Here is a 57,671-nt window from a genome sequence, read left to right as displayed (position 1 = left end):
GACAGCCAGCTCGTCGGGACGGGGATCCTCGTGCGCGACGACGTGTTCGACGCGGTCGTGCCCGCCGCGCAGGCGAGCGTCCGGATCGTCTACGTGTCGGCGGCGGAGGGGGCGTCGGCGGCGGAGGTGGAGGACCTGCGCGCGGCGCTGACGACCGCCGTCGAGCCGTTCCTCGTCGTCACGGTGCTCGACCGCGAAGAGACGGCGTCCGCGTTCGCCGACCAGGTGAACCAGGTGCTCGTGATCCTCTACGCGCTGCTCGCGCTGTCGATCGTCATCGCGCTGCTCGGCATCGTCAACACGCTCGCCCTGTCGATCATCGAGCGCACGCGCGAGATCGGGCTGCTGCGCGCCGTCGGGCTCGGGCGCCTCCAGCTCGCCGGCGTCATCGCGATCGAGTCGGTGCTCACCGCGGTCTACGGGACGGTGCTGGGCGTCGCGACCGGCATCGGGATCGGCGCCGCGCTGCCCGGCGTGCTCGCCGACGAGGGCCTGAGCACGCTCGCGGTCCCCTGGGGCCAGGTCCTCGCGATCCTCGGCGTCGCCGTGGTGATCGGCCTCGTCGCGAGCGTCTGGCCCGCCATCCGCGCCGCCCGCCTCCCGGTCCTGGACGCCGTCACGGTCGACTGACCCGGCACCCCCGCTGAAGTGCTGGATCGTTGTCGTCCCGGTGCGGTCGGGACGACAGACATCCAGCACTCAGCGGATCGTGACCGGCTCTCGGGACGGGGTGCGGTAGCGGCGGAGCGGGGCGTTGCGCCAGGCGACCAGCCCGACGACGGCGCTCGCCGCCAGTCCGCCCACCGCCAGGGCGACCGGGGCGGACGTGAGCGACGCGAGCACGCCGCCGCGGAAGTTGCCGACCTCCGGCCCCGCCACGCCCACGACGTGCTCGACCGACGACACGCGCCCGCGGAACTCGTCCGGCGTCTCGAGCTGGACGAGCGCGCCGCGGGTCACGACGCTCACCGTGTCGGCCGCGCCCGCCACCGCGAGGCACGCGAGCGCGAGCCACAGCGGGCCCGCGAGGCCGAACCCCGCGAGCGCGACGCCCCACGTCGCGGCCGCGGCGAGCTGGAGCACGCCCGCCCGCGGGGCCCGGGTCACCGCACCCGAGAACAGGCCCGCCCCGATGCCGCCGACCGCGACGGCGGACAGGAACAGGCCGAGCGTGCGCGGGTCGCCGTCGAACCGGAGCTCGTTGACGAGCGGGAAGAGCGAGATCGGCATCGCGAGCACCGTCGCCGCGACGTCGGTCGCGAACGAGCCGCGCAGCGTCGGCTTGCGCCACACGATCCACCACCCGCCCGCGGCTGCCCGACGGCGCGGCGCGCGCGCGGCGGTCGGCGCGCCCGTCGCGGTCGGCGCGCCCGTCGCGGTCGGCGCGGTCTGCTCCTCCCCGGCCGCACGGTCGTCGCCAGGTGCGCCGACGGAGGCGACGGCGGGGGCGACGGCGGCCACGGCGTCGGACGGTCCCGGCGGCGCCCCTGAAGGGCTGCCCGGCGGGAGCGGCGGGAGGCGCACGAGCCCGAGCAGGGCGACGACCGCCGCCACGGCCTGCACCCCGTACGCCGCCGGGAGGTCCCAGCGCGCGAGCACCAGGCCGGCGAGCGCGGGGCCCACGAGCATCGCGACCTGGAACGCGAGGTTCTGGAGCGCGAGGCCTGCGGCGACCTGGTCGGGCGGGAGCAGGCGCGGCGGCACCGTGCGCCGGGCCGGGGAACCCAGCGCGTTGCACGCGGCGCCGAGGCTCACGAGGCCGAGGAGCACCCACACGGACCGGTTGCCCGCGAGCGCCTGCGCGACGAGCCCGACCGCGGCGAGCACCTGCCCTGCCGCGGCGAGCCGCATGATCGTGCGCCGGTCGTGCACGTCGGCGAGGTGACCGCCGACGAGCCCGAGCGTGAGGAGCGGGACCGCGGTGGCGAGACCGATCGTGCCCGTCCACAGCGGGCTGTGCGTGAGCTCCCAGACCTGGAGCAGCACGGCGACGCTCGCGATCTGGAACCCCAGCCCGCCGACGGCGGACCCGGCCCAGAGGTCGCGGTACGCGCGGCTGGAGCGCAGAGGGCGGACGTCGAGGACGTGGTCGCGCACCTCAACGGTCCTCGGGCGGGGCGGCGTCGGTACCGGATCCCGCGGGTTCGGCGGCTCCCACCGGCAGGGGGTAGCCCGCCGCATCGAGCCGATCCACGAGCCGCGCGCGCAGCGAGCGGCGGGCGAGGACGCGCTCCAGCTCGACGACGACGGCGCTCAACGCGTGCGGCAGCTCGTCGTCGATCTCGGCGACGGACTCCTCCGTCGCGCGCCACTCCGCCTCCAGGAGCGGGACGAGCGCGCGAGCCTTCTCGGTGAGCGCGACCCGTCGCGTCCGGGCGTCCGGGCCGGGCTCCGTCTCGACCAGTCCCTCGCGCCGCATGGCCGTGACGGTCTGGCTCATCGCCGAGTGCGTCCGCCCGAGCGACTCCGCGAGCCCACGGATGGTCAGCGGGCCGGTGTGGGCGAGCCGGATCAGCGGGTAGACGAACCGCGGCCGCACGCCCTCGATGCCTCGGTCGGTGTAGACCGTGCCGATCTCGTCGTCGAGGCGTCGGAGCACGGCGTGCAGGGAGTCCCACCGGCCGGGGACGGTGGTCGGGTCCTGAGAAGTCATAGCACTGTTATAACAGCACTCATGCGATCGTGGGACGCCCGTCCGGCGACCACTAGGTTGCCGCCCTAACTAGATAGCCGTACTGTCTAGCCATGAGGTTCGACGAGCGGCTCGACCGCGAGCTCCTGCGCGGCGTGCTGCCGCTGTGCGTGCTCGCGGTCGTCGCGACCCACGGCCCCACCTACGGCTACGCGATCACGCGGTCGCTCGCCGACGCGGGCCTCGGCACCGTGAAGGGCGGCACGCTCTACCCGCTGCTGCAGCGCCTGGAGGACGACGGCCTCGTCACGACCTCCTGGCACCAGGGCGAGCGCGGGCCGAGCCGTCGGTACTACGCCGTCACGGGCCAGGGTCGCGTCGCGCTCGCCGACGCGACCTCCCGCTGGGACGCCGTGACGACGGCGGCGAGCACCCTCGTCGCGGGCCCGTCCGGCACGCCCTCGCCGGACGGTGCGCGCCCGGCCGCAGGCCTCGCCCCGCACGCGGGGGCGCGCCCGGACCCCGACCGGGGACCAGGACCGGTCCCGGGGCCGGTCCCAGAGCCGGTCGCGATCCCGGCAGACGCACCTCCTCCCGACCCCACCCCGAGAAGGACCCCTCGATGAGCGACACGACCCGCTACACGATCGAGCGCCGCCACGCGCCGCACGTCGACCCGCGCTGGGCCGAGGCGCTCCTGCTGGAGCTGCGGCTCCAGGGGGTCGCCGGAGCACGGATCGGCGCCGTGCTCGCCGAGGTGGACGCGCACGTCGTCGACTCCGGCGAGACCGCGTGGGAGGCGTTCGGCGATCCCGTGGCGTACGCGCGCTCGCTCGACCTGCCCGAGGACCCCGCGCAGTCGAGCTCCTCGATCGGCCGCACGGTGGCCGCCTCCGCCGTGCAGACGGTCGGGATGCTCGGCGTGCTGTGGTCGCTGCGACCCGCGCTCGACGGCGGCACCCTCGTGGTCCCGGCCGGGATGCTGCTCGTCCTCGTGGCCGCGCTCGCGGGCTTCGTCGGGCTGTGGCGCGCCGGCGACCGGCTGCTGCGCGCCGCCCTCGCCCACCCCGTGCCGACCGTCCTCGGGAACGTGGTCGTGACGGGCGCCCTCGTGGCCGTCGCGGTCACGCTGCGCGCCCCGGTCGCGACCCTCCCTGCGGTCCCGGTCCTGGTCGCGGCCGCCGTCGCGCTCGTCGTGGGGACCGTCTGGGGCCTGCGCGAGCAGGGCTCGGGCGACCCCGTCGTCGACCCGCTCGACGACGCGCCGCACGCCCGCACCGACCGCACCGGGCGCTGGGGCGTGCTGCTCCTGCCCGCCGTGACGGTCGTGCTCGGCACGATCACGCTGCTGGCCGGCTGACCCGGCCGGGACCAAGGTCACGCACCCCGGCGTCCCGGTGGTGGTCCCCGGGGACGCGTGCCACGGTGGGGAAGGCCGGCGGGCACCGGCCTCGCACGGCTGCGGCGCGCCCGACGGCGACCCACCGACTCCACAGGAGGCCACGATGCCCGAGGTTCCCGTCCGCACGCTCATCAGCCCGCTGCGCTACGTCCAGGCCCGCGGTGCGCTCACGCGGCTCGGCGAGTTCGTCCGACCGATCGGCACGAAGCCGCTGCTCGTCGCCGACGACGTCGTGTGGGGCATCGTCCAGGACACGGTCGCCGTGTCCTTCCAGGACCAGGACCTCCCCCGCCACCGCACCGGGTTCGGCACGTACGCCACCGCCGCGGAGGTCGACCGGCTCGCGCGCGAGATCGACGAGCTCGGCGCCGACGTGATCGTCGGCATCGGCGGCGGCTCGACGATCGACGCCGTGAAGGCCGCGGGCCACCTGCGCGGCATCCGCTGGGTCTCCGTGCCGACCGTCGCGTCCACCGACGCCCCGTGCTCCGCCCTGTCCGTCATCTACACCGAGGACGGCGCGTTCGAGGAGTACCGGTTCTTCCCGCACAACCCGGACCTCGTGCTCGTCGACACGGGCCTCGTCGCGAACGCGCCCGTGAAGTTCCTCGTCGCCGGCGTCGGGGACGCGCTCGCGACGTGGATCGAGGCGCGCGCCGTCGCCGAGGCGAACGCGTCGACCATGGCCGGCGGCCTCCCGCTCGTCACGGGCACGGCGCTCGCGCAGCTCTCGTGGGACATCCTCTGGGAGAACGCGCTGCCCGCGATCGACGCGGTGAAGGACCACCTCGTGACACCTGCGGTCGAGAAGGTCGTCGAGGCGAACACGCTCCTGTCCGGGCTGGGCTTCGAGTCCGGCGGCCTCGCCGCGGCGCACGCGATCCACAACGGACTCACCGCGGCGCCCCAGACGCACGGGCTCACGCACGGCCAGAAGGTGAACATCGGCTCCGTGACGCAGCTCGTGCTGGAGGGCGCGCCGACCGAGGAGATCGAGGAGTTCGTGCGCTTCACGACGCGCGTCGGCCTGCCGAACACGCTCACCGAGATCGGCCTGACCGCGGACGACGTGCACGACCTCACGCGCGTCGCGGAGGCCGCCACCGCGGAGGGCGAGACGATCCACGCCATGCCGTTCCCCGTGCGCGTGCCGGAGCTCGTCGACGCCCTGCGCTCCATCGAGGGCTTCTCCCGCCGCGTCCGCGCCGAGGCCGGCCTCCCCGAGCCGGTCGGGCACACCGCGCACTGACCACGGCCCGAGGCGGGCCCTACTTCTTCGCGGGGGCCTTCTTCGCGGTCGGCTTGCGGGCCGTGGTGCGCTTCTTCGCCGGGCCCTGGGCGCGCTTCTCGGCGAGGAGCTCGATCGCGCGCTCGGGGGTGATCGACTCGGGCGTGACGTCGCGGGGCAGCGTGCGGTTCGTCTCGCCGTCGGTGACGTAGGCGCCGAAGCGGCCGTCCTTGACGACGATCGGCTTGCCGCTGTTCGGGTCGTCGCCGAGCTCGCGCAGGGGCGGGGTCGCGGCGCGCTGGCCGCGCCCGCGCTTGGGCTGCTTGTACAGCTCGAGCGCCTCGTCGAGCGTGACGGTGAACATCGACTCCTCGTCGGGCAGCGACCGCGAGTCGGTGCCCTTCTTGAGGTAGGGCCCGTAGCGGCCGTTCTGCGCCGTGATCTCCTCGCCCGACTCGGGGTCCGTCCCGACGACGCGCGGCAGCGACAGCAGGCGCAGCGCGTCGTCGATCGTGATCGTGTCGAGCGACTGCGTCTTGAGCAGCGACGCCGTGCGCGGCTTGGGCTGCGCGGCCTTCGCCTTCTTCTGTGCGGCGGCGGACAGGCTCGTGTCGATCGGCGGGAGGTCGAGGACCTCGGTGACGTAGGGCCCGTAGCGTCCGGCCTTCGCGACGACCTCGTTGCCCGAGACGGGGTCGGTGCCGAGCACCTTGCCGTCGTCGGCACCGGCCGCGAGGAGCTCGCGCGCCTTGGCGACGGTCAGCTCGTCGGGGGCGACGTCGTCGGGCACGGACGCGCGCGGCGGGTTCTCCCCCTCCTTGACCGGGACGGAGAGGTCCTCCACGTACGGGCCGTAGCGCCCGACGCGGAGCTGGATGCCCTCGCCGATCGGCACCGAGTTGATGCCGCGCGCGTCGATGTCGCCGAGGTTCGCGACGAGGTCGCGCAGACCCTCGGCGTCCTCGCCCTTCGCGGCGTCGCCGAAGTAGAACTCGGTGAGCCACGCCACGCGGTCGCGGCGCCCGGCGGCGATCTCGTCGAGGTCGGCCTCCATGCGCGCGGTGAAGTCGTAGTCGACGAGCCGGTCGAAGTGCTCCTCGAGCAGCCGCACGACGGCGAACGCGAGCCAGCTCGGCACGAGCGCCTGCCCGCGCGAGAGCACGTACCCGCGGTCCTGGATCGTGGAGATCGTCGACGCGTAGGTCGAGGGCCGTCCGATGCCGAGCTCCTCGAGCGCCTTGACGAGGCTCGCCTCGGTGTAGCGGGGCGGGGCGGACGTCGAGTGCCCGTCGGCCGTGAGGTCGTCCCCGCGCAGCGGGTCGCCCTCGGCCATCTGCGGCAGGCGCGCGTCGTCGTCGCCCTTGGTCCCGACGACGGGCGCGTCCTCCGCGTACCGGTCGACGTCGGAGCTCTCCTCGTACGCGGCGAGGAACCCGCGGAACGTGATGACGGTGCCCGACGCGGCGAACACCGCGTCGCGGCCCGCGACGTCGCCCGCGGCGGCCGAGAGGGTCGCGCCGAGGCGGACGGACGCCGTCGACCCCTTCGCGTCCGCCATCTGCGACGCGACGGTGCGCTTCCACACGAGCTCGTAGAGCTTGAACTGGTCGTCGCTCAGCTCGCGCTTGACCTGCGCGGGCGTGCGGAACGAGTCGCCCGCGGGACGGATCGCCTCGTGCGCCTCCTGCGCGCCCTGGTTCTTCGCGGCGTAGACGCGCGGCTTCTCCGGCACGAACTCGGGGCCGTAGAGCTCGGCCGCCTGGCGGCGGGCCGCCGTCGTGGCCTCCGCCGACAGCGACGGCGAGTCCGTGCGCATGTAGGTGATGTAGCCGTTCTCGTACAGCGACTGCGCGGTGCGCATGGCCTGGCGCGACGACATGCGCAGCTTGCGGCTGGCCTCCTGCTGGAGGGTCGACGTCGTGAACGGCGCCGCGGGACGGCGCGTGTACGGCTTGGTGTCGAGCGAGCGCACGGCGAACGCGGCGTCCGCGAGACCCGCCACGACGGCGCGGGCCGTCGACTCGTCGAGGTGCGCGACGCCGTCGCGCGCCGCCGCCGCCTTGAGCTGCCCCCGGTCGTCGAAGTCGCGGCCCGAGGCGACGCGTGCGTCGCCGACCTGCACGAGCCGGGCGCCGAACGCCTTCCCGGCGTCGGCGGCGGACGCGTCCGCGTGCTCGAACGTCCCCGTGACGTCCCAGTACTCCGCTGCGACGAACGCCATGCGCTCGCGCTCGCGCTCGACGACGAGGCGCGTCGCGACCGACTGCACGCGCCCGGCCGAGAGCCCCTGGGCGATCTTGCGCCACAGCACGGGCGAGACCTCGTAGCCGTAGAGGCGGTCGAGGATGCGGCGGGTCTCCTGCGCGTCGACGAGGTGCTCGTCGAGGTCGCGCGTGTTCTGCAGCGCCCGCTGGATGGCCTCGCGCGTGATCTCGTGGAAGACCATGCGCTTGACCGGGACCTTGGGCTTGAGCGCCTCGAGGAGGTGCCACGCGATGGCCTCGCCCTCGCGGTCCTCATCCGTCGCGAGGTAGAGCTCGTCGGCGTCCTTGAGCGCGCGCTTGAGCTCGGCGACCTTCTTCTTCTTGTCCGCGTAGACCTCGTAGTACGGGTCGAAGCCGTGGTCGACGTCGACCGCGAACTTCCCGTACGGGCCCTTCTTCATGTCCGCGGGCAGCTCGGACGGCTGCGGCAGGTCGCGGATGTGCCCGACGCTCGCCTCGACCTCGTAGTCGTCGCCGAGGTAGCCCTGGATCTTGCGAGCCTTGGCGGGCGACTCGACGATCACGAGCTTGCGTGGCATCCGATCCTGCTTTCGTCCGTGCGTACGTGTCAGTGGTGGGCGCTCCCGCCCGACGGCGACCGGGCACCACCCCGGGCGTGCGGCGCGTCGTGGCCTCGGGGACGACCGTCCGGTCGTCCGCCGTGGCAGCCTACGACGTTACTCCCGTCGCGCCAGCCGCACCCTACCCCCGAACGGCGTGCACGTCCGGGCGAGCCGTGGACTGCCGGACGAGGAGCAGGACGGCGAACGCGGCGGCCGTCACCGCGAGCACGCCCGCCACCCCTCCGGCGTAGGCGGTGACCTCCTGCGCGGCCGTGGTGCCCCAGGTCGCGGGCGTCGCCCGCAGCGCGAGCGCCGCCGCCACCCCGGCCGCCGCGGCGCCGAGCAGGAGGAGGACGGCCATGACCGTCGAGCCCGGCGACGGGCCGGCGCCCGGGTCGAGGGCCGACCGCGGCGTGAAGGCGCACACGAGCGCCGCCCACGCGAGGACGACGAGGACCGCGGCGACGACGTCGCTCGGGCGGTGCCACTGCCCGACGAGCGTCGAGATCCCGGTCGCGGCCGTGTACGCGCCGCCGAGGACCGCCACGAGCGGACGGGCCGCGCGCGGGACGACGAGCAGCAGGGCCGCGGCGACCGACCCGGCGACGGTGGTGTGCCCGCTCGGCAGCGAGTTCTCCCAGTGCCAGCCGCCGATCAGCTCCTCGCGACCGAGGAGCGAGTGCTTGACGAGCTGCGTCGTGACGTTCGCCCCCACGACGAGGAAGGCCACCTGCACGGCGAGGCCCCAGCGCCGGCGCAGGAGCGCGATCCCCATGGCAGCGCCGAGGCCGCCGACGACGAACGCGACCGAGACCGTGTCCAGGACCGGCTCCGCCACCGTCCAGAGCTCGCCCTGGCCGGTGACGGCGCCGTCGAACGCGGCTCGCTCGAGCATCTGCCCGGCGAACGTGTCGACGAAGAACCGCCACACGAGCCACGCCCCCGCGACGGCGAGCACCGCGACGACGGCGGCGACGACGCGCGACGCGGTGCTGGGCCCGTCGGCGTCGGCGGTCGGGACACGACGGGGTGCCGGGTGCGGTCCCCGCGGGCTCGAGGCCACGGGCGGGTACGACGCCCCGGGCGGGTAGGGGGCGCCCGACGGGTACGCGGCGACCGGAGGGGGCGGCGTCACGGGCGGGCGCGGGGCGCCGGAAGGCGCGGGCGGCAGCACCGGCGGCGTCGCCGGGAGCGGTCGCGTGCCCGTCCCGCCGCTGGTCGGCAGCGGCCGGGTCGGGGCGTGGTCGGCTGGCATCCCTCCACCGTAGAGGACGCGTGTGTGCGTTCCGGGAAGAGGACGGGAAGAGGCTCCGCGCGCTACTCCCCTGCGCTCGGGACGAGGCGCGTGAGGATCAGCGACGCGGCCGGGCTGGTCGGCTGCGGCGACGCGTACGGGTCGGCGTCCGACGGGAACCCGGTGTAGGCGACGGTCGAGTACTGGGCGGCCGTCGGGCGCCCGAGGAGCGGGATCGCGGGGACCTGGTCGACGTAGACGTTCTGGATCGTCGCCAGCGCGGCCGCGCGCTCCGCCGCGTCGGTCGAGGAGGCGTAGACCAGGAACGCGGCGTCCGCGTCGGGGTCCTGGAACCGGCCGAAGTTCGCGTCGGCGCTGGTGCCGAGCGGGCGCAGGTGGGCGCCGTTCATCTGGCTGGAGTACGTGTCCCAGGGCGTCGCGCCGCCGTCGGTCCAGTGCATCGACGCCTGGAAGTCGCCCGTGCCGATCTTGTCGAACCACTCGGCCTCGTCCTGCCCCACCACCGTCGCGACGATGCCGAGCCGCGCGGCCGCGTCCTTGACCGCCTCGAGCTCCCACATGTAGTCGGTCCACCCGGAGGGGTTCGTCAGCGTGAACGTGACGGGCACGCCGTCCTCGTCCTGGAGGACGCCGTCCACCAGGTCGTACCCCGCGTCCTCGAGGATCGCGGTCGCACCCGGGACGTCGACCGTGAGGCGCCGGTCGGCGAGGTCCGGAGCGAGGAACGGCTCGCCGGCCGGCAGCGGCAGCCCGGTCGCGCTGCGCAGCGCGGGCCAGACGCCGGAGGTGGCGTAGTTCGAGATGTCCTCGCGGTCGAGCACGATGTTCAACGCGCGGCGCACGGCGACGTCGTCGAACGGCGGCACCTGCGTGTTGAGGAAGAGCGCGTCGATCGCCAGACCGGTCGGGGCGAACTGGTGGAGGTGCTCGGGGTCGGCGGCGAGATAGACGCGCTCGTAGCCGGGGATGTACGCCCAGCCCCACTGCACCTCGCCGCTCACGTACGCCGCGGTGAGGGAGTCGTTGTCCGGGAACGCGACGTATCGCAGCTCCGGGACGGCGAGCGGACCGCCCCAGTAGTCGTCCCGGGCGACGAGCGTGGCACCGTCGGTCGTGAACTCCTCGAGGACGTACGGCCCCGTGCCGACCGGGTCGACGTTCGGGTCCTCCAGGAGCGTCTCGGCGGGGCGGTCGGCCCACACGTGCTCGGGCACGACGAACGTGTTGATCGCCTTGGTGCGGTTGACGTACTGGCCGCTCCCGAACGTCACGACGACGTCCCTCCCCTCGACGCGCACGTCGTCGTACGGGAGGAGGTCCGGGTTGAGCGCGGGGACGTCCCTGCGGAGCCCGAACGTGAAGGCGACGTCGTCGGGCGTGAGGGGCTCGCCGTCGGACCAGAGCACGCCCTCGCGGACCGTGACCCGCAGCTCCGTGTAGCCCGCGTCCCAGGACCACTCGCTCGCGAGCCAGGGGGTCGGGTCCTGGGCCGGGTCGACGAGGTTGATCTGCGCGAGCGGCTCGTAGAGGACGTTCGCGTAGCCGAGCTTCTGCGCGGCGGACCCGCTGTCGAAGGGGTTGTTGTCCTCCTCGTCCACCGAGTTGGGCATCCCGATCGTCAGCACGGCGGGGACGGCCGTCGGAGTGGGCTCGTCGGTCGGGGCCACGAGACCGCACGCCGCGGCGACGAGTGCGACCGGCACAGCGACGGCGACCGTGGCGGCCGCGCGACGCGGCACGGTGCGGACGGTACGGCGGGTGACGGGACGAGTGGTCACGCGGGGCTCCTCGGCGAGTCCGTGATCTGCGGCGACGCCGGGCGCTCCGTCGCCCTCGACGCCATTCCGGAGGCGATTCAACCACACATTACTAACTCGTCAGTAAGAGCGGGTGGGTCGCAGTATGGTTGCCGTCATGACCGACGCCACCCCCGCGCGGAGCGCCACCGACGCCGCCCCCGCACGGACGCCCCGCCCCCGCCGCACCCGCCCCGCGACGCTCGAGCGCCGCGAGGAGATCCTGCGCGCGGCGATGCGCGTGTTCGGGTCCAAGGGCTACCACCAGGGCTCGCTCGCCGAGGTCGCCGAGCAGGTCGGCATCACGCACGCCGGGGTGCTGCACCACTTCGGTTCCAAGGACCGCCTGCTCACCGAGGTGCTGGAGTTCCGGGACCGCGTCGACGTCGAGCACCTCGAGGGGCAGCACATCCCCGGCGGGCTCGACCTGTTCCGGCACCTGGTCAAGACCGCCGCGATCAACGCCGAGCGGCCCGGGATCGTCCAGGCGTACACCGTGCTCACGGGCGAGGCCGTCACCGACGGCCACCCGGCGAGCGCCTGGGTCACCGAACGCTTCACCGGCCTGCGGGCCGACATCGCGGGCGCGCTGCGCGAGGTGGTCGAGGAGCGCCGCGCCGCGGGCGACACCGAGACGGACTACGAGCTCACCGACGCCGCGCTCGACCTCGCCGCCTCCACGATCATCGGCGCGATGGACGGCCTCCAGACCCAGTGGCTGCTCGACCCCGACGCCGTGGACCTCGCCGAGTCGACCGCGTTCGCGATCGAGGCGATCCTCGCCTCGACCCTCGCCGGGGCCCGGCGACCGCGCCCGCTCGACTGAAAGTCGTCGTCGGGCACGGCGTCCGCTCAGGGAACCTCGCCGGGACCAGCGTTCCCCTCGCGCGACCGGAGTCTTCTCGCGTGACCGGGACTCTACCTCGCGGCGGGCTCGGGCTCCGCTGCGGTCTCGAGTCCGGCGTCCGACGGCGGCGCCTCGCCGGTCGTGCGACCGTCACGGTAGGCGGCGATCGACAGGGTCCGCAGGCGAGAGGACCGCCCCGAGGGGTTGTCGACGAACCCGACGGCCGAGATGTAGGGCTCGATGACGTGGATCTTCTGCAGCGGCGTGACGATGAGCAGCTGCAGCCCGAGGCGGCGGAACAGCTCGAGCGCGAACCGGGTCGACTCGTCCGACCCCCGACCGAACGCCTCGTCGATGACGACGAACCGGAACGCCGTCGACCGCACCGCGCCCCAGTCGAGCTTGAACTGGTAGGCGAGGGACGCCGCGAGCACGGTGTAGGCGAGCTTCTCCTTCTGGCCGCCGGACTTGCCGCCGGAGTCGGAGTAGTGCTCGTGCTCGGAGTCGTCGGCGCGCGAGCGCTCCGACGCGGAGAGCACGAACCAGTTGCGGACGTCGGTCACGCGGCGGCGCCACGCCTCGTCGAGGTCCGTCATGCCCTCGCGACCACGGAACCGCTCGACGAGCGCCTTGACCCGCAGGAACCGGTCCTCCGAGTACGACAGCGCGCCGTCGGCGAGCGACCCGTCGCCCTCGGCGAGCGCGCGGTCGTCCTCGGCGAGGATCCCGTCGCCGTCGGTGCACGCGCGCAGGTCCTGCTGGAACTCGCGCACCTCGAGGTTGGGCGTGCGCGACATCTCCAGGCGGATGTACCGGCCCGGGTTGTAGTCGATCGCGCGGAGCGAGTCGTTGATCGTGTCGATCCGGTCGCGGATGACGTCGGCCTGCTTGGCGAGCTCGGCCGCGAAGCCGGCGATGTCGCGGATCGCGTTCGTGTTGAGGTACGCCTTGAAGTCGGCCTCGAACCGCGGGAGGTCGTCGCGCACGAGCCGGTCGTGGATCTCGCGGTAGCCGTCGGCCGAGCGCACGTCCGCGTCGAGCTCCGCCGTCTCGACCGGGTACGCCGACCGGAACGAGGCCATCTGCCCCGCGATCCGCGTCCCGAGGTCCGCGCGCTCGCGCTGCGCCTGCTCGGCCTCGGCGGTGAGCCGCGAGCGCACCGCGTTCTCGACGGCGTCCAGGTCGGCCGTGCGCGTCGGGCCGGTCGCGCCGTCCCGGCCGGCACCGTCCCGGTCGGCGCCGGCCGCGCCGACCGCCGCGAGCTCGCGGTCGAACTCCGCGGTGAGGGCCGCCGTCGTCTCCTCGTCGAGCGCCTCGCCCGCGCCGTCGAGCACGGCCCGCGCCCGCTCGCGCGCGGCGCGCGCCTCGTCGAGCGCGTGCCGGTCGGCGCCGAGCGTCGCGACGACGCGGTCGCGCTCGGCCTCGAGCTCGCCGTGGCGACGCGCGTTGTCGTCGAGCAGCGTCGCGATCCGGCCGAGCTCGTCGCTCGCCTGCTCGAGCCGCCGCTTCTCCTCGGCGAGCTCGGCGATGCGCGCCGTCTCGGCGCCGCGGTCGAGCTCGTCCCAGTCGCGGTAGACGTCGAGCCGGCCGAGCGCGGCCGAGCGCGCCTGGAGGTCGCCCCGGGCGGCGGCGGCCTCGTCGCGGCGCCGCGCGAGCGTGTCGCGCCGCGCGGTCACCTCGGCCGCCTGCTCCAGCAGCGCGTCGATCTTGGCCTGCGTCGACCAGCCGAGCACGTAGCCGCGGCGGTCGTCGACGGCACGCATGTCGTTCTTCTCGTGGTGGTCCGGCGAGTGCTTCACCTGGCCCGCGCGCGTGATCGCGCGCGGGAGGCGGCGGAACGCGTCGAGGTCCGGCGCGCACGCGTGGTCGGCGCGCCGCTCCAGCTCGGCCTCGACCCACGCCGTGAGGGACGGCGCGTCGTCGAGCTGCCGCACGTCGAGCAGGTCGGCGAGCAGCGGGACGTCGTCGCGCGGCGCGGGCCGGGCAGCCGGGACGCGCTCCGGCACCCGGTGGTACACGAGCCGCAGGCCCAGGTGCTCGCGGTCGACCCACGCGGACACGGCGTCGTAGTGCGCGGCCGGCACGAGCAACGAGAGCGCGAAACCGCGCAGCACGCGCTCGGCCGCGCCCTCCCAGTCGGCGTGCTCGGGGCGCACCGCGAGCAGCTCGCCGACGAACGGCACGTCCGCCGGGGAGAGCCCGACGCCGGCGCACAGCCGGTCGCGCACCTCCAGGTGGGTGCGCGGCAGGTTGGAACGGCGGTCGGCGAGGCTCGCGAGCTCGGCCTTGACGTCGGCGGTCTCCTGCTCGACGGCGCGCAGCTCCGCGGCGACCTCGCTCGCCCGCTCCTCCGCCCGGGCGAGGTCGTCGCGCACGCGCACCGCGGCGTCGTCGGCCGCACGCCGCAGCGTGGCGAACGCCGCGGCGTCGACGAGCGCGGCAGCCACGCCCGCCGCCCCTCCGCCGAACCCTGGCTGGCTCCCCACGACGTCCTCGCCCCGGGGAGAAACCCCGGGTTCGGCACCGTCCGGGCCGCCGAGCGTCAGGCCTGCGGCGGCGGCGTAGCCCGCGAGCTGGGCGACGCGGCGCTCGCGCGCGGCGCGCTCGACCTCGCGGCGCGCGACCTCGCCCTCGATCGCGGCGAGCCGGTCGCCGCCGTGGCCTGCGCGCTCGAGCTCGAGCCGCTGCCGCTCGGCCGCGAGAAGCCCCAGCTCGTCGCCGACCCGCTGGCGACGGGACTCGCCGTCCGCGACGCGCTCGTCGAGGGCGCCGATGAGCCCGTCGAGGTCGGCCACCCGCCGCGAGGCCGTGAACGCGCGCAGGGCGTCGCGGCGCGCCACGAGCGCGGCAGACCGCTCCCCCAGCGCGTCGTGCGCGTCGCAGTCCGCGAGCAGCGGCGCGAGCCGCGCGATCTGCGCGGTGGCCCGCACGACGGCGTCGTGCGCGCTCGTGAGGTCGTCGAAGTGCGCGACGAGCCGGTCCGTCCAGCGGTCCGCGTCGAACGGCTCGAGCATGTGCTCGCGCACGAACTCGCCGAGGTCGCCCACCGACTTCATCGACACCGTCTGGTGGAACAGGTCCATGGCCTGCTCCGACGGGATGCCGAGCAGACGACGGAAGTCGCGCCCGTACTCGGGGAAGTGGTCGCGCACCTGGGCGCCCGACTCGCGCAGGCGACGTCGCAGCGCCGCCACGTCGCCGCCGAACCCGGCGAAGTCCTCGGTGATCGTCAGCGGACGGTCCGCGGTGACGAAGAACCGGTCGGGCTGGCCCGACTGCCCCGGCGCGAGCCAGAACACCTGGGCGAGCGTGACCTCCTGGTCGAACCCGCGGTTGGAGAACCGTCCCAGCACGACCGAGTACGTGCCGCGCTCACGCAGCCCGACGTGGCGCGTCGTGCCCGTCGCCTCGTCGCGCTCCGACTTGTAGTGCCCCGCGACGTACGACCGCAGGGACCGCTCGCGCGCGCCCGCCCCGGCCGCCTTGTTGTAGGAGATGCGGTGCGACGGCACGAGCAGCGTCGTCACGGCGTCGACGATCGTCGACTTGCCCGACCCGATGTCGCCCGTGAGGAGCGCGTTGCGCCCGTCGAGGTCGAACGCCCACACGCGCTGGTCGAACGTGCCCCAGTTGAGCACCTCCAGCCGTTCGAGGCGGAAGCCCGCCCGGGCGTCGAGGTCCGCCGCCGGGTCGTGCAGCTCGACCGCGCTGAACAGGCCCTCCATCACGCCACCGTCCTCGTCGTCGTGCTCGCGCTCGTCCCTGCGCCCGTCCCTGCGCTCGTCCCGGTGGCCGCTGCGCCCGCGCGCGACCCCGGTCCCGTCCCGGCGCCGTCCGCGGCGAGCTCCAGGTACTGCGCGAGGCGCGCGTCGAAGTCCGCGAGCCACTGCGCGTCGACGAACGCCTTGAGGATGCGACGCACCTCGTACCGCCGCGCGTCGCCGGAGGCCGGGTCGCCGTCCTCGCCCGGGGCGCCCCCGGCGGGCGAGCCGTCCGGGTCGGGGCGGCCCGCCGGGCGCAGGAAGCCCAGCTCCACGACGCGCCGCACGAGCCCGTCCACGCGGTCCACCAGCCTGGCCTCGTTGGCCGCCGCGCCGGCGTCCTGCGCGAGGAACACCCGCAGCAGGTCGACGATCTCCGTGCGCGCGAGCACGAGCCGCGTGTCACCGCCCTCGGAGTCGGCCTGCGCGAGCCGCTTGCGCAGCAGCGCGAGCAGCAGGCTCACGTCGAACGGCAGCTCGCGGCGCGGGATGAGGCGCGGCACGCGCTCGTCGCGCTCGTGCTCGGGCTGCGAGCGCAGGTAGGCGTAGCCGTCGCCCTCGTCGACGACGACCTGCAGGCCCATCATCGCGACCGTGTCGCGCACCTGCGCCTCGCGCGCGAGCAGGTCGCGCCACAGCGCCTCGCCGGACTCGCGGTAGACGACGCCCTTGAGCAGCGACGTCACGACGACGGACAGCTCCGGGTCGCGCGCGGTGCGGGTCGTGCTCACGGGGTCTCCTCCGGGGCCGGGTCGGTGTCGTGGGGCTGCTGGCCTGGCGGGGTGCTCGGCACGGGTACCGGGTCGCGCGGCGGGCCGCCCGCCCCGGTGCGCCGCGCGTAGGTGACGCGCGGCAGGCGAGCGACGCGCACCACGGGGTCCGGCGTCGAGTCCTCGGCGACGGGCCCGGTCGGGGCCTCGCCCTCCCAGCGCACCTCGTCGGTGCGCTCCTCGTCGTGCACGACGACGAAGCGCGGGTCCTCCAGCGACAGGTACGTCACGAGCTCCGCCAGTCCGTGCTCGAGCGGCGCGTCGGCGAGCAGGTCGGCGAGCGCGACCTCCCCCGGGCCGCCCGGCCGGGAGAGCGTCGCGCGGACCCTGCGCGCGAGGCGCTCCGGGTCGACGTGCACCTGGTCGTACAGCGCGTCGACCTCGAAGTCGTCGTCGCCGGCCTCGACGTGGTCCGAGTCGAGCCGGGCCGTGGGGCGCGGCGTGAAGAGCGGTCGCTCGGTCGGCAGGACGATCTCCGGCGCGACGGCGTCGACCGTCATTCCCGGGGGTCCTCCCGCCCTGCGGGCGACGTCGCGGGCGGCGAGCGCCTTGGCCTCCACGCCGCGCAGGATGTCCATGACCCGCCGGTTCTCGAGCCAGACCTGGTCGTCGAGGAAGCGGCGGAGCTGCTCCGAGAGGGTGCGCACGGTCGCCTGCGTGCGCTCGCCGGCGTCGAGCCAGTCGTAGTGCACGCGCCGTAGCCGGCGGTGCTCCTGCTCCCGCGCCGCCGCGTCCGTCGCGGCGGCGTCCACGTCCGGCCCGGGCGCCCCCGGGGCCGGCCGGACGACGTCGGGCGCGATCGCGTCGAGGGACTGCACGCGCTCGACGAGCGCGGCGAACTCCTCCTGGCGGCGACGGTCGAGGAGGAAGTCGTAGAACGCGTGGAACGAGCGGCCCTGGTCGGACTCCGCGATGGCCGTGCGCGACCGCACGACCTCCTCCAGCAGCTCGCCCTTGGCGCCGTCCCAGCCGGTGATGCGCTCGCGCAGCTCGCGGTCGAGCGAGCGGAAGTTCGCCTCGACCTCCCGGAAGTCGGAGAGCAGGTCGGCGGCGGTCTGCGTGAGCTGCTGGTAGCGGTCGCGCTGCGCCGCCGCGTCGAGCACGGCGACGCGCCCGGCGCGCACCTGGGCGATCTCGTCGTCGATCGCGGCGCGCCGCTCCTCGAGCTCGCGCAGGCGCTCCGCCGGGTCGGTCTGGGTCCCGACGGCGAGCTGGCGCAGGAGCTCGAACACCGTGTTGAGCCGCGACTCGGTGCCCACGAACCCGCGCCCGCGCAGCGACGCGACCCAGCGCACGGCCTGCTCGATGGCGGGCGTCGCGTCGTAGTGGGGCTCGGCCGAGCCCGGTGGGTACCAGGCGCGCAGCCAGCCCTGGTCGGGGTGCGCCCAGTGGTCGACGTACGCCTGCGGGGGTCGCGGGTACCGCGGCTCTGCTCCGGAGGCTCGTGCGGACCGGCCGTCGACCGCCCACAGGTGGTCGTCGAGCCGCGCGACGAGCTCGCTCTCGGGGATCGCGCGCACGTTGTCCTCGACGAACAGGGTGCCGAGGAACGACAGCACGAGCGGCGCCGTGTCCGCGCGCAGGAGCCGCCACGCCGCGCTCGACCGCCGCAGGGAGTCGACGTCGTCGTGCTGCACGCAGGTCCTCTCGGGCGGGTGGGGCTCGGGCCGGTTCGCGCCGCGGGGAGCGCGGGCGCCCCCAGATCTTAGGCGGGGACGCCCCTACCGCCGTGACGACCCACCGTCGTCGCACACCTCGGCCGAGAACGACACGACGCCCCGTCGAGCACGACACGGCGGTCGCTCTCGGCCCCTCGACATCACTCATGTCGTGTTCGACCGGTGGCGGGGCGGGTTCGGCGGGTTCGGCGGCCAGGATCCGGGACCATGGTCCCTGTCGGCGGCGGGTGCGGGGTTCGTAACCTGGGTGCGGCGCCGAGCCGGCAGCGCGCCCACCCTGCCGGCCGGCGCCACCTTCTGCCCGCCCGCCGGGGCGTCCCCCGACCCGGCGGGGCCCCGCGGACCCGAGGACCGCCCGTGACCGGAACGACCACCGCCCTGACGGACGAACCGCGCCCGGGCCGGACGCCGTCGGGCCCGGGGGGTGCGCAGGACGCGGCGTTCGACCCGTTCGCCCGCCCCACCGGCTGGACCCACTCCCGCGGCGTCCTGTTCGGCGAGATGCTGCTGTTCGGCCTGCTCAGCCTCACCGCGGCGTTCGTGCTGTCGTACGACGCCGTGCTCCTGGCCGCCAACCCCACCGCCACGCTCGCGTGCGACGTCAACACCGTGCTGTCGTGCGGGACGGTCGCCCAGTCGTGGCAGGCGCAGGTGTTCGGCTTCCCCAACGCGTTCCTCGGCCTGATCGCGGAGCCCATCGTCATCACGACGGCGGTCGCGGCGCTGGGCGGGACGCGGTTCCCCCGCTGGTTCCTCTTCGCCGCGCAATGCGTCTACTTCCTCGGCGTCGTGTTCGCCTACTGGCTCTTCTCCCAGTCGATGTTCGTCATCGGCGCGCTGTGCCCGTGGTGCCTGCTCATCACGGTCTCGACCACGCTCGTCTTCGCTTCGCTCCTGCACTGGAACGTCCTGGAGGACAACCTGTACCTGCCGCGGGCCGCGCAGGCACGGCTGCTCGGGTTCGTGCGCTCGGGGGCCTTCGGCTACCTGGTGGCGGCGTGGCTCGTGGGTCTCGCGATCCTCGTGGTGCTCAAGTACGGCCCGGCGCTGCTGGCCTGACGGGACCCCGGCATGCGGCGAGCCACGCCGAACACGTCCCTGCACGCCGTCGAGCACGAGGTTGCTCCCGGAAAGAGGACGGGAACGACAGCAACCTCGTGCTCGACGCGGACGGGTCAGACGGTCAGGGGCTCAGGGGGTTGTCGTGGCCAGCGAGTAGGCGCCCGAGCCCGCGTAGGCGTGCACGACGAACCGATAGTAGCCCGCCGCGCCGTCGTACGTCAGGGACTCGTTCGCCCCCGGCGACGTGGACTGCGCGACCGTCGCCCACGAGTAGCCGTTCCACTGCTGCAGGTACAGGTCGTAGTCGCTGCCGGCCGGGCCGGTGACGCAGCCGCGGTGGGCGCCCGCGGTCGCGGCCGTGTAGTACGACCCGTTCGGCTGGACGGCCGTCGCCCCGGCGGAGAGCGTGCCGGTGTACGTCCGGGCGTAGCCGGCGCAGCCGGTCGGGGGCTCGGGGTCGCCGCCCCCGCCGTCGCTCGTGACGAGCGTGAGCCCGTACGCGGAGAGGATCTCCCCGACGGGCTGGAAGTAGGTCGTACCGCCGGTGCTGCAGTTGCCGGACCCGCCGGAGGTGACGCCCTGCGCCTGGTTGCCCGCGAGCAGCGAGCCGCCGGAGTCGCCCGGCTCGGCGCACACGTTCGTGCGGATGAGGCCGGTGATGGTGCCCTGCGCGTACGTGACCGAGGCGTTGTACGCCAGGACCGTCCCGCAGTGCCAGCCGGTGGTCGAGCCCGACCGGCACACCGACGCGCCGACCGGTGCCTGCGTCGCCCCGGCCACGGCCACGCGGCCGCCGGCGTAGTTGTTCACCGCGCCGACCGGCGTGTTGCCCGCGTCGACCTGGACCCAGGCGTAGTCGTTGCCGGGGAAGCTCGACCCGCGGAACGTGCCGGCGGGGCCCGACGTGCGCGCGCCGACCGAGCCGCAGTGCCCGGCGGTGACGAACCCGCCCTGGACCGCGAACCCGACGGAGCACCGCGTGCCGCCACCGATCGTGTAGGCGTTGCCGCCGACGACGTCGATCAGCGGCCGGGGCACCTCGGCCGTCTCCTCGTACGCCACCGCGTCCGCGGGCACGCCCGCCGCCGCGACCTGCGCGGCGACGTCCGACTCGCCACCCTCGCGGACGGAGACGACGACGCGGTTGCGCGTCACGTCGACGTACCAGCCCGGCAGCGCCGCCGGGTCGTCGGCGAGCGCGCCGTCGAGGGTCGCGCGCCAGGACTCGAGGTCCGCGAGCGTGTGGTCCACGGTCACGGCGGTGGCGCCCTCGGCCCGCACCGCACGGGCGTCGGCGGCGTCGGTGACGCCGACGTAGAGGACGTTCGCGGAGTCGTCGACCCAGGCGCCCGCGAAGTCGGCGCCCAGACGACGCTCGAGCGCCGCCTCGGTGCCCGCCGCGTCGGACTGGAAGGCGAGACGCGTCCGTGCGTCCCGCGCGCTGAGGCCCAGGTCGCGCTGCAGCGCACGCTCCAGGCCGGGGGTCGTCTTGGGGACCGCGCGCACCGTCGCGCGCTGGTCCTCGGGGGCGGGCGTGCCCGCGACGGCGTGCGTCGCGGCCGCGCCCGTCAGGAGCGTCGCGGCGGCGGTGACCGCGGCGATCCTCCTGCGGAGTGGTCGTGTCATGTCGTCCATTCCCTTCGCCGGGCCCGGGTGGCCCGGTCGAAGGTCACGCTAGGGAGACGTCCAGCCCACGCCCAGATCGCGATCAGGTCATACGCGGGCGCTATGTGCGGGCTCGCCCCTACGCGATCTCCACCGGGTGCTCGGCACGCCAGCGCCGGTAGTGCGGCGACCGCTGCACCGCGTCGCGGTGCGCCCCCGCGGCGGCGCGCGCGATCGCGTCGACCGGCAGACGCTCGGCCGCGTCGCGGCGCCAGCCCACGTGGTGCGTCCAGCGCAGCGGGGCGCCGTCGAGCGCGACCGTCCGCACGCCGGGCGCGTCGAGCAGCACGGGCTGGACGAGCGCGACCGCGTGCCCGCCGCGCACCTGGTCGATGCACGACGTCCGGTCCGACTCCCCCATCGCCCGCGGCGTGAACCCCGCCCGCACGCACGCGCTCACGAAGCACCGCTCGAAGCACCCGCTCCCCGGGGCCGTGAGCCACAGCGCGTCGGCCAGCTCGCCCAGCCCGACGGCGTCCCGCGCCGCGACCGGGTGGTACTCGTCGACGAGCACGAAGACGGGGTCCGTCGACACCGCCGTCCAGACGAGGCCCCCGTCCGCGGGCGGGGCCGCGTCGCCGCACATCCCGACCAGCGCGACGTCGAGCGTCCCGCCGGCCAGCCGCTCCGCCGTCTCCTCGACGGACCACGACGTCGCCGTGGTGATGAGGAGGTCGTCCACCCCGAGCGCGCCGGGCAGCGCCGCGTGCAGGCGGCTCGCGAACAGCCCGCCGATCGCGGAGCTCACCGTCCCCACGCGGACGGAACCCGCCGTCGACCGGTCGGAGACGTGCCGCCGCGCGTCGTCGACGAGCGCCGCCATCGCGGGCAGCACGACGCGCGCGTGCCGCAGCACGAGCTCGCCGAGCTCGGTCGGGCGCGCGCCCAGGCGGTCGCGCGTGAACACGCACCCGCCCAGGGTGCGGTCGATCCGGTTGAGCTGGGCGGTGAGGGCGGGCTGCGCGAGGCCGAGCGACGCCGCCGCCTTGGTCACGCTGCCCGACTCGGCCACCACCACGATCATGCGCAGGTGCCGCACCTCGAGGTCCATGCCACCCGAACGTATCGGTGCGGGCCCGCCCTGTCTCGCCTGTCGCGCCCGTCTCGCGACCGCGAACGTCGCCGGACCCGGGTGTCAGCCGACCGGCACCAGGAACCCGTCGCCCACGAGGCCTCGCACGCTCGGCAGCAGCTCGCCCGCGAGGTCGTCCGCCGGCACCTCGAAGAGCGCGGCGATCGCCCCGACGAGCTGCCCGACGGCGAGCTCGCCGTCGCTCGCCCCGACGAGCGCCGCGAGCCCCGTCGACGCCTGGACGGCCCGCCCGAAGCCGTCGCCCTGACGCAGCAGGACGACCGTCGGGTCAGCAGCGCCCGGCGTGTGGAACCGCTCCTCGGTCACGTCGGGCGCTACGGCGAGGCGCGCGCTCGCGAGCGCGGCGTCGTCGCGCGCCGTGAGCCAGTCGTGCGCCGCCAGCGCCGCCGCGAGGTGACCGCCGAGGGGCTGGCGGACCGGCCCCGTGCGTTCCTCGAGCCGGCGCAAGGTGGGGCGGGCGCCGTCGAGCGGGCGCCGCAGCGTCACGATCCCGAACCCGACGGCCTCCACGTCGCGGGCCGCGAAGTCGTCGAGCCACGCGGCGTAGGCGGCGGCCCAGGCCCCGGGCTCGCGCTCCGGCGTCGTCCCGCCGTCGCGGATCCACGTCTCCGCGTACTCGGCCGGGTCCTGCACCTCGCGCTGGACCACCCAGCCGTCCAGCCCCGCCTCGTCGAGCCACTCCCCGACGCGCTCGTCCCACGGGACGCCGCGGCGGTGCTCCCAGTTGCCGAGGAGCTGGGCCACGCCGCCCGGCGCGAGGACCGCGGCGACGCCCGTCACGAGGTCGCGCACGACGTCGTCGCCCGCGCGCCCGCCGTCGCGGTACTCGTACTCGGGCAGCGCGCCGGCGCCGCCCGCGCGGGGTGTGATGACGAACGGCGGGTTCGACACGACGAGGTCGAACCGCTCGCCCGTGACGGGCTCGAGCATCGACCCCTCGCGGAGCTCGATCGCCGCGCCACGCCCCGTGGCCCCGGCCGCACCCGTGCCGAACGGCACGTTGAACGCCGTGTTGAACGCCGTGTTGAACGCCGCGAACCCGAGGGCTCGCCGCGAGATGTCGGTGCCGACGACCGACCGCGCGTGCCGCGCGGCGTGCAGGGCCTGGATCCCGCAGCCCGTCCCGAGGTCGAGCACGCGTCCGACCGGGGTGCGGACCGTCACCTGCGCGAGCGTCAGGGACGCCCCGCCCGCGCCCAGCACATGGTCGGCCGCGAGCCGGCGACCCGTCGCGAGCTCGCCCAGGTCCGAGGAGAGCCACCACGTCACCGGGCCCGCCGCGTCCGACGCCGCGTAGGGCCGCAGGTCCACGAGTGCGCGCACGGCGTCGTCGTCCGCCGCGCCCGCGGCCTCGACCAGCCCGAGCCGCCGGGCGCCGTCGACCCCCGTGCGCCCCAGGGCGGCGTCGACCGCGGCACGCGGGACGTCGTCGCCCAGGAGGAACAGCGCGGCGAGCGCGGCCGTGGGGTCGCCCTCGCGTCCCCGCAGCGCGCGCCGCGCGGGCACGGCCTGCTCGCGGTGCAGCGCGGCCGAGGCGACCGGGCCGAGCACCCGCTCGACGCCGTCGACCGTGAAGCCTGCCGCCGCGAGGTCCGCGCGCAGCGTCGTCGCGGCCTCCGCGAGCTCCGCCGGGGCCAGGCCCGCGCCCGGCGGGGGCGGGCTCACGACGGCGTCCGGCCGGGCGGGCGCGGAGGAGGCAGGGGCGGCGTCGGCAGGAGGCATGGGTCCATCCTGGCGGATCCGCGCGCGGGGCGTCCGGTCCGGCCCCGGACGCGCCGGACCCCGGCGCGCCGAGGCGGGCCGGGGTCCGGAGGGAGCAGGGGCGTCAGCAGTTCTGCGTGCCGTACACCGCGACGTTCTGCGCGGAGGTCTGGAACGACTCGTCGGTCATGAGCGACGTGATGGACGACAGGTCGGCGCTGGCCGGGTCGTCCACGGCGGTCTCGAGCGTGTCGGTGAGCTGGCGGAACACGCCCGTGACCGTGTCCCAGTCACCGCTGATCTCGGCGGGGGCCTCAGCCGCCTCGAGGGACGCGGTGAACGTCTCGAACTCGGTGACGGCGCCGGCCGGGTCGCTGGTGTCGATCGACCCGAGCGTGCTCTGGGCGTCGAGGAGCGTCTGGTAGGCGGTGCAGAAGTCGCCCGAGGCCTCGGCGTCGCCGGTCTCCTCCTCCGTGGTGTCCTCCGACTCCGAGGACTCGTCCTCGGCCGGGGTGGTCTCCTCCGACGCGGTCGTCTCGGAGTCGGTGCTCGCGTCGTCGCCCGAGCCGCCGCAGGCGGCGAGGCCGAGCACGAGAAGGGCGCTCGTCGCGAGGGCGGTCGTGGTCTTCGTGATCGTCAGTCGGTTGCGCATGTGCCCCATGGTTTCCCATGGCGGCGCCTCGCGCGCCCCCAAACCGCCGAGGTGGGGACCGCTCCCCATGTGGCGAGCGCCACGGGGTGAAAGACCTGCCTGCCCTCGATCAGCGGGTGCAGCCCGCACGGAAGTAGTCGGTGACCGCCCGGGACGACGACGTGAGGGCGCCCGTGTCGATGCGGCGCCCGACGCGGTCGATCGCCCGGGACAGCTCACCTGTGTCGCGCGCTCCGGTCGCCTCGACCTCGTCGGCGATCATCGTGAGATAGGTCGTCACGACGGCCCAGTCGCGCGCGATCTCGTCGGGCGGCGAGGCCCCGGCGAGGGTGTCGCGGGCCGTCGTGAACCCCTCGACGAGCGCCTCGGGGTGCTCGACGGTGAGGTTCACCTGCGCCTTGGCGGCGGCGCCCCACGCGACCTCCGCGTCCCGGCAGACCGGGTCGACGGCGGTCGCGGCGGCAGGGTCCGCCGTCGTGCCCTCGGCCTCGTCCCCCGGTTCGGCCGCCTCGTCGTCGGGCGTGGTCACCGGAGCGTCGTCGGCGCCGCCGTCGTCCACCGGGGCGACGTCCCCGCCCTCCGACGCGGCGGGAGGCGAGGGCACCGCGGCCGGGGCGGCGTCGGGCAACGACACGACGTCGAACGCGCCGCTCGCGACGACGGCCAGGCACAGCCCGGCGACGACGGCGAGGACCGCGGCGTGAGCCACGGCGCGCACCGGTGATTGCATGGCCCCTATGATGACGCCTCGCGCGCGCGAGGCGAACCCCGCGAGCCGTCCTGGCCCACGGGGTCCCGCCCGCCCGCTGGACGGCGGCCCTCGTCAGCCCATCGTGTTGACGATGAGCCCGATGTGGGTGAAGAAGTTCATGGCGCCGAACAGCAGGAACGCGACGCCGGACAGGCCCCATGCCCACCCGATGACGACGCGGACGACCCGGCGACCCGAGCGCACCGCGAACGGGAAGAGGATCGCGCCGACGCCGACGAGCGCGATGAGCCCGGACATGAAGATCGCCTCGACGAGCGGGTAGGCGGCGAACGCGCCCGAGATGGGCTCCTCCGGCGGCGCGGCGAAGAGCTGGTACGTCACGCCGGCGATCGCGATGGCGACGAGCCCGAGGCCCATGCCGAGCACGAACACCGACACGGGGCGCGCGACGGCCTGCAGGTGCTCGGTGGCGTCGGCCCGCTCGAGCGCGGCGCGGCCGCGCGTCCACAGGTAGAACGCGGCGGCGAGGAGCAGCACGCCGAACGCGAGGCTCGTCTCGCCGAAGATGATGTTGTCGAACGGGAAGCCGCCCGCGGCGAGCGGCCACGTGAGCGTCATGTGCAGCCCCGTCGCCGTGAGGATCGTGCCGAGCACGCCGAACGCGAGCGACCACCCCTCGACGACGACCTTCCCCGGCGACCGCAGCAGCTCACGGCCGAGCATGACGAGCAGGATCAGCCCGGCGCCGACGGCGACGGACATCACGGTGTTGTACGTGGGCATCTGCGCCCAGTCGATGACGAGCCCCTCGGCGGCGACCATCTCTGTCCACTCCTCGTTCGTTCCCACGAGCCGCACTCACGGCCCGAGGTCGATAACCATACGCACGTATAGGTTATTCCTCCGGCCCCCCGGACGAAACCAGCCCCGCCTGCTCGCCGGACGCCCGCGACCGACATCCCGCGCCCGCGGCGCCGCGCAGGGACGGTGCCGGGACGGCGCGGGAAAGCTCTACGGCGACCGGACGCCGAAGCGGCAACGTGACTGGTGAGACCGACACCGCGGGCGGTCGCCCGGGCGAGGGACGACCAAGGCGAGACGACGCCGGGCGGGGTGGGTGGTGGTGCCGCGTCGTGGTCGGGCCTGGCGGGAGCCGCGAGGAACGAGCGGCGGATGGTAGACGCGGCACCACCACCCACCCCGCCCACCCAACCCGACCACACGCCGTCGAACACAAAAACCACGGCTCTACCTCGCCCAACCAGGGCTCTACCTCGCGCTACCAGGGCTCTACCTCGGCGTACCGGGCCTCCGGGCGCGCGGTGTCGGCCTCACTACGATGGCAGCGTGGACGACGGAGCGGGCACCATCGACCGGGCGGCGCGGCACGACGGGGGGAACGCGGGGGCCGGGACGGTCCACGACCCGGCGCACGGGGCGCGCGCCACGGTGCAGGGGCGCAGCGCGCAACGACAGCGCGCGATGGTGGAGGCGGCGGCGCACCTGCTCATCGAGGAGGGCTTCGGCGCCGTGACCCACCGCCGGGTGGCGCGCGCGGCGGGCGTGCCGCAGGGCTCGGCGTCGTACTACTTCCCGACGAGCGCGTCGCTGGTCTCGACGGCGGTCGAGGCCGCGGAGGACGTGCGTGCGACGGCGGCGCAGGACCGGGCGGACGCGCTGTCGCGGGAACGTCGTTCGAGCGCGGCGACCGCGCGCGAGCTGATCGAGACGCTGTACGCCCCGCACGTGGACGACACGGTGGTCGACGTGCGGCTGGACCCGATGCTGACGGCGATGCGCGACCCGGCGCTCCGGCCGATCATGCGCGCGTCGCGGCCGCGCCTGCTCGCCGCGGCGCAGACCGTGCTGGACGCGTCGGGGCACGCGCACGTGTCGGACGTCGACCTGGTGGCGCACGTCGTCGACGCGGCGCTGCTGTCCGCGGCGGCGGCGGAGGACGGGCGCGTGCTGGACCACGCGACGGAGACGGTCGCGCGCTTCCTGGACCACTGGCACTGAGCACCCAAACTTACTTACCGGTTATTCAGTTTTACCGGTAGAGTGGCCGCGCCCGGGCTCCCGAGCGTGAGCGGTGACCGCTCGACGCGCACCCGGGAACCGTCGCCGTCGCCGTGGAAGGACCGTCCGTGAGCACCCTCCCCTACCTCGATCCTGCGCTGCCCGTGGCCGACCGCGTCGAGGACCTCCTGGCGCGGATGACGCTCCCCGAGAAGGTCGGGCAGATGCTGCAGCTCGACGCGCGCGACGGCGTCGGCCCGGCGGTCCTGGACAAGCACGCGGGGTCGCTGCTGCACACGTCCCCGCAGAACGTGCTCGAGGCCCACGCGCTCACCGGGCAGACCCGGCTCGGCATCCCCCTGCTCGTCGCCGAGGACTGCATCCACGGCCACTCCTTCTGGGTCGGCGCGACGATCTTCCCCACGCAGCTCGGCATGGCGGCCACGTGGGACCCCGACCTCGTCGAGCAGGTCGCCCGCGCCACGGCCGTCGAGGTCGCCGCGACCGGCATCCACTGGACGTTCTCGCCGGTGCTGTGCATCGCGCGCGACCTGCGCTGGGGCCGCGTCGACGAGACCTTCGGCGAGGACCCGTACCTCATCGGCGAGCTCGCGTCGGCGATGGTACGCGGGTACCAGGGCGAGGGTCTCGCGGACCCGACCGGGGTCCTCGCGACCGCCAAGCACTTCGCCGGCTACTCCGAGACGCAGGGCGGCCGCGACGCGAGCGAGGCCGACATCTCGCCGCGCAAGCTCCGGTCCTGGTTCCTGCCCCCGTTCGAGCGCGTCGCCCGCGAGGGCTGCGCGACCTTCATGCTCGGCTACCAGTCCATGGACGGCGTGCCGGTCACCGTCAACGGCTGGCTGCTCGACGACGTCCTGCGCGGCGAGTGGGGCTACACCGGGACGCTCGTCACCGACTGGGACAACGTCGGCCGCATGGTCTGGGAGCAGCACATCCAGCCCGACTACGTGCACGCCTCCGCCGCCGCCGTCCGCGCGGGCAACGACATGGTCATGACGACGCCGAGGTTCTTCGAGGGCGCGCTGGAGGCGGTCGCGCGCGGGCTCGTCGAGGAGTCGGCGATCGACGCGGCGGTCCGCCGCATCCTCACGCTGAAGTTCCGGCTCGGCCTGTTCGAGGACCCGCGACGCCCCGACGTCGCGCGCCAGGAGGCCGTCATCGCCTCGGCGGAGCACACGGCCGTCAACCTCGAGGTCGCGCGCCGCTCCCTCGTCCTGCTGACGAACGACGGCACGCTCCCCTTCACGGACGGGCGCACGGTCGCCGTCGTCGGGCCGAACGCGGACGACGACCACACGCAGCTCGGGGACTGGGCCGGAGCGTCGGGGCAGGCCGACTGGCTGCCCGACGGGCATCCGCGCGAGATGACGACGACCGTCCTCGACGGCTTCCGCGCGCACGTCCCCGAGGGCTGGACGGTCACGCACGCGCGCGGTGCCGACATCCTCACGCTCGAGCCCGACCCGGAGGGCGAGCTGTTCCCCGACGGGCAGCCACGCCCGCAGGTCGTCGTACCGGCCGAGCCCGACGACGCGCTGATCGCCGAGGCCGTGGCCGTGGCGCGCGACGCGGACCTCGTCGTCGCCGTCGTCGGCGACCGGATCGAGCTCGTCGGCGAGGGCAAGTCGACCGCGACGCTCGAGCTCGTCGGCGGCCAGGTCGCGCTGCTCGACGCGCTCGTCGAGACGGGCACACCCGTCGTGGTCGTCGTCGTCGCGTCCAAGCCGCTCGTCCTCCCGCCGTCCGCCCACGCCGCCGCCGCGATCGTCTGGGCCGCGAACCCCGGCATGCGCGGCGGGCAGGCGGTGGCCGAGCTCGTGCTCGGGCAGATCGAGCCCGAAGGGCGGCTCCCGATCTCCTTCGCGCGCCACGCCGGCCAGCAGCCCACCTACTACAACGTGGTGCGCGGCCAGCACGGCGACCGGTACGCCGACCTCACGCAGCGCCCCGCGTTCGCCTTCGGGGAGGGCCTGAGCTACACGACGGTCGACTACGCGGACCTGCGCGTCCTGGGCTCCGTGCACGGCCCCGACGACGTCGTCCGCGCCCAGGTCACGCTGACCAACACCGGCGCACGGCCCGTCCGCGAGACCGTGCAGGTCTACGTGAGCGACACGGTCACGTCGGTGACGTGGGCCGAGAAGGAGCTCAAGGCGTACCGCAAGATCGCGCTCGCGCCCGGCGAGCAGGTGACGGTCGACCTCGAGGTGCCCGTCGCGGACTGCACGCTCGTCGACGCCCAGGGCCGCCGGGTCGTCGAGCCGGGCGAGTTCGAGCTCCGCGTCGGCCCGTCGTCCCGCGACGACGCGCTGCTGCGCGCGCCGTTCACCGTCAAGGGCTGAGGGCAGGCCGCGTCCGGAGCGCCTGGGCCCCGGCCCCGCCCCCGCTACGATCGGCGACCGTGACCGTCGCCCCGCGCACCCTCGCCACGTCGTGCGCCGCCGTCCTCGTCGTCGGCCTCACCTCGGCGTGCGCGCTGAACGCGGGGTCGGCGAAGGCCCAGCGCTTCGAGGACGACTGGCGCGGCACGCCCGACGTGGCCGAGGTCGAGACCGACGCGTCGAACGACCTGCCCTTCGCGGGCTCCGCGCACGGGACCCTCGTCGTCGAGCCCGGCACGTCCGCGGAGCGCGTGGCCGAGCTGTTCCACGAGCTAGGCGCGTACGTCGACGCGCACGACGGCGTCGACGGGTCGCTCGAGGTCGAGCACCTGACGCTCGGCGCCCGTCCCGACCGCGAGCGCAACGACGCCGTCCTCGACACGTGGAACGCGCTCCGTGACGACCCGGCCGTCGTCGGCGGCGAGCTCGGCACGAGCGAGGTGAGCGTCGACCTGGACGACCCCGAGCGGTTCGCCCGTCTCGTCGCGGACCTCGCCCTCCCCGGGGACGAGCTGCAGCCGCTCGAGGGCACCGACGTCGTGGTCACCGCCGGACCGTTCGTCGCCGAGGTCGCCTCCGGGGACGACCCGAGCGCGGCGCTGGACGCGCTCCGCGCCGTCGACGACGAGTACGGCGTCACCGAGGCTCGGCTCGTGACCTCCCCGGACCCGCGCCTCGAGCTGCGCGTGGTCGACCCGGCCCGCATCGCCGACGCGCAGGCCCTCGCCCGGTCCACCGCCCCCGAGATCGCCGGCGCGCTCGTCGTCCAGGGTGGAGACGTGACCTTCGAGGGCACCGACGCCGACGCCTCGCCGGAGGCGCTCGACCTCGCGGTCCGGCTCGGTGCACGCCCCGACGTCACCGCGGTCACGGTCACGCAGGACGGGCTCGAGGTCCGCGTGGACGACGTCGAGGTTGCCGTCGCGCTCGCCGACGAGCTCGCCGACGACCCCGACGCAGCGGTCCTGGGGTCGGTCCTCGCCGCCAACGACGACGTCCCCGGCCCGGGCGAACCGGGCCCGTGGGTCTTCCGCACCGTCGTGGCCGGTCGTACGCCGGGCCCGCTCACCGCAGCCGACGTGCGGGACGTCGGCGCCGCGGTCCCGGCGCTGGCTCGCCTCGCCGCGATCGACCGGGTGAGCGCCGAGTTCGGCGAGCACGCCCCGCTCACCGAGGAGGACGTGGCGGCGCTCGCGCGCGAGCTCGCCGTGCGGGTTCCCGCGGGGACGCCCGTCCAGGTCACGGCGGGGGGCGACTTCGCGGTCGAGCTCACCGCCGGACCCGACCCGGTGCCCGGGGAGATCACGTACCCGACCCGGATCGACGACGACGTGTTCTACGACGCCTGGCGGGAGGCCTGGCCGTAGGCCGAGGGCACGCGAGAGGCTCCGCGCGGCAGGACGCCCGGGCCGCGCGGGCCCGGGCGTCCTCGTGCGCTGGTCCGCGACCGGTCAGGCGCCGGTCGCGACCCGCTCCGGCTCGACCGACGAGTCCTCGCGGTCGACCCGCGCCGCGCGCAGGCGGGACATGATCACCGCGCCGAAGGCGATCGCCGCCGCGACCACGGCGATGCCGATGCGCAGCGCGTGGTTCGCGTCCGCAGGCACGCTCATGAGCACCACCGCGGGGGCGATGAGCACCGACACGAGGTTCATGACCTTGATGAGCGGGTTGATCGCCGGGCCGGCCGTGTCCTTGAACGGGTCGCCGACGGTGTCGCCGATGACGGTCGCGGCGTGCGCCTCGGAGCCCTTGCCCCCGTAGGCGCCGTCCTCGACGATCTTCTTCGCGTTGTCCCACGCCCCGCCCGAGTTGGCGAGGAACACCGCCATGAGGACGCCCGCGCCGATCGCCCCGGCGAGGAAGCCGGCGAGCGGGCCGACGCCCAGGCCGAACCCGACCGCGATGGGCGCGAACGCGGCGAGCAGGCCTGGCGTCGCGAGCTCGCGCAGCGAGTCGCGCGTGCAGATGTCCACGACCTTGCCGTACTCCGGGCGCTCCTGGAACGTCATGATCCCGGGGTGCTCGCGGAACTGGCGGCGCACCTCGAAGACGATCGCCCCGGCGGCCCGCGTCACGGCGTCGATCGCGAGACCGGAGAAGAGGAAGACCGTCGCGGCGCCGAGGATCACGCCCACGAGCGTGATCGGCGAGATGATCTCGTAGTCGAGCATCGCCGTGACGAGGCCGCTCCCGACCGTCTGGACGTCCGCCATCGCGTGGCTCACGGCGTCGGCGTACGACCCGAACAGGGCGGTCGCCGCGAGCACCGCCGTCGTGATGGCGATGCCCTTGGTGATGGCCTTCGTCGTGTTCCCGACCGCGTCGAGGTCCGTGAGGATCTGCGCGGCCTCCGGGTCGCCATCGCCCGACTCACCGACCGACATCTCGTAGATGCCCTGCGCGTTGTCCGAGACCGGGCCGAACGTGTCCATCGCGACGATGACGCCGACCGTGGTGAGCAGCCCGCACCCGGCGAGCGCGACGAGGAACAGCGCGAGCCAGACCGAGCCGCCCGCGAGGAGGAACAGGCCGCAGATCGCGGCGGCGATCACGCCCGCCGTGTACACCGCGGACTCGAACCCGACCCCGATGCCCGACAGCACGACCGTCGCCGCGCCCGTGCGCGAGGTCGCCGCCACGTGCAGGGTCGGCTTCGACGTCGTGCCGGTGAAGTAGCCCGTGATCCACAGGATGATGCCCGCGAGGACGATGCCGATGACGACCGCGAGGCTCGCGACGACGCGCGGGTCGGCCGCGAGGCCGGAGAGGTCGCCGAGGTCCGCGGTGCCGTCGAGCGCCGAGAACGACGAGGGCAGGTAGACGAACGCGGCGACGGCGGCGAGCACCGCGCCGATGAGCGCGGAGAGGTAGAAGCCGCGGTAGATGGCCTTGAGGCCGTTCTCCTGGCCGCGGACGCGCGTGATGAACACGCCGAGCACGGCGACGAGCGCGCCGATCGCGGTGACCACGAGCGGGAAGACGAGGCCCTCCTCGCCCATCGCGGCCTTGCCCAGGATGAGCGCCGCGACGAGCGTCACGGCGTACGACTCGAAGAGGTCGGCGGCCATGCCGGCGCAGTCGCCCACGTTGTCGCCCACGTTGTCCGCGATCGTCGCGGCGTTGCGCGGGTCGTCCTCGGGGATGCCCTGCTCGACCTTGCCGACCAGGTCCGCGCCGACGTCGGCCGCCTTGGTGAAGATGCCGCCGCCCACGCGCATGAACATCGCGAGCAGCGCGGCGCCGAAGCCGAAGCCCTCGAGCACGGCCGGGGCGTCGCCCTTGTAGACGAGCACGACCCCCGCGGCGCCGAGCAGGCCGAGGCCGACCACCGACATGCCGACGACGCCGCCCGTCCGGAACGCGATGCGCGCGCCCTCGGTGCGTCCGCCCGGCCGGGTCGCGGCCGACGCGACGCGCACGTTGGCACGCACCGCGAGCCACATGCCGAGGTAGCCGATCGCCGCCGAGAACCCGGCACCGACGAGGAACGCGACCGAGCGCCCCACGCGGATGCCGCCGTCGCCCGGCAGGAGGAACAGCAGGCCGAACACGATCACCGCGAACAGCGCGAGCGTGCGGAACTGGCGGCTCAGGTAGGCCCCGGCGCCCTCCTGCACGGCCTGGGCGATGTCCTGCATCTTCGCCGTGCCCTCGTTCGCGGCGAGGACCTGTCTGCGCAGGACGAACGCGAAGACCAGCGCGACGAGCGCGATCACCGCGATGACGGTGACGATGGTGAGACTTTCCGAACCGAGCGTGAGCATCCGTCCTCCTTGACGAACCGCGCGACCGTCGCGCCGGTCCCCTGCCGGAGCGATGGGGGTGAGTCTACGCACGTGTGGCGCACGTCACGACCACTCGTGCAGGACGTCACAAACGCGGCGCACCGACCGGTCGTGAGCCGCCCCGAACCGCGAGCTCCGCCACCCCAACGAAACCCTCGACCCCGTCGTTGAGAAGGGCAAGAGTGGTTCCAGGAGCGGGGGAGGCGGTCGCGATGGCGCGATGGGAAGAGGTGCTGGACGAGATCGTCCGCACACGGCGTCGTGCCCTCGTGGGCTACGCCTATCTCTTGACGGGAGACGTCACGGAGGCGGAGGACCTCGTGCAGGACGCCCTGTTCCGGACGTTCCGGCGGGGCCGCGGGGCGACCGACTTCGCGCTCGCCGAGAGCTACGTGCGACGCGCGGTCCTCAGCGGGTTCCTCGACGGCACCCGACGGCGGCGCCGCTGGGACGGCGTGCGCCACCTGCTCGCCCCGCCCGTCCCCACCGACCGCGTCGAGCCCGTCGTCCAGGCGCGTGTCGACGTCGTCGAGGCGCTCGGCGCGCTCGCGCCCCGCGAGCGCGCGTGCGTCGTCCTGCGCTACTTCTCCGACCTCACCGTCCGGGACGTCGCCGAACGGCTCGCGCTGAGCGAGGGCGCCGTCAAGCGGTACCTGAGCGACGCGAACGCGAAGCTCGCGGCGCGGCTCGGCCCGCTGCGCGTCGCCGACGACGACCTGCCCGTCACGGCTCCCGTCCGCGGGAGCGCCCCGTCCGCCCCTGGAGGTGCGCGATGAACCGCCCCACGAACCCCGGCCCCGTCGACCTCGACGTCGTGCTGCGGTCGGTCGCCGACGAGGTGGTCCCCCAGACCGACGACGCGACGTCCGCCGGTCTCGTCCGCGACGGCGTGCGCCACGTCCGCCGTCGCCGTGCCGTCCTGGTCGGCGCGGCCGCCGTGCTCGCCGTCGCCGCCGCGGGCGTCGGCGCGAACGCCCTGCTCGCCGAGGACCCGCGCCCCGTCCTGCCCGCTCCCGCCCCGACCCCCGAGCCCACGCCGAGCCCGGCATCCACGTACCGGCCCGCGTTCCCCTCTCCCGTCACGACCGACGCGCTCCGGTGCGGCGCGCCCGCACCCACGGCGACGAGCACCGACGTGCTGGCGACGGCGTCGGTCGACCCGGCCGCCGTCACCGTGGCGTCCCCCGACCTCGTCGAGGTCACGGGGCGCGTGTCCGTCGACCCGGCCGCGCGCGTGAGCGTCCTGGACCCGGCCGGGCTCACCGGGTACGTCGTCGTGCAGGACGGCCTCGTCGTGTCGTCCCTGACGCCCACGAACCTCGACGGCGCGACGCCGGTCGACCTCGCCGAGGGCGACGTGCTCGACCTCGCCACCTCGGTCGACTCGTTCGCCTCGTGCGACCCCGACGGTGACACCGAGCACTCGCCCTCGCTGCCGCCGGGCGACTACGAGCTCGCGGTCGTCGTCCCCTGGGTCGTGTCGTCGTACGCGCTGGAGCGCGACGGCGCCTGGGGCGAGCCCGTGACCGCCGCCGACGGGTCGAGCGAGCCGCTCTTCGACGGCTGGCTCGTGACGCCGTCGGTGCCGTTCACGGTCTCGGCCGACCCCGACGCGGGACCGTCCGCGTCCTCGCAGACCCCGGACCCGGTGCCCGGGGCCTTCACCGGCCCGACGACGACGTTCCCCGCAGCGCCGTCGTACGAGGACCTCCAGTGCGGCATGCCCGCGCCCGCCCCGACCGGCGACGAGCTCCTCGCACGGCTCGAGACCCCCGGGGCCCTCTCGGTGGCGGGCGGGACCGAGGTCACCCTCGCCGCCCGGCTCGCCGGGCTCCCCACGGCGCGCACCGAGACGGTCGACTTCCGCTGGCTCCGGGCGTACGTCGTCGCCCAGGACGGGGTGATCGTCAGCTCGACCGTGCCGGCCACCGACTCCGAGGCGTACGCCGTCCTCGAGCCGGGCGCGACCGAGCCGCTCGACCACGTCGTCACCACCGCGGTGGCATGCGAGTGGGGGCTGCCCTCGGACGCGTCGCTGCCGCCCGGCGAGTACACGGTGCAGGTCGTGCACCCGTGGATGATCACGCGGTACGCCCTGCAGCAGGTCGACGGGTCGTGGGGCGCCGAGACCGCGGGCGGGAGCCTCTACAAGGGCTGGCTCGTCTCGGCACCGGTCCGGCTGACGATCACCTGACCGGCGCCGATCCGGGCCGGTCAGGGGCCGGTCAGGGCCGGGCGTGCCCGTGCGGCGCGCCCGGCGTCCGCCGCTCCGTGCGGTGAGCGCCCGCAGCGAGGCGGGCGACGACGTCGGGCCGGGTGAGCGGGAACAGGTGCCCCTCGCCCGCGAGCCCGACGCGCGGGAGGGCGAGCCGGTCGGACAGCTCGCGCTGCTGGCGCAGGAACCGCGCGCTCCCGCGCAGACCCGTGACGAGCAACGGGTCCGCCGCCGTGGACAGGGAGCGCCCTGAGTCGAGCAGCGCGCGCACCCGCGGCGCCTGCTCCCAGCTCGCGAACCACTCGTGGGCGAGCATCGTCCAGGTGCTCGCGCTCCCGTAGCGCACCCGCGCCACGTCGCGCGGGAGCGGGTCCGCGCGACGGGCGACGACCCGCACCGCCCCGCGCCGCAGGGCCGGTCCGGCCGTCGCGAGCGCGCTGCCGACCATCGCAGCCGCCGCGTCCCCCGCCCGGGCGGTCGGCCGCCCCGGGTGCAGGGCCGGGAGGTGCGGCTCCCACGGGCTCGTCGGGTCCAGGAGCACGAGGCGGCGCACCTCGCCCGGGTGCAGCAGCGCCCACTCCAGCGCGGCGAGCCCGCCCACGGAGTGACCGACGAGGTCCACCGGTCCGGAGCCGTCCAACCGCAGGGCCGTCCGCACCGCGTCGACCGGCCCGGTGACCGGCGTGCGCCACGCGTCCAGGACGCGCACGTCGTCGGTGCGCGCGGCGTCTCGGAGCTCGCCCGCCAGCGGCGCGAAGTCCTCGGGCGTCAGCGCCAGCCCGGGGAGGACGACCCAGGTCGTCGCGCGGTCCGGCGCGTCCGCTCCTCGGCCTGCGCTCACGGACCCACCCTAGGGAGCAGGCCCGCGCCCCGCGCGGTACAACGTTTCGCGGGCGCCGCTCGTCTCATGGTGCGACAGGACGAACGCACCCGCGACGTCCCACCTCGAGGAGGACCGTGCGACCAGCGACCGGCCAGGACCGCCCCGCCGACGACCCGCTCACGGTGCTCGTGCGGGACCGCGGCAGCGCGCTCGTGGGCTACGCGTACCTCCTCACCGGGGACGTCTCCGCCGCCGAGGACCTCGCGCAGGAGGCCGTGGTCCGCGTGTTCGTCCGGTCCCGACGCCACCGATGGCCCGACGCACCCGAGTCGTACGTGCGCCGTGCCATCCTCTCGCTGTACGTCGACGGGTACCGGCGCTCCCGACGCTGGCGCGACGTCGAGCACCTCGTCGCCGTTCCCCCGCACCGGGACGGCCCGGCGGACGCCGCCGACACCTCCGCCGACGTCCGCGACGCGCTGCGCGCGCTCGCGCCGCAGGAGCGCGCGTGCGTCGTGCTGCGCTACTACGACGACCTCACCGTCCCGCGGATCGCCGAGCACCTCGGGCTCTCCGTGGGGACGGTCAAGCGCTACCTGCACAACGCCGTCGGCAAGCTCGAGACCCTCCTGGGCCCCCTCGACGACGCGGCGGACGACGACACCGACGACCAGGTCGGGCTCGTGACTCCCCACGCCCCGACCACGCCTCGGAGGGCAGACGCATGACCCGCCTCGACGACTCCCTCCACGAACTCGCCGACACGCCACGACGCGAGGGCGTCGTGCTGCCGCTCGCCGACGTCCAGCACCGGGTCCGCCGCGGACGACGCGTCCGCCGCACCGCGACGGCCGGGATCGTGACGGCCGGCGTCGTGGGGGTCGGCGTCGCGGCCGTGTCGCTGGGACTCCCGGGATGGCGTGCCACCGAACCCCCGCCCGCGGCCACGTCCGCTCCTCCGGAGGTCGTCGCACCGCTCGTCGGGACGACCGTCGCGTGCGGGACTCCCGAGGCGGACCTCGCCGCCACGACGACGCTCACGCTCACCGGGCCGGGCGGCGCCGGGGTCCCCGGCGTGCAGGAAGGAGACGTCGGGTCCCTCGAGCTCACGAACCACGGCGAGGAGCCGTTCGTCGCGGCGTCGAACGGTTTCGCACGCACGGTGCTCGTCGACGACGCGGTGGTCGTCGCCGTGCCGATGATGGAGCCCGCCCCGTTCCACCCGATCGACCTCGCGTCCGGGGAGCGCCAGCCCTTCGGCATCACCCCGCCGAGTCCGTGCGACGGCGGCACGCTCGCACCCGGCACCTACACCGGCTACTACGTGCTCGAGGTCGACGCGCTCGGGAGCGCCGCCGACCTCGACGCCTGGCAGGGCACGACCGGCACGTCCACGTCGATCGTCAGCGCACCGTTCGAGGTCGTCGTCGGGTGACTCTTCCCGGCAGCGACCCGGGGCGAGGACCCCGCCGTGGGCGATGATGGGCGGGTGACCTCACCGACCGCACCCGCCGCCGTGACCGACCCGACCCCTCACGACCGCGCGCGTGCGCACGCCCAAGAGCTCGCGACGTTCGTCGAGGCGTCCCCGTCGTCGTACCACGCGGCCCACGAGGTCGCGCGCCGCCTGGAGGCCACCGGCTTCGAGCGGCTCGACGAGACGGCGGCGTGGCCGCCGGCGACCGGCAGCGAGGGCGACGGGCGCGCGGGCGGGCGGTACGTCGTCGTGCGGGACGGTGCGGTGATCGCCTGGGCGGTCCCCGCGGGCGCGACCGCGACGACGCCGTTCGCGATCCTCGGCGCCCACACCGACTCTCCCGGCTTCAAGCTCAAGCCGCGGCCCGGCGTCGTGCGCGAGGGCTGGTGGCAGGCGGGCGTCGAGATCTACGGCGGGCCGCTGCTCAACTCGTGGCTCGACCGCGAGCTGGAGCTCGCCGGGCGCCTGGTGACGTCCGACGGCGTGGAGCACCTCGTGCGCACGGGGCCGCTGCTGCGCATCCCGCAGCTCGCGATCCACCTCGACCGCGCCGCGAACGACGGGCTCGCGCTCGACAAGCAGCAGCACACGCAGCCGGTGTGGGGGCTGGCGTCGGCGGCCGGCCCGGCGGGGTCGGACGCGGTGGGCGCGGGTGCCGGGCCGGGCGGCGGGGACGTCGTCGCCGAGCTCGCGCACCACGCGGGCGTCCGGGCGAGCGAGGTCGCGGGCTACGACGTCGTCGTCGCGGACACGCAGGCGCCGCGCGTGTTCGGCGCGCACGGCGCGTTCCTCGCGTCGGGCCGTCTCGACAACCTGCTCTCCGTGCACGCCGGGCTCGTCGCGCTGCTCGAGGTCGCCGGGACGCCGGACGCCCCCGTCGAGGGGGACGTGATCCCCGTGCTCGCGGCGTTCGACCACGAGGAGATCGGCTCCGAGTCACGCTCCGGCGCGTCGGGCCCGTTCCTCGCGGACGTGCTCGACCGGATCGCGACCGGCCTCGGCGCGACGCCCGAGGAGCGGCACCGCCAGCTCGCCGCCTCGCTGTGCGTGTCGAGCGACGTCGGGCACTCGGTGCACCCCAACTACCCGGAGCGCCACGACCCCGCGAACCGACCGCTCGCGGGCGGCGGGCCGATCCTCAAGATCAACGCGAACCAGCGCTACACGACCGACGCGCACGGCGCCGCGGCCTGGGCGCGGGCCTGCGCACGGGCGGGCGTGCCGAGCCAGGAGTTCGTGTCCAAGAACACCGTGCCGTGCGGCTCGACGATCGGCCCGCTCACGGCGACCCGCCTCGGCATCCGCACGGTCGACGTCGGCGTCCCCATCCTCTCGATGCACTCCGCGCGCGAGCTGACGGCGGTCGTCGACCCGTGGTACCTCTCCCGCGTGGTGACGGAGATCTTCCGCGGCTGACGTCCCTCCCCCTCCCCAGCCGCGTCGGCAGTCCCCGCGGTAGCGGGGGCGGGGGCGGCGAGTGGCTCGTTCCGCGTCAGCCGCGGTCGGCGCGGGCGCGGATGCCGCGCAGCATCTTCTGCGTCATGAGGAAGCTCACCGGCTGGAGCGCCTCGACCGTGGCTCTGCCTGCGGCACCGAGCGGGACGTAGCGCTCGCGGACCAGCAGGCGCGACCTCGGTGTGCCGTCCACCGCCGGCGGGAGCGGGCGGACGACGAACGCCCACGAGAAACGGAACGGCATCGTGTCCGGCTGGCCCGGCCCGGGGGCGCCGCGCAGCACGAGGTGCGAGCCCGGCTCCAGGAGCGCGACGCGCAGGGCGACCTCGTCGGCGAGGTGGACGTCGTCGCCGACCGCTAGCCCCTGCCAGCGCTCCTCGATCGCGTCCGCGCTCCGGATGCCCAGCCCCACGAGGTTCTCGAGCGCGTCGTAGGAGTAGAAGCCCCCGCGGCCCTGGCCGAGCTGCACGAGCCACGGCCAGACCTGCGCCGGCGGAGCGTCGACCGTGACCGCCCGCGTCGCGACGACGGCACGCGCGTCGGGCACGAGGTCGTCGCCCGGGAGCACGCACTCGTGCTCGCCCTCCCACGTGCCCCACGTCTGGGTCATGCGCCGGGTGAGCAGGAGCGCCCCGACGGCCAGCGCCGTCGTCGCCACGACCCGGACCCCGCGCACCGCTCCCATGCGTCGATCCTCGGCCGCGCGGTGCGCGCCGCGCGAGGGCCGGAGGTCCCGCGCACGGCCGCCGTCGGGCCGAAGGATGGGCCGGAGGTGGGAGACTCGGAGGCGTGCCGCACGCCCCCTCCCCCACCTCCCTGCGACCGACGAGCGCGGCCCTGCTCGACGTGCTGCGCGCGGGCGGGCGACGCGACGAACGGCTGCTGCACGTGCGCGAGCTGCCCGCGCGGGCCGGCACCCAGGCCGAGTGGCCGGCGTGGGCCGACGCGTCGCTCGTCGCCGGCTACCGCGCGCTCGGCGTCGACCGCCCGTGGGAGCACCAGGTCGCGGCGGCCGACGCCGCGTGGTCGGGCCGGCACGTCGCGCTCGCCACCTCGACGGGCTCCGGCAAGTCGCTCGCGTTCTGGCTCCCCGCCCTCTCCTCGGTCCGGGCCGACGCCGCCGCGCGCCTCCTCGACCCCGGCCGCATCGAGTCGGTCGCCCGACGCGGCGCCGTGCTCTACCTCTCGCCCACCAAGGCGCTCGCCGCCGACCAGCTCTCGGGGCTCCAGCGGCTGCTCGACGCCGCCGGGACGCGCGACGTGCGGGTCGCGACGTGCGACGGCGACACCGGGCAGGACGAGCGGCGCTGGGTCCGCGAGCACGCCGACGTCGTGCTCACCAACCCGGACTTCCTGCACTTCGCGCTCCTGCCGAACCATCGCGGCTGGTCCCGGCTCCTGCGTGACCTCCGGTACGTCGTCGTGGACGAGGGCCACGCCTACCGCGGGGTGTTCGGCGCCCACGTCTCGCTCGTCCTGCGGCGGCTGCGGCGCCTCGCCGCGCACTACGCGCGCGAGGGCGACCGGCCGCTGACGTTCGTCGTCGCGTCGGCCACGACCGCCGACCCTGCGACGAGCGCCGCACGCCTCGTGGGCGTCGAGCCCGACGACGTCGTGACGGTCGCGCAGGACACGTCGCCCGCGGGGCGCAAGACGTTCGCGCTGTGGGAGCCGCCCGTCGTCGTGGGCTTCGACGCGGCCACCGACGCCGGTCCCGCCGAGGGGCACCACGACGACGACCCGACGGTCCCGACGGCCGTGGACGCCGCAGCCGAGCACCCGCGGCGCAGCGCGACGGCCGAGGTCGCGGACCTGCTCGCGGACCTCGTCATCGCGGGCGCGCGCACGCTCGCATTCACGCGCTCGCGCCGCGGGGCGGAGTCGGTCGCGGTCCAGACGCAGGACAGCGTGCGCGTCGTCGACCCGCGGCTCGTGCGGCGCGTCGCCGCCTACCGGGGCGGGTACCTGCCCGAGGAGCGGCGCGAGCTCGAGGACGCCGTGCGCACGGGCGACGTCCTGGGCCTCGCGACGACCAACGCGCTCGAGCTCGGCGTCGACATCTCCGGCCTCGACGCCGTCCTCATCGCGGGCTGGCCGGGCACCCGCATGTCCGTGTGGCAGCAGGCGGGCCGCGCCGGGCGCGCGGGCGCGGACGGCCTCGTCGCGTTCGTCGCACGGGAGGACCCGCTCGACACGTTCCTCGTGCACCACCCCGAGGCCGTGTTCGACGCCCCGCTCGAGGCGACCGTGTTCGACCCCGCCAACCCGTACGTCCTCGCGCCCCACCTGTGTGCGGCAGCGGCCGAGAACCCGCTGCGCTCCGAGGACCTCGCGGCCTTCGGCGACCCCGACGCCGTGCGCGGTCTCCTCGACGTGCTCGTCGCCCGCGGCGCGCTGCGCCGTCGCGCGTCCGGGTGGTACTGGACGCACGCGCAGCCCGCGTCCGGCATGACGGACCTGCGCGGCTCGGGCGGCACGCCCGTGCGGGTCGCCGAGGCGCGCACCGGCCGGCTGCTCGGCACGGTCGACGCCGCGTCCGCGGACGGGTCCGTGCACGACGGCGCGGTGTACGTCCACCAGGGCCGCACCTACGTCGTGGAGCACCTCGACCTGGCCGACCACGTCGCGCTCGTGCGCCGCCAGGACGTCGACCACGGGACGTGGTCGCGGTCGGCGACGTCCATCACGATCGTCGACGAGCCCGCGGACGGGGACGTCGCCGCCGGGCGGGAGGTCGTCGAGCGGAGCTGGGGGCCCGTCGGCTGGGGGTACGGCCCGGTCGACGTGTGCTCGCAGGTCGTGAGCTTCCAGCGCCGGCGCCTCCCGGACATGCAGGTGCTCGGCACCGAGACCCTGGACCTCCCCGAGCGCACGCTCCCCACGATGGCCGTGTGGTGGACCGTCCCGCAGTCGGTGATCGAGGAGGCGGAGGTCGACGCCGACGAGCTGCCCGGCGCGCTGCACGCCGCCGAGCACGCGTCGATCGGCCTGCTCCCGCTCCTCGCCACGTGCGACCGCTGGGACCTCGGCGGCGTCTCCACCGCGCTGCACGCCGACACCGGCGAGGCGACCGTGTTCGTGCACGACGCCTACCCCGGCGGGGCCGGCTTCGCCGAGCGCGGGTTCGAGCTCGGCGCGACCTGGCTCCGCGCGACGCGCGACGCCATCGCGCGCTGCCCCTGCCACGACGGCTGCCCGGCGTGCGTGCAGTCGCCGAAGTGCGGGTCGTACAACGCCCCGCTCGAGAAGGCCGCCGCCGTCCGCCTGCTCGACGCCGTCCTCGCCCACGCCCCGGCGGGCGAGGATCTCGACCGCACGAGCGACGGCCCCGCCTCCACGAGCGAGGAGCCCGGCCGCAAGAGCTAGGACCGGGGCCCCACGGGAGAGAACCTGGGTGCCGCGAGGGAGAACCGTGGTTGCGCGGAGTAGAACCGCGGTTGCGCGGGGTAGAACCGCGGTTGCGCGAGGAGAACTGTGGTCGCGAGGGAGAACTGCGGTTGCGCGAGGGAGAACCGTGGTCGCGAGAGGGAGAACCGCGGTCGCGCGAGGTCGAACCGCGGTCATCGTGCGGTCGCCGGGCCTGCGCGTGCGGCGGCGCTCGCCCGGCCGAGCGCGACACCGAGGACGGTGACGCCGACCGTCGTGGTGACATCCACCCGCACGACCCCGCCGCCCTGGTCTGCGCACGCCGTGACCGACACCGCGTTGCGGGCCGCGACCGCACGGGCGCGGTCGCACGGGTCCCAGCCGTCCCGAGCGGCCGTGGCGGCTGCGAGCGCCGCGAGGTCGGCGCCGGTCTGCGCCGCTCCGCGGGCTGCCTGGGCGTGCGCGAGCGCCGCCAGACCGAGGGCCAGCACGAGCACGGCCGCGACGATCCCGAGCACGAGCACCGTGCCCGCGCCGCGCTCCGCGTCGGGCGCCCCGGCGTGCCGCCCGGTCCCGGCCCGGGCCGGGCGGCGACCGGTGCGGCGTCCCGGCCACGCACGCGCGGGCGCGCTGGTCCCGACGACGCTCCGGTCCGGGGTCATGGCTCGACCCACGCGACGGCCTCCCCGCTCGCGCGCAGCGGCGACCCGGAGAGCCAGCCGCCGACGACGGGCGTCGTGACGCGGACCTCCACCCACGGGTCCCCGCGCGTCACGCCGACGGTCGCGTCGTCCCCCGCCACCCGGAGCGCCGTCGCGCGTACAGTCGCGTCGTCCTCGCCGATGGCCGCGGCACGGGCGGCGGCCCTCGCCGCGTCGGCGGAGCGCATCTGCGCGCCCGCCGCCGCGGCGAGGGTGAGGACGACGACGAGGACGAGGACGACCGCCGGCAGCGCGACGGCGAGCTCGGCCGTGACCGCACCACGCTCCCGGTCGTCGCGCGACCGGACCTTGCACTGGCCGACCTCGGGCGAGCCGACCTCGCGCGGGCGGACCTCGGGCGAACCGACCTCGTGCGGGCCGACCTCGTGCGGGCGGAGCGCCCACGGCCGGGGCGCGCGCCACGCACCGGTGCCCGAGCCTGCGTCCCGTCGCACGGCTCAGCCCAGCGACAGCGCGCTGCGCACGATGCCGAGCAGCAGCTCGCGCACCTCGCCGCTCTTGAGCACGACGATGAGCAACCCGGCGAAGCCCGCCGCCGCCACGGTCGCGATCGCGTACTCCGCGGTCGCGAGACCGGCCTCGCCGTCCTGTCCCGCGCTCTGTCCCGTCAGACGCGCGAGCGCGCGCCGTCCCTGTCCTGCCATGGGTGCTTCCCCCTTCTCGTGGCCCGTGGTCACGGGCGTGCGGCGCCACCGTGCCGCACACGAGCGCGCTCCCGCACGGCGCTGACACCGGACGGTGGACGGGACCGTCTCGATCCGGGCCTGTGGACGCCCACGCGCGTAGCATCCTGGCGTGGCACGACCGTCGGAGGGTGCAGCGCGGTCCGCACGCCTCGACCCCGCGAGCCTGGTCACCCTCGTGTGCGGCGTCCTGTGCCTCGTCGTCGCGGTTCTCGCTGCGCTCGCCCCGACCGCCGTCGTGCGCTACCGGCACGCGAACGACGCGTCGAGCGCGTGCCTGCTGGAGCAGCAGGCGCCGCCCGGGTTCGACGGCTACACCGACCGCGTGGTGGGGCGGTTCACGGTCCTGCCGGCCCGCGTCGACTGCGCCTGGCACCTGCCCGACGGCCGCGAGGTGCGGACGTCGCGCGCGGTCCTCCCCGGCATCACGACGGCCGCTCTCGTCCTGGGCGGCGTCGGGATCGCGGGCGTGGGGGCCACGGGCCTCCGCGTCGCACGCAGAGCGCCACACGGGTAGCCGAGTGCCACCCGGGTAGCCGAGTGCCGCCCGTGCACCGGGGAGGTCGACGCTCACCGTCAACCCAGCAGGCCCGACCCCAGCGAGACGAGGACGGGCACGAGCCCGACGAGCACGAACGCCGGGAGGAAGCACGCGCCGAGCGGGAGGACGAGGTGCACGGCGAGGCGCGCCGCGGCGGCCTTGGCGGCGGCGGTCCGGTCCTGGCGCGACGCCTGCGCCGCGGCGCGCAGCGCGGGCGCGGGGGCCGCGCCGTGCAGCCAGGCCGGACGCAGCGCGCGCCGCACGACCTCGAGCCGCGGTGGCGCCGTCGCCCAGGCGGCGTCCCACGACGCGCCGAGGAGGAGCGCCGCGCCCGCGGCTCGCAGGGCGGCGCCCTCCCGACCGCCGACGCACGCCCCGACCACGTCCAGGGCGCGCGGGACGGCTGCGCCGGAGCGGACCGCCGCCGCGAGGAGCTCGAGGAGCACGCCCGTCTCGAGGGGTCCGTCGTCCGGTCGCCCTCGACCTCCGCCCCGTCCCTCCCGCTCCGCCTCGCCCGTCGCCCCGCCGGGGCTGCCTGCGGTGCTCTCCGGCTGTCGCGACACCGCGACGGCCCGCCGCACGACGGCCGCCCGCGCCGCCCACCACGGCGCGGTCGCCACCAGGACCCACGCCGTCACCAGGAGCGCGGTCACCGGTCCTCCCCCGCAGCGCGCGCCCGCTCGACGAGCCGCCCGGACCAGGTGCGCCCCGCGAGCAGGAGCACGAGCCCGAGGATCACCCCGACGGACCCGATGCCGCCGTCGGTCGCGGTGCCGAGCGGGTCGGCCCCGAGGACGTAGCCCAGCAGGACGCCCACCGCCGGGAGCCACAGGAGCACGCGCGCGGTCGCCCGCGGCCCGGCGAGCGCGGCGTCCCGCTCGGCGCGGGCCTCGGCGTCCGCCGCCACCGACGCCGCGACCTCGTCGAGCACCGGGGCCAGCGGTGCGCCCACCTCGACCGCGAGCCGGCACGCCGCCACGAGGGCCCGCGCCGTGGGGAGCCCGCCCACGTGCGGCGCGAGGTCGACGACGCGGGGGACGCCCGCGGCGTCGACCCGCACCCCGAGCGCCCGCTCCCACGCCGCGCCGGGCGCGGCCCCGGACCGCAGGAGCGACCCGACCTGCGTCACGACGACGCGCACGAGCTCCGGCACGGCCCGCACCCGGGACCTGCGCCGCAGGAACGCCGGTCGCCCCGTCCGCGGCGAGGACCGGCCGACGATGCTGCGGGCCGGGCGTCCGCCTCGCGCTACGGCGCACCAGACCGCGGCGCCGACGAGCGCACCGACGAGGCCCGTCACGTGAACCTCACGCGCACCACCGCGCCAGGAGCTCGTCCCACGCGGGGCCGGCGACGGGCCCCGTGCCATCGGCCGGCGACCTGTCGGCCCGGTCCGGCCCCTCCGGAAGCACCGGAGCGCCGTCCCACGACCCCGCGAGGTCCACGCGCAGACCATCCCGCTCGTCGCTCCGCACGACGCCGATCTGGGCGAGCACGCGCCGGGTCGTGCCGCCCGCGCGCAGCCGACGCAGGTGCAGCACCACGTCGAGCCCGCCGGCGGCCTGCGCCGCCACGGCGGCGCGGTCCATCCCCGCGAGGGCCGCCAGCGCCTCCAGGCGCGCGGGGATCACCTCGACGTCGTTCGCGTGGATGGTCGCCAGCCCGCCCTCATGGCCGGTGTTGAGCGCCATGAGCACCTCGCGCACCTCCGCGCCGCGGCACTCGCCCAGCACGATGCGGTCGGGGCGCATCCGCAGCGCGGCGCGCACGAGGTCGGCGAGGTCGACGCCGCCCGCGCCCTCGACGTTCGCCCGGCGTGCCGTGAGCGGGACGACGTGCGGGTGGTCCGGGTCGAGCTCGCGCGCCTCCTCGACGCAGACGATGCGCTCGTCGGGCGGGACGAGCGCGAGCAGCGCGGCGAGCAACGTCGTCTTGCCGGTCCCGGTCCCGCCGGAGACGAGCACGCTCGCGCGCGCCGCGACGAGCCGGCGCAGGACCGGCTCCCAGGCGTGCGGGACCGTGCCGGACGCGACGAGGTCGGCCAGGCCGAACGTCCGCGTCCGCAGCACGCGCAGCGAGATCACGGCCCCGGCCCCGCACACCGGAGCCACCACCGCATGGAGGCGCGTCCCGTCGGGCAGCCGGGCGTCGACCACGGGCGAGGCGTCGTCGAGTCGCTGCCCGCCCGCGACGGCGAGCCGCACGGCCAGCGATCGCACGGCCTCCGGCCCTCCGAGCGGGACGACGACGCGTTCGAGCCCGGCGCCGCGGTCGACCCAGACCTCGTCGGGCCCGTTGACGAGCACGTCGGTCACCCCGGGCTCGTCGAGGTAGCGCTGGAGCGGTCCGGCGCCGAAGATCTCCGCGTGCGCCGTGCGCGTCAGCTCCCGCAGGGCGGTCGTGCCGAGCACGCGCCCGGACGCCCGCAGCGCGTCGGCGACGGCCGCGTCGTCAGGCCCCGCCGAGCCCAGGCCGGCCTCCGCGCCGGCCCGCACGAGGCGGTCCCGGACGCCGTCCAGCAGCGGGCCGCGCCCCCGTTCCGAGCGTCCCGGCCTCGGGTCGCGCCCGCTCACCCGAGGCTCCCCGCGTACCGCGCCGCGAGGTCGCGTCCCGCGCGCACGACCGGCCCGCGCCCGACGCACGGGCCCTGGCCGCGCTCGATCGCCGCGGCGAGCCCCCGGTCCCAGCCGACCGCCGCGGCGACCCCGAGCCCGACGGCGTCCGCGACCTCCCCGCCGGACAACCGACCCGGAGCCGGTCGGCGCAGGACGAGCGCCGCCGGGCCGGGGACCCGGTCGCGCACCGCCGCGGCGCCCGCGACCCCGGCCACGTCGAGCGGCGTCACGACCAGCACCTCGTCGCACGCCCTGAGCAGCTCCCCGCCGGCACCACCAGGCCCGAGCGCGGCACGGTCGACGTCGAGCACGAGCACCCCCGACCGGCCGGACGTGACCTCGGCGAGCGCCGCCACGACGTCCGCGAGCGCCGCGGGCTCCGGGCCGCCGCCGCGCTCGGTGCTGACGACCGGGACCGTGCCCCACCGCGGCAGGCGCGCGAGGAGGTCCTCGCCGTCGAGCCGGCCGCGCGCGTCGGCCAGGTCGGGCCAGCGCACGCCCGGGTCCTGCTCGATGCCGAGGAGCACGTCGAGCCCACCGCCCACGAGCGCGAGGTCGACCAGGCACGTGGGTGCGCGACGTCGCGCCACCGCGCGGGCGAGCGCCGACGCGACCACGCTCGCGCCCGCGCCGCCGCGCGCTCCCACCACCGCCACGACCGCCCCGCCCATCGCGTCCTCCCCCCGCCCGTCCACCGGCGACCTACCCTGCCGTGACCGGGCGGGTGGCGTCGGGGCGGAACCGCGACCTGTGGACGGGTGCTCCGGCGAGCGCTCCTGTGGACGGCCACGTTCCGCGGCTAGGCTCGCGACCGTGACCCCGCTCCCGGACCCGACGGACCCGCCCCGCACCGGCCGGGTCGCCGCGTTCTTCGACCTCGACAAGACGATCATCGCGACGTCGTCGGCCGCCGCGTTCTCCCGGCCGTTCTTCGCCGGCGGGCTCATCAACCGCGGGGACGTGCTGCGCAGCGCCTACGCGCACTTCCTGTTCATGGTGGGCGGAGCCGACGCGGACCAGACCGAGCGCATGCGCGCGCACCTGTCGAGCCTCGTGACCGGGTGGGACGTCGCCACGGTGTCGCGCATCGTCGAGGAGACGCTGCACGAGCACATCGACCCCGTCGTCTACGCGGAGGCGGTCGAGCTCATCGAGTCCCACCACGAGCACGGGCACGACGTCGTCATCGTGTCCGCCTCCGGGAGCGAGGTCGTCGAGCCCATCGCCGCAGTGCTGGGCGCCGACCACGCGATCTCGTCGCGCATGGCGGTCGAGGACGGCCGGTACACGGGCGCGATCGACTTCTACGCGTACGGCGAGAACAAGGCCGTCGCGATCCGCGAGCTCGCCGCGCACGAGGGGTACGACCTGGAGGCGAGCTACGCCTACTCCGACTCGGTGACCGACGCGCCGATGCTGGGCGCGGTCGGGCACGCGTTCGTCGTCAACCCCGACCGGACGCTGCGCCGGCTCGCCGCCGAGCACGGCTGGGGTGCGCTGACGTTCTCGAAGCCGGTCGCCCTGCGGTCGCACCTCTCGGGGTCGACGCCGGTCCTCGCCGTGGCGGGGGTCGTCGCGCTCGGCGTGGTGGCGTGGGTCGCGTGGCGCGCGCTGCGCCGTCGCCGCCGCGGCTGAGCGGGGCGCGGCCGGGATCACGAGACGACTCCCGCCGCCCGCCGAAGGGCCCGATCCGGACCTCCCGGACCAACCGCTCCGGGCTGTTCGAACGCCCGTAGAACACGGTGTGGAAGTCCCCGCGGAGCGGTTGCGCTCGTCGGCCGCCCGGGCTGTGATGGAGGGACAACAGCATCTCGGCGGTACCCACGCGCAGGAAGTCCACGTAGGGACTCGCTGACCGGACGAGACCCGGCCACGACGGCCACCTCGCGCCGTTGCAGCGGACACGGTTGCACGCCTGATAGCCGCCGCGGTGCTGGCGGGACGGCGCTCCTGAGGGGGCGCCGTCGTCGTGCCGGGCGCGCGGTCGCCGCGCGATACTGGAGCCCATGACGTCAGCGCCGAGTGTCTCCTCCTCCATCACCGTCCGGCTCCAGGTCGAGGCGCGCCCCACCGCCGTGAGCGAGCTGACGACGGCGATCGAGCACACCGGCGGGATCGTCTCCGCCCTCGACGTCACGGCCTCGGGCCACGAGCGCATCACGGTCGACGTCACGGTCGCGACGCGCGGCGAGGAGCACGCCGGGCAGATCGTCGAGGCGCTGCGCGCGCTGCCGGGCGTCGTCGTGGACCGCGTCTCGGACCGCACGTTCCTGCTGCACCTGGGCGGCAAGCTGCAGATCGAGTCCAAGGTGCCGATCCGCAACCGCGACGACCTGTCGATGATCTACACGCCCGGCGTCGCGCGCGTGTGCGAGGCCATCGCGGCCAAGCCCGAGGACGCGCGCCGCCTCACGATCAAGCGCAACACCATCGCCGTGGTCACCGACGGCTCGGCCGTGCTCGGGCTGGGCGACATCGGCCCGCTCGCCTCGCTGCCCGTCATGGAGGGCAAGGCCGCGCTGTTCAAGCGGTTCGCGGACATCGACGCGTTCCCCATCGCGCTCGACACGACCGACGTCGACGAGATCGTGCGCACCGTCAAGGCCATCGCGCCCGTGTTCGCGGGCATCAACCTCGAGGACATCTCGGCGCCGCGCTGCTTCGAGATCGAGGCCCGGCTGCGCGCCGAGCTCGACATCCCCGTGTTCCACGACGACCAGCACGGCACGGCGATCGTCGCGCTCGCGGCGCTGACGAACGCGCTGAAGGTCGTGGGCAAGGACCTGCCCGACGTGCGCATCGTGCTGTCGGGCGCCGGCGCCGCCGGGACCGCGGTGCTCAAGCTCCTGCTCGCCGCGGGCGCGCACGACGTCGTCGTCGCCGACATCGAGGGCGTCGTCCACCCCGCGCGGCCGGGCCTGTCGCCGTCGCTCGCCTGGACCGCCGTCAACACCAACCCGCGCCACGTCACGGGGACGCTGCGCGAGGCCGTCGTCGACGCGGACGTCTTCATCGGCGTGTCCGCGCCCGACGTCCTCACGGGCGACGACGTCGCGCGCATGGCGCCCGGCGCGATCGTCTTCGCGATGGCGAACCCGCGCCCCGAGGTGGACCCGGTCGACGCGGCGAGGCACGCGGCGATCGTCGGCACCGGGCGCTCCGACTTCGCGAACCAGATCAACAACGTCCTCGCGTTCCCGGGCGTGTTCCGCGGCCTCCTCGACGCGCAGTCGCACCGCATCACCGACGGCATGCTGCTCGCGGCCGCGCGCGCCCTGGCGTCCGCGATCCACGAGGACCAGCTCAACCCGACCTACATCATCCCGAGCGTGTTCAACCCCGAGGTGACGTCGCTCGTCGCCGCGGCCGTCGAGCGCGCAGCGCGCGCGGCGGACGCGACCGAGCCCGCCGCGCTCACCGGCGGGCTCCCGCGCGTCGCGCCCGTGCCGGCATCCCCGTCGGCCGCGCCGACCACGACCACCCCGGAGGCCTGACCCGTGCAGCGCGTCACCACCCGCAACGCGGCGTTCCAGCAGTGGGAGGCGCTGCTCACCAACCGCACCAAGCGGCACCGCGCGGGCGAGATGGTCGTCCAGGGCGTGCGGCCGATCACGCTCGCCGTCGAGTCGGGCTGGACCGTGCGGACCTGGCTCGTCGACGCGGACCGGTCGCTGTCGAGCTGGGCGCACGCGATGCTCGACCGCGTCCGGACCCGGCGGTTCGCGGTGTCGTCGGAGCTCATGCGCGAGCTCGGAGGCAAGGACGACGACGCGCCGGAGCTGCTCGCCGTCGTCGCGACGCCGCCCGACGACCTGGGGCGGATCGCCGTCGGCGGCCGTGCCGCCGGGGACGAGGGCGCCGCGTTCCTCGGCGTCGTGCTCGACCGCCCCACGAGCCCGGGCAACGTCGGGACCGTCGCACGCTCGCTCGACGCGTTCGGCGGCGGCGGGCTGGTCGTCGCGGGGCACGCCGCGGACCCGTACGACCCGCGCGCCGTGCGCGCCAGCACGGGCTCGATCTTCTCCGTGCCGACCGTGCGCGTCCCCGCGGGACGCGACGTCCTCGACTGGGTCGCCGCGCAGCGCTCCGCCGGGGTTCCCCTGACCCTGCTCGGGACGGACGAGGACGGCGACGTCGAGCTCGCGGACCACGACCTCACCGGCCCGACGCTCGTCCTCACCGGCAACGAGACGACCGGCCTCAGCGCCGGGTGGCGCGAGGCGTGCGACGTCATGGTGAGCATCCCGATGCTCGGCTCGGCGAGCTCGCTCAACGCCGCGAGCGCGACGACGGTCGTGCTGTACGAGGCCGTCCGGCAGCGCCGGTCCCGCTGACGCCGCCACGGCGGAGCAGCCTCTGCCACGCCGACGGCGACCACTGGCGGGCATTTGCGAGCGGTCCCGCCGAATGATGGACTCCTGTGACCGCGCTCACGACAACGGGTCTAGACTCCCCAAGGTCGGGGCCCACCGTCGTGGGCGTCCGACCGCCCTGCGCCCCGCCGCCCCTCCCTCGGCGGCCCACGCACGGGCGCCGCACCAGAGTCGATGCGCACCGGAGGTCAGCGTGCCAGAGAACGAGTCCACCACTGCCCAGCCCGGGTTGGAGAACCTCCTCCACGAGACCCGGAGCTTCCCGCCGAGCCCGGAGTTCGCCGCGCAGGCGAACGCGAAGCCCGAGCTCTACGAGGAGGCGCGGGCCGACCGGCTCGCGTTCTGGGCACGGCAGGCGAACGACCTCGTCACCTGGCGGACGCCCTTCACCGAGACGCTCGACTGGTCGCAGGCGCCGGTCGCGCGCTGGTTCGCCGACGGCACGCTCAACGCCGCGTACAACGCGGTCGACCGCCACGTCGAGGCGGGTCTGGGCGACCGGGTCGCGATCCACTTCGAGGGCGAGCCGGGCGACACCCGCACCGTGACGTACGCCGATCTGCAGCGCGACGTGTCGCGCGCGGCCAACGCGCTCGCCGCGCTCGGCGTCGAGACGGGCGACCGGGTCGTCATCTACCTGCCGATGATCGTCGAGGCGGTCGTCGCCATGCTCGCGTGCGCGCGGATCGGTGCGCCGCACTCGGTCGTGTTCGGCGGGTTCTCGGCGGACGCGCTGCGCAGCCGCATCGCCGACGCCGAGGCGAAGCTCGTCATCACGGCCGACGGCGGCTACCGCCGCGGCGCCGCCTCCGCGCTCAAGCCCGCGGTCGACGAGGCCCTCGCGCCGAAGGAGGGCGCGGACCCGACGACGGTCGAGCACGTGCTCGTCGTGCGCCGCACCGGCCAGGACACCGCGTGGACCGAGGGCCGCGACGTGTGGTGGCACGACGCGCTCGAGTCGGCCGACACGACCCACACGCCGGTCTGGGTCGAGGCCGAGCACCCGCTGTTCATCCTCTACACGTCCGGCACGACCGGGAAGCCCAAGGGCATCCTCCACACGACCGGCGGCTACCTCACGCAGTCCGCGTACACGCACCGCAACGTCTTCGACCTCAAGGCCGAGAGCGACGTCTACTGGTGCACGGCCGACATCGGCTGGGTCACCGGCCACTCCTACGTGGTCTACGGCCCGCTGCTCAACGGCGCGACCCAGGTGATCTACGAGGGCACCCCGGACTCCCCGCACCAGGGCCGCTGGTGGGAGATCGTGGAGAAGTACAAGGTCTCGATCCTCTACACCGCGCCGACGGCGATCCGCGCGTGCATGAAGTGGGGCGAGGAGATCCCCGCGAAGTTCGACCTGTCGTCGCTGCGCGTGCTCGGGTCGGTGGGCGAGCCCATCAACCCCGAGGCGTGGATGTGGTACCGCCGCGTCATCGGCGGCGATCGCACGCCCATCGTCGACACGTGGTGGCAGACGGAGACCGGCGCGATCATGATCTCGCCCCTGCCGGGCGTCACGGCCGCCAAGCCGGGCTCCGCCCAGGTGCCGCTCCCGGGCATCGTCGCGGACGTCGTCGACGACGAGGCGCGCTCCGTGCCGAACGGCGGCGGCGGGTACCTCGTGCTGTCCGAGCCGTGGCCGTCGATGCTGCGCGGCATCTGGGGCGACCTCGAGCGCTTCACGGACACGTACTGGTCGCGCTTCCCGGGCATCTACTTCGCGGGCGACGGCGCCAAGAAGGACGAGGACGGCGACATCTGGCTGCTCGGCCGCGTCGACGACGTCATGAACGTCTCGGGGCACCGCCTGTCCACCACGGAGATCGAGTCGGCGCTCGTCTCGCACGAGATCGTCGCGGAGGCCGCGGTCGTGGGCGCGAGCGACGACCTCACGGGCCAGGCCGTCGTGGCGTTCGTCATCCTGCGCGGCGAGCACGCCGGCCGGGCGTCCGACGCCGACGGCGCGGCGGCCGTGCAGACCGAGCTGCGCAACCACGTCGCGAAGGAGATCGGCCCGATCGCCAAGCCGAAGCGCATCCTCGTCGTGCCGGAGCTGCCCAAGACCCGGTCCGGCAAGATCATGCGCCGTCTGCTGCGCGACGTCGCGGAGAACCGCACCGTCGGCGACGCGACGACCCTCGCCGACTCGTCGGTGATGGACCTCATCTCGGCGGGCCTGCAGAAGCCGTCGTCGTCCGAGGACTGACCGGCCTTCGCCGACCACGGGGTCGGTGTCGTTCTCCGCGCGAGAACGACACCGACCCCGTTCTCGTGCGCGGGCAGGGTCGTGCTCGGTGGACGGGCACCCGCCCGTCGATATGGCCGTGCCCGACGGCCCGTGGACGGCGTAGCGTCGGGAGGTGATCCCCGTTCCCGCGGCCGACGGTCGTTCCCTCCTGGTCGAGCAGCTCGGCCTGCGCAGCGACTGCGCGCGCTGCACCGGCCTGTGCTGCGTGGGTCTCCACCTCGTGCGCTCCGCCGACTTCGCGATCGACAAGCCCGCGGGCGCCCCGTGCCCGAACCTGCGCGACGACTTCGGCTGCGGCATCCACGCCCGGCTCCGCGAGTCCGGGTTCCCCGGCTGCGTCGCGTACGACTGCCTCGGGGCCGGCCAGCGCGTGACCGCGTCCGTCCGGTCCGCGCACGACGGCGCGACCTGGCGCGACGACCCGGCCGCCGCGCGCGACGCGTTCGCGGCGCTCCCCGTCGTCACGCAGCTCCACGAGCTGCTCTGGTACCTCGCCGAGGTGCTGTCGCTCCCCGCCGCGGCACCCGTGCACGACGACGCGCGCCGGGCCCTCGACCGGACGGCACCCCTCGCGGACCTCGCCCCGGCGGACCTCCTCGCGCTCGACGTCGGCGACGTCCGCCGCGACGTCGGGCCGCTGGTCGACCGCGCGAGCGTGCTCGTCCGCGACGCCGCCCGGCCCAGTGCGTCCCGCCGTCCTCCGGGCGCGGCCGGCGCCGGGTCCCGGTCCGCCCGCGGCCGAGGCCGGACCGAGGGGCACGGCCCGGCGACGGCGCCGCGCGCCGCCGTCGGGCACCGGGTGCCGGACGCCGGTGCGCGACGCCGCCTGCGACCCGGCGCGGACCTCGTCGGCGCCGACCTGCGCGGGCTCGACCTCACCGGGTCCGACCTCCGGGGCGCGCTGCTGCTGGGCGCCGACCTGCGCGGCTCCCGGCTGGACGCCGTCGACCTCCTGGGAGCGGACCTCCGCGGGGCCGACGCGCGCGGCGCCGACCTCGCGCGTGCGCTCTTCCTCACCCCGGCGCAGGCCGGCGCCGTCCGCCGAGACGAGCGCACGACCCTCCCCGCCGCGCTCCTCCCCTGACCGGGCGCACCGCGACGTCGGCACTGCCTGCCGAGATCGGCAGCCGCGACCGCCGATCTGGACCGGGAGCGCCGATCTCGGCGGCGGTCGGCGCGGACGCGGTCGGCGCGGACGCAGTCGGCGCGGACGCTGTCAGCGCAGGGTGGCCCGCCGTGCCAGCGGGGCCGCGAGCACCGCGCACACGGCGACGAGGGCCGCCGCACCCCAGGCGAGCGCGCCGTACGACGAGAACCCGATGATCGCCCCGGCGAGGATGCCGCCGACGGCGCCGCCCGCGTTCATCGCGAGGTCGGAGAGGCCCTGCACGGACGTGCGCGACGGCCCGGGCGTCGCGTCGACGAGCAGTGCCGACCCGGCGACGAGCCCGCACGACCAGCCGAGCCCCAGGAGCACGAGGCCGACCGTCAGCCGCGCGGAGTCCTCTCCCGGCGCGCCCGCGACGACGACCGCGGCCGCGAGGAGCAGCGCGCCCCCGACGTAGAGGACGCGCGCGTGCCCGACCCGGTCCGCGAGCCACCCGACGACCGGGCTCAGGGCGTACATGCCCGCGATGTGCGCGCTGATGACGAGCCCGACGACCTGGAGCGTCGCCCCGCCGTGGTTCATGTGGACGGGCGTCATGGACATGAGCCCGACCATGACGAGGTGGCTGAGGACGATCGCGCCGAGAGCGAGGCGCGCCGTCGGGCTGGCCGACACGACGGCCCACCCGGCGCGCAGGCCGTCGCGCCACGACGAGCCCTTGCCGTCTCCCGGTCCGGCGCCCGGCGCCGCTCCCAGGCCCGTGTCGGACACCGCGTCGGCCGTCGCGCGCGACGCGAGCAGCGGGTCCGGCCGCAGCCAGACCACGACGACGACGGCCGCCAGCGCGAACGCGACCGCCGCGAGGACGAACGGAGCCGCGCTCGGCGCCGTCGAGCCGTGCTGCGCGTGCGCGTCGCCCAGGCGCAGGCCGGGTCCCGCGACGCGGTCCGCGAGCCCGGCGAGGGTCGGTCCGACGACGGAGCCGACCGTCGTCGCCCACACCACCACGGAGAGGTCGCGCGCCCGCCGCTGGGGCGTCGCGAGGTCGGTCGCCGCGAAGCGCGACGCGAGGCCGGCCGCGGTCCCCGACCCGAAGAGGAGCATGGCCACGACGAGCAGCGGCCAGGAGCCCACGAGCACGGCGACGGTCGCGAGGACCGCTCCGCCGGTCGCGACGCCGAACCCGAGGAGCAGGGACGGCCGCCGCCCGCGCTGTCCGGCCACGTGCGCGAGCGGCAGCGCGACGAGGGCGGCACCGACGACGCCGGACGTCGAGGTGAGGCCCGCGATCGCGTCCGACCCGGACAGCGCGGACGCGACGAGCGGCGCGACCGCGATCCCGCTCGCGACGCCCACGCCCGAGAGCACCTGCGTCGCGGCGAGGGTCGTCAGGGTGCGACGCTGCGTCGGGAGGACGGGGACGTCGGAACCGACGTCCGAGGACGGGGTCGCCGGTTCGGGGGCGGGCTGCTCGGTGCTCACCGGAGCACGGTAGGTCCCGGCGAGCGGCCCTGACGAGCCCTTACGCCGCCACCGGACGCCGAGATCCTGCCGCGCCGCCGCGCCGCGGGCTCGCCCCGAGAGCGCGCAGGACGCCGCGCGCGGCCTCGCGACCGGCCCGGTTCGCGCCGATCGTCGACGCGCTGGGCCCGTACCCGACGAGCTGCACGCGGGGGTCGCGGGCCGCCGTCGTGCCGTCGAGGACGATCCCGCCCCCGGGCGCGCGCAGGCCGAGCGGCGCGAGGTGGTCGAGCGCGGCGCGGAACCCGGTGGCCCAGAGGATGACGTCGGCGGGCTGGAACAGCAGCCCGTCGTCGTTCGCGCCCGCGGCCCACTCGACGCCCGACGCCGTGACCCGCTCGAACACCGGCCGGCGCCGCAGCACCCCGCTCGCGATCCCGGCGCGGTAACGCGGGGAGAGCGGGAGGCCCGTCACGGAGACGACGCTCCCCGGCGGGAGGCCGGCGGAGGTCCGCTCGGCGACGCGCGCGACGGCCGCACGACCGAGCTCGGGCGAGAACTCCTCCTCGACCCACACCGGTTCGCGGCGCGTGACCCACGTGGTCCCGGACGCGTGCGGCGCGATCTGGAGCAGGAGCTGCGTCGCGGACGCCCCGCCGCCCACGACCACGACGTGCTGCCCCGCGAAGTCCTCGGCCGCGCGGAAGTCGTGCGTGTGGAGCTGGCGGCCGCGGAACGTCTCCATGCCCGGGTAGCGGGGCCAGAACGGCCGGGTCCACGTGCCCGTCGCGTTGACGAGGGTGCGCGTCCGCACGACGAGCCCGCGCGCGTCCGGCCCGGCGCCGACCGTCGCGCGCACGCGCAGCAGGGCGGGGTCGTCGGGGTCCTCCACCACGTCGTCGACCGTGGCCGGGCGCACGACGCGCAGTTCGTTCTCGCGCTCGTACGCCGCGTAGTAGCGCGGAACGGCGACGTTGGCGCGCTCCGCGGGGTCGCCGGCCGGGAGCGGGACGCCCGGGAGGTCGTGCACGGCGTGCGTCTCGGCCATCGTGAGCGAGTCCCAGCGATCCCGCCACGCCCCGCCCGGGCCACGACCGCCGTCGAGCACGAGCGGGTCCAGCCCGGCGCGCCGCAGGTGGTACGCGGCGGAGAGCCCCGCCTGCCCGGCCCCGACGACCACGACGTCGCGCACGGCGCCCACCGGGCCACCGGCGCCCCCCGCACCCGTGCCCACCGCGTCCCGCACATCCGTCACCTGGCTCACGCCCCCTCAACGACCCGGCC

Annotated in this window: 47 protein-coding genes (1 of these 47 running past the window's edge); 21 read left to right on the top strand and 26 right to left on the bottom strand. The window is 75.6% G+C overall.

Translation table 11 applies throughout. The features are described from left to right. Positions 1-630 carry the end of an ABC transporter permease gene (locus tag NHH00_RS20210; RefSeq protein WP_253055310.1) on the top strand. 2,058 nt of this gene lie to the left of the window's left edge, so the window shows 630 of its 2,688 coding nt (coding positions 2,059-2,688); the start codon falls outside the window, past its left edge; it ends in the stop codon at positions 628-630. A gap of 69 nt (positions 631-699) precedes the next feature. Here the strand turns inward: NHH00_RS20210 and NHH00_RS20205 are convergent, their stop codons facing one another. Further along, entirely contained in the window at positions 700-2,097 is a 1,398-nt protein-coding gene (locus NHH00_RS20205) for an MFS transporter (protein ID WP_253055309.1), read from the bottom strand. A gap of 1 nt (position 2,098) precedes the next feature. Beyond that, positions 2,099-2,653 carry a MarR family winged helix-turn-helix transcriptional regulator gene (locus tag NHH00_RS20200; RefSeq protein WP_253055308.1) on the bottom strand — a complete coding sequence of 185 codons (555 nt, stop codon included), beginning with the start codon at positions 2,651-2,653 and terminating at the stop codon, positions 2,099-2,101. A gap of 92 nt (positions 2,654-2,745) precedes the next feature. Here NHH00_RS20200 and NHH00_RS21205 point away from each other — a divergent pair, with 92 nt between their 5' ends. The 3 genes from NHH00_RS21205 (at position 2,746) to NHH00_RS20185 (ending at position 5,283) form a co-directional block, all read left to right on the top strand. Continuing rightward, positions 2,746-3,258: a PadR family transcriptional regulator gene (locus NHH00_RS21205; RefSeq protein WP_308202355.1), complete on the top strand. Its 513-nt coding sequence runs from the start codon at positions 2,746-2,748 to the stop codon at positions 3,256-3,258. Next, positions 3,255-3,992: a hypothetical protein gene (locus NHH00_RS20190; RefSeq protein ID WP_253055307.1), complete on the top strand. Its 738-nt coding sequence runs from the start codon at positions 3,255-3,257 to the stop codon at positions 3,990-3,992. Before NHH00_RS21205 ends, NHH00_RS20190 begins: the two co-directional genes overlap by 4 nt. 145 nt (positions 3,993-4,137) lie before the next feature. After that, entirely contained in the window at positions 4,138-5,283 is a 1,146-nt protein-coding gene (locus NHH00_RS20185; protein WP_253055306.1) for a glycerol dehydrogenase, read from the top strand. Positions 5,284-5,302: 19 nt separating this feature from the next. On the opposite strand, the gene topA is transcribed toward NHH00_RS20185, so the two are convergent. The 3 genes from topA to NHH00_RS20170 form a co-directional block, all read right to left on the bottom strand. Then, positions 5,303-8,065 (bottom strand): type I DNA topoisomerase, encoded by a 2,763-nt coding sequence (gene topA, locus NHH00_RS20180; protein WP_253055305.1) that lies wholly within the window; start codon positions 8,063-8,065, stop codon positions 5,303-5,305. A 163-nt stretch (positions 8,066-8,228) separates the two neighbouring features. Next, entirely contained in the window at positions 8,229-9,344 is a 1,116-nt protein-coding gene (locus NHH00_RS20175; RefSeq protein WP_290445705.1) for a phosphatase PAP2 family protein, read from the bottom strand. 62 nt (positions 9,345-9,406) lie between these two features. Further along, complete coding sequence (locus NHH00_RS20170; protein WP_253055304.1) at positions 9,407-11,122, bottom strand: ABC transporter substrate-binding protein; 1,716 nt, start codon at positions 11,120-11,122, stop codon at positions 9,407-9,409. A gap of 136 nt (positions 11,123-11,258) precedes the next feature. On the opposite strand from NHH00_RS20170, the gene NHH00_RS20165 reads away from it, so the two are divergent. After that, a complete protein-coding gene (locus NHH00_RS20165; protein WP_253055303.1) occupies positions 11,259-11,966 on the top strand; it encodes a TetR/AcrR family transcriptional regulator in 708 nt (235 codons plus the stop codon). 92 nt (positions 11,967-12,058) lie between these two features. On the opposite strand, the gene NHH00_RS20160 is transcribed toward NHH00_RS20165, so the two are convergent. From NHH00_RS20160 to NHH00_RS20150, 3 genes are read right to left on the bottom strand one after another with little or no spacing between them, the layout of a single operon-like run. After that, a complete protein-coding gene (locus tag NHH00_RS20160; RefSeq protein WP_253055333.1) occupies positions 12,059-15,712 on the bottom strand; it encodes an ATP-binding protein in 3,654 nt (1,217 codons plus the stop codon). Next, on the bottom strand, positions 15,712-16,479 hold the full coding sequence (locus tag NHH00_RS20155) for a DUF4194 domain-containing protein (protein WP_253055302.1): 768 nt from the start codon (positions 16,477-16,479) through the stop codon (positions 15,712-15,714). Before NHH00_RS20155 ends, NHH00_RS20160 begins: the two co-directional genes overlap by 1 nt. Then, positions 16,476-18,155, bottom strand: a complete 1,680-nt coding sequence (locus tag NHH00_RS20150) for a DUF3375 domain-containing protein (protein ID WP_253055301.1) — start codon at positions 18,153-18,155, stop codon at positions 16,476-16,478. Before NHH00_RS20150 ends, NHH00_RS20155 begins: the two co-directional genes overlap by 4 nt. A 399-nt stretch (positions 18,156-18,554) precedes the next feature. Here NHH00_RS20150 and NHH00_RS20145 point away from each other — a divergent pair, with 399 nt between their 5' ends. Further along, the gene (locus NHH00_RS20145; protein WP_253055300.1) at positions 18,555-19,256 is read left to right on the top strand and encodes a vitamin K epoxide reductase family protein; all 702 of its coding nucleotides are present in this window, start codon (positions 18,555-18,557) and stop codon (positions 19,254-19,256) included. Positions 19,257-19,388: 132 nt separating this feature from the next. Here the strand turns inward: NHH00_RS20145 and NHH00_RS20140 are convergent, their stop codons facing one another. The 6 genes from NHH00_RS20140 to NHH00_RS20115 all read right to left on the bottom strand — a co-directional run bounded on the left by NHH00_RS20140 (position 19,389) and on the right by NHH00_RS20115 (position 25,904). Then, positions 19,389-20,885 carry a S1 family peptidase gene (locus NHH00_RS20140; RefSeq protein WP_253055299.1) on the bottom strand — a complete coding sequence of 499 codons (1,497 nt, stop codon included), beginning with the start codon at positions 20,883-20,885 and terminating at the stop codon, positions 19,389-19,391. Between the two features lie 118 nt (positions 20,886-21,003). Further along, positions 21,004-21,975, bottom strand: coding sequence for a LysR family transcriptional regulator (locus NHH00_RS20135; RefSeq protein ID WP_253055298.1), 972 nt, complete (start codon positions 21,973-21,975; stop codon positions 21,004-21,006). 84 nt (positions 21,976-22,059) lie between these two features. Beyond that, on the bottom strand, positions 22,060-23,739 hold the full coding sequence (locus tag NHH00_RS20130) for a DUF7059 domain-containing protein (RefSeq protein ID WP_253055297.1): 1,680 nt from the start codon (positions 23,737-23,739) through the stop codon (positions 22,060-22,062). 103 nt (positions 23,740-23,842) lie between these two features. Beyond that, positions 23,843-24,370 carry a hypothetical protein gene (locus NHH00_RS20125; protein ID WP_253055296.1) on the bottom strand — a complete coding sequence of 176 codons (528 nt, stop codon included), beginning with the start codon at positions 24,368-24,370 and terminating at the stop codon, positions 23,843-23,845. Positions 24,371-24,479: 109 nt separating this feature from the next. Next, entirely contained in the window at positions 24,480-25,100 is a 621-nt protein-coding gene (locus NHH00_RS20120) for a hypothetical protein (protein ID WP_253055295.1), read from the bottom strand. A gap of 93 nt (positions 25,101-25,193) precedes the next feature. Beyond that, positions 25,194-25,904, bottom strand: coding sequence for a DUF981 family protein (locus tag NHH00_RS20115; protein WP_253055294.1), 711 nt, complete (start codon positions 25,902-25,904; stop codon positions 25,194-25,196). 525 nt (positions 25,905-26,429) lie between these two features. Between NHH00_RS20115 and NHH00_RS20110 the strand changes: the two genes are divergently transcribed. From NHH00_RS20110 to NHH00_RS20100, 3 genes are all read left to right on the top strand, one after another. Next, a complete protein-coding gene (locus tag NHH00_RS20110) occupies positions 26,430-27,101 on the top strand; it encodes a TetR/AcrR family transcriptional regulator (RefSeq protein ID WP_253055293.1) in 672 nt (223 codons plus the stop codon). A 128-nt stretch (positions 27,102-27,229) separates the two neighbouring features. Next, positions 27,230-29,467 carry an exo-beta-d-1,3/1,6-glucosidase gene (locus NHH00_RS20105; RefSeq protein ID WP_253055292.1) on the top strand — a complete coding sequence of 746 codons (2,238 nt, stop codon included), beginning with the start codon at positions 27,230-27,232 and terminating at the stop codon, positions 29,465-29,467. Between the two features lie 59 nt (positions 29,468-29,526). After that, positions 29,527-30,873, top strand: coding sequence for a hypothetical protein (locus tag NHH00_RS20100; protein WP_253055291.1), 1,347 nt, complete (start codon positions 29,527-29,529; stop codon positions 30,871-30,873). An 84-nt stretch (positions 30,874-30,957) separates the two neighbouring features. Here NHH00_RS20100 and NHH00_RS20095 read toward each other — a convergent pair whose 3' ends face one another. Beyond that, complete coding sequence (locus NHH00_RS20095) at positions 30,958-33,273, bottom strand: sodium-translocating pyrophosphatase (protein WP_253055290.1); 2,316 nt, start codon at positions 33,271-33,273, stop codon at positions 30,958-30,960. Positions 33,274-33,506: 233 nt separating this feature from the next. On the opposite strand from NHH00_RS20095, the gene NHH00_RS20090 reads away from it, so the two are divergent. Together NHH00_RS20090 and NHH00_RS20085 are read left to right on the top strand one after the other, a co-directional pair. After that, positions 33,507-34,070 (top strand): sigma-70 family RNA polymerase sigma factor, encoded by a 564-nt coding sequence (locus tag NHH00_RS20090; RefSeq protein WP_253055289.1) that lies wholly within the window; start codon positions 33,507-33,509, stop codon positions 34,068-34,070. Continuing rightward, entirely contained in the window at positions 34,067-35,488 is a 1,422-nt protein-coding gene (locus tag NHH00_RS20085; RefSeq protein ID WP_253055288.1) for a hypothetical protein, read from the top strand. Before NHH00_RS20090 ends, NHH00_RS20085 begins: the two co-directional genes overlap by 4 nt. 31 nt (positions 35,489-35,519) lie before the next feature. On the opposite strand, the gene NHH00_RS20080 is transcribed toward NHH00_RS20085, so the two are convergent. Continuing rightward, positions 35,520-36,350: an alpha/beta hydrolase gene (locus tag NHH00_RS20080; protein WP_253055287.1), complete on the bottom strand. Its 831-nt coding sequence runs from the start codon at positions 36,348-36,350 to the stop codon at positions 35,520-35,522. Between the two features lie 116 nt (positions 36,351-36,466). On the opposite strand from NHH00_RS20080, the gene NHH00_RS20075 reads away from it, so the two are divergent. From NHH00_RS20075 to NHH00_RS20065, 3 genes are read left to right on the top strand one after another with little or no spacing between them, the layout of a single operon-like run. Continuing rightward, the gene (locus tag NHH00_RS20075) at positions 36,467-37,060 is read left to right on the top strand and encodes a sigma-70 family RNA polymerase sigma factor (RefSeq protein ID WP_253055286.1); all 594 of its coding nucleotides are present in this window, start codon (positions 36,467-36,469) and stop codon (positions 37,058-37,060) included. Beyond that, positions 37,057-37,767, top strand: coding sequence for a hypothetical protein (locus NHH00_RS20070; RefSeq protein ID WP_253055285.1), 711 nt, complete (start codon positions 37,057-37,059; stop codon positions 37,765-37,767). The genes NHH00_RS20075 and NHH00_RS20070 overlap by 4 nt, the downstream gene beginning before the upstream one ends. Positions 37,768-37,821: 54 nt before the next feature. Then, a complete protein-coding gene (locus NHH00_RS20065) occupies positions 37,822-39,225 on the top strand; it encodes a M18 family aminopeptidase (RefSeq protein ID WP_374615362.1) in 1,404 nt (467 codons plus the stop codon). 76 nt (positions 39,226-39,301) lie between these two features. Here the strand turns inward: NHH00_RS20065 and NHH00_RS20060 are convergent, their stop codons facing one another. Further along, positions 39,302-39,949 carry an SRPBCC family protein gene (locus tag NHH00_RS20060; RefSeq protein WP_253055284.1) on the bottom strand — a complete coding sequence of 216 codons (648 nt, stop codon included), beginning with the start codon at positions 39,947-39,949 and terminating at the stop codon, positions 39,302-39,304. A gap of 104 nt (positions 39,950-40,053) precedes the next feature. Here NHH00_RS20060 and NHH00_RS20055 point away from each other — a divergent pair, with 104 nt between their 5' ends. Continuing rightward, positions 40,054-42,630: a DEAD/DEAH box helicase gene (locus NHH00_RS20055; protein ID WP_253055283.1), complete on the top strand. Its 2,577-nt coding sequence runs from the start codon at positions 40,054-40,056 to the stop codon at positions 42,628-42,630. A 194-nt stretch (positions 42,631-42,824) separates the two neighbouring features. Here NHH00_RS20055 and NHH00_RS20050 read toward each other — a convergent pair whose 3' ends face one another. Genes NHH00_RS20050 through NHH00_RS20040 form a run of 3 tightly spaced genes read right to left on the bottom strand, consistent with a single transcriptional unit; the run spans position 42,825 to position 43,996 of the window. Next, complete coding sequence (locus NHH00_RS20050; protein ID WP_253055282.1) at positions 42,825-43,292, bottom strand: Rv3654c family TadE-like protein; 468 nt, start codon at positions 43,290-43,292, stop codon at positions 42,825-42,827. Then, positions 43,289-43,786 carry a TadE family type IV pilus minor pilin gene (locus NHH00_RS21200; RefSeq protein ID WP_308202354.1) on the bottom strand — a complete coding sequence of 166 codons (498 nt, stop codon included), beginning with the start codon at positions 43,784-43,786 and terminating at the stop codon, positions 43,289-43,291. The genes NHH00_RS20050 and NHH00_RS21200 overlap by 4 nt, the downstream gene beginning before the upstream one ends. A 3-nt stretch (positions 43,787-43,789) precedes the next feature. Beyond that, positions 43,790-43,996, bottom strand: a complete 207-nt coding sequence (locus tag NHH00_RS20040; protein WP_308202353.1) for a DUF4244 domain-containing protein — start codon at positions 43,994-43,996, stop codon at positions 43,790-43,792. Positions 43,997-44,147: 151 nt separating this feature from the next. Here NHH00_RS20040 and NHH00_RS20035 point away from each other — a divergent pair, with 151 nt between their 5' ends. Continuing rightward, the gene (locus tag NHH00_RS20035) at positions 44,148-44,552 is read left to right on the top strand and encodes a hypothetical protein (protein WP_253055281.1); all 405 of its coding nucleotides are present in this window, start codon (positions 44,148-44,150) and stop codon (positions 44,550-44,552) included. A gap of 59 nt (positions 44,553-44,611) precedes the next feature. On the opposite strand, the gene NHH00_RS20030 is transcribed toward NHH00_RS20035, so the two are convergent. The 4 genes from NHH00_RS20030 to NHH00_RS20015 all read right to left on the bottom strand — a co-directional run bounded on the left by NHH00_RS20030 (position 44,612) and on the right by NHH00_RS20015 (position 47,886). Further along, positions 44,612-45,229 carry a type II secretion system F family protein gene (locus NHH00_RS20030; RefSeq protein WP_253055280.1) on the bottom strand — a complete coding sequence of 206 codons (618 nt, stop codon included), beginning with the start codon at positions 45,227-45,229 and terminating at the stop codon, positions 44,612-44,614. Next, positions 45,226-45,729: a hypothetical protein gene (locus NHH00_RS20025; protein WP_253055279.1), complete on the bottom strand. Its 504-nt coding sequence runs from the start codon at positions 45,727-45,729 to the stop codon at positions 45,226-45,228. The genes NHH00_RS20030 and NHH00_RS20025 overlap by 4 nt, the downstream gene beginning before the upstream one ends. Positions 45,730-45,883: 154 nt before the next feature. Then, positions 45,884-47,149 (bottom strand): TadA family conjugal transfer-associated ATPase, encoded by a 1,266-nt coding sequence (locus NHH00_RS20020; protein ID WP_374615359.1) that lies wholly within the window; start codon positions 47,147-47,149, stop codon positions 45,884-45,886. Continuing rightward, positions 47,146-47,886: a pilus assembly protein FlpE gene (locus tag NHH00_RS20015; RefSeq protein ID WP_253055278.1), complete on the bottom strand. Its 741-nt coding sequence runs from the start codon at positions 47,884-47,886 to the stop codon at positions 47,146-47,148. The genes NHH00_RS20020 and NHH00_RS20015 overlap by 4 nt, the downstream gene beginning before the upstream one ends. Before the next feature lie 118 nt (positions 47,887-48,004). On the opposite strand from NHH00_RS20015, the gene NHH00_RS20010 reads away from it, so the two are divergent. From NHH00_RS20010 to NHH00_RS19990, 5 genes are all read left to right on the top strand, one after another. After that, the gene (locus NHH00_RS20010; protein ID WP_253055277.1) at positions 48,005-48,826 is read left to right on the top strand and encodes an HAD family hydrolase; all 822 of its coding nucleotides are present in this window, start codon (positions 48,005-48,007) and stop codon (positions 48,824-48,826) included. Between the two features lie 371 nt (positions 48,827-49,197). Then, positions 49,198-50,685, top strand: coding sequence for an NAD-dependent malic enzyme (locus NHH00_RS20005; RefSeq protein WP_253055276.1), 1,488 nt, complete (start codon positions 49,198-49,200; stop codon positions 50,683-50,685). A 3-nt stretch (positions 50,686-50,688) separates the two neighbouring features. Then, positions 50,689-51,525, top strand: a complete 837-nt coding sequence (locus tag NHH00_RS20000) for a TrmH family RNA methyltransferase (RefSeq protein ID WP_253055275.1) — start codon at positions 50,689-50,691, stop codon at positions 51,523-51,525. 232 nt (positions 51,526-51,757) lie between these two features. Beyond that, positions 51,758-53,776 (top strand): acetate--CoA ligase, encoded by a 2,019-nt coding sequence (gene acs / locus NHH00_RS19995; protein ID WP_253055274.1) that lies wholly within the window; start codon positions 51,758-51,760, stop codon positions 53,774-53,776. Between the two features lie 154 nt (positions 53,777-53,930). After that, positions 53,931-54,902 (top strand): pentapeptide repeat-containing protein, encoded by a 972-nt coding sequence (locus NHH00_RS19990; protein ID WP_253055273.1) that lies wholly within the window; start codon positions 53,931-53,933, stop codon positions 54,900-54,902. 132 nt (positions 54,903-55,034) lie between these two features. Here NHH00_RS19990 and NHH00_RS19985 read toward each other — a convergent pair whose 3' ends face one another. After that, complete coding sequence (locus NHH00_RS19985; protein ID WP_253055272.1) at positions 55,035-56,408, bottom strand: MFS transporter; 1,374 nt, start codon at positions 56,406-56,408, stop codon at positions 55,035-55,037. Positions 56,409-56,448: 40 nt separating this feature from the next. Further along, a complete protein-coding gene (locus tag NHH00_RS19980) occupies positions 56,449-57,579 on the bottom strand; it encodes an FAD-dependent oxidoreductase (protein WP_253055329.1) in 1,131 nt (376 codons plus the stop codon). Positions 57,580-57,671: the final 92 nt, after the last annotated feature.

It is taken from the genome of Cellulosimicrobium cellulans (genome assembly GCF_024124905.1).
Lineage (GTDB): Bacteria > Actinomycetota > Actinomycetes > Actinomycetales > Cellulomonadaceae > Cellulosimicrobium > Cellulosimicrobium cellulans_G.
Note: the sequence above shows the minus strand (reverse complement) of the source record. Positions and strands in the feature narration are given on the sequence as shown.

Excerpts from the sequence above, each read along its gene's own strand:
- NHH00_RS20185 (WP_253055306.1), top strand. The coding sequence starts at position 4,138 with ATGCCCGAGGTTCCCGTCCGCACGCTCATCAGCCCGCTGCGCTACGTC.
- NHH00_RS20005 (WP_253055276.1), top strand. The coding sequence starts at position 49,198 with ATGACGTCAGCGCCGAGTGTCTCCTCCTCCATCACCGTCCGGCTCCAG.
- NHH00_RS20175 (WP_290445705.1), bottom strand. The coding sequence starts at position 9,344 with ATGCCAGCCGACCACGCCCCGACCCGGCCGCTGCCGACCAGCGGCGGG.
- topA (WP_253055305.1), bottom strand. The coding sequence starts at position 8,065 with ATGCCACGCAAGCTCGTGATCGTCGAGTCGCCCGCCAAGGCTCGCAAG.
- NHH00_RS20115 (WP_253055294.1), bottom strand. The coding sequence starts at position 25,904 with ATGGTCGCCGCCGAGGGGCTCGTCATCGACTGGGCGCAGATGCCCACG.
- NHH00_RS20085 (WP_253055288.1), top strand. The coding sequence starts at position 34,067 with ATGAACCGCCCCACGAACCCCGGCCCCGTCGACCTCGACGTCGTGCTG.
- NHH00_RS20160 (WP_253055333.1), bottom strand. The coding sequence starts at position 15,712 with ATGGAGGGCCTGTTCAGCGCGGTCGAGCTGCACGACCCGGCGGCGGAC.
- NHH00_RS20165 (WP_253055303.1), top strand. The coding sequence starts at position 11,259 with ATGACCGACGCCACCCCCGCGCGGAGCGCCACCGACGCCGCCCCCGCA.
- NHH00_RS20140 (WP_253055299.1), bottom strand. The coding sequence starts at position 20,885 with ATGACACGACCACTCCGCAGGAGGATCGCCGCGGTCACCGCCGCCGCG.
- NHH00_RS20060 (WP_253055284.1), bottom strand. The coding sequence starts at position 39,949 with ATGGGAGCGGTGCGCGGGGTCCGGGTCGTGGCGACGACGGCGCTGGCC.
- NHH00_RS20090 (WP_253055289.1), top strand. The coding sequence starts at position 33,507 with ATGGCGCGATGGGAAGAGGTGCTGGACGAGATCGTCCGCACACGGCGT.
- NHH00_RS20130 (WP_253055297.1), bottom strand. The coding sequence starts at position 23,739 with ATGCCTCCTGCCGACGCCGCCCCTGCCTCCTCCGCGCCCGCCCGGCCG.
- NHH00_RS20200 (WP_253055308.1), bottom strand. The coding sequence starts at position 2,653 with ATGACTTCTCAGGACCCGACCACCGTCCCCGGCCGGTGGGACTCCCTG.
- NHH00_RS20040 (WP_308202353.1), bottom strand. The coding sequence starts at position 43,996 with ATGGCAGGACAGGGACGGCGCGCGCTCGCGCGTCTGACGGGACAGAGC.
- NHH00_RS21205 (WP_308202355.1), top strand. The coding sequence starts at position 2,746 with ATGAGGTTCGACGAGCGGCTCGACCGCGAGCTCCTGCGCGGCGTGCTG.
- NHH00_RS20050 (WP_253055282.1), bottom strand. The coding sequence starts at position 43,292 with ATGACCCCGGACCGGAGCGTCGTCGGGACCAGCGCGCCCGCGCGTGCG.
- NHH00_RS20135 (WP_253055298.1), bottom strand. The coding sequence starts at position 21,975 with ATGGACCTCGAGGTGCGGCACCTGCGCATGATCGTGGTGGTGGCCGAG.
- NHH00_RS20120 (WP_253055295.1), bottom strand. The coding sequence starts at position 25,100 with ATGCAATCACCGGTGCGCGCCGTGGCTCACGCCGCGGTCCTCGCCGTC.
- NHH00_RS20190 (WP_253055307.1), top strand. The coding sequence starts at position 3,255 with ATGAGCGACACGACCCGCTACACGATCGAGCGCCGCCACGCGCCGCAC.
- NHH00_RS20070 (WP_253055285.1), top strand. The coding sequence starts at position 37,057 with ATGACCCGCCTCGACGACTCCCTCCACGAACTCGCCGACACGCCACGA.
- NHH00_RS20095 (WP_253055290.1), bottom strand. The coding sequence starts at position 33,273 with ATGCTCACGCTCGGTTCGGAAAGTCTCACCATCGTCACCGTCATCGCG.
- NHH00_RS20125 (WP_253055296.1), bottom strand. The coding sequence starts at position 24,370 with ATGCGCAACCGACTGACGATCACGAAGACCACGACCGCCCTCGCGACG.